This is a genomic window from Bradyrhizobium sp. GW821-FHT13H06 (genome assembly GCF_058803975.1).
The window spans coordinates 54,633-110,843 of record NZ_JBXAPN010000010.1; the positions used below are offsets into that span (position 1 = coordinate 54,633).

Sequence of the window (56,211 nt, forward strand, 5' to 3'; positions counted from 1 at the left end):
CGGCCCAGTCGACGGCGAGTGCGATTTCGTCGGGGCGCAGATTGCGGATCTGCAGATCACTCATCTCGAGTCGCTCATGATGGATGCCTTCGACCATGGACCTGCCGCGAGGTCTGGCTGTAGAAGGCGCCATGATAGGCCGAGCCTGCGGCTCGCCTCAACACAGGGATGATCGGTCATGGCAGCAGAGAAGGTTGCGCTCGTTACCGCCGGCGGCAGCGGCATGGGGGCGGGGGCCGCGCGCCGGCTGGCAGCGGACGGGTTTCGCATCGCGATCCTGTCGTCCTCCGGCAAGGGCGAGGCGCTGGCCGCCGAGCTCGGCGGCTGCGGCGTCACAGGCTCGAACCAGTCGAACGACGATCTGAAGCGCCTGGTCGACGCCGCGATGGCGAAATGGGGGCGGATCGACGTGCTCGTCAACAGCGCCGGGCACGGGCCGCGTGCGCCCATCACCGAGATTACCGACGAGCAGTGGCACGCCGGCCTCGACACCTATCTGCTGAACGTGATCCGTCCGACGCGGCTGGTGACGCCGGTGATGCAGGCGCAGAAGGGCGGCGCCATCATCAACATCTCGACGGCCTGGGCGTTCGAGCCGAGCGCGATGTTCCCGACCTCGGCGGTGTTCCGCGCCGGCCTTGCCGCCTTCACCAAGATCTTCACCGACACGCATGCGGCGGACAACATTCGCATGAACAACGTCCTGCCGGGCTGGATCGACAGCCTGCCGCAGCTGGACGCGCGCCGCGACAGTGTGCCGCTGAAGCGCTACGGCAAGGTCGAAGAGGTTGCGGCGACGATTTCGTTCCTGGCCTCCGACGGCGCGGCCTACATCACCGGCCAGAACATCCGCGTCGACGGCGGCCTGACGCGCTCGGTCTGAGGCGGCGACTGCGCCTCTAAAATTACTTAGCTTATGAGCTAACAATTGTTGACGGCGCTGGGCTGCGGCGCTATAGTTAGCTTCATGGCTAACCAATCGTCCCGCCTCGACCATGTTTTCGCAGCGCTCGCCGATCCCACGCGGCGGGCGATCGTGATGCGGCTCTGCGCGGGCGAGGCGTCGGTCGGCGAGCTCGCCGATCCCTTCGACATGGCGCTGCCGAGCTTCATGAAACACATCCACGTGCTGGAGACGAGCGGGCTCGTTCTGTCGGAGAAGACCGGCCGCGTGCGCACCTGCCGTCTCAGTCCGGATGCGCTGCTCGGCGCGGAGGATTGGTTCCAGCAGCAGCGCGCGGTGTGGGAGGCGCGGCTCGACCGGTTCGAGGCCTACGTGATGAAACTCAAGAAAGAGAAAGAGAAGGAGAGGGCGGGCGCCAAGCGGCCGTCCCGAACAACCAAACGGAAAGGTTCCGAGTGATGACGAAGTCTGCCAATCCCGCCCTGTCGCAATGGTCGCTCGACCGTGAGATCGTGATGTCGCGCGTGATCGATGCGCCGCGCGATCTGGTGTTCGAGGCGTGGTCCGACCCGAAGCATCTGCCGCAATGGTTCGGGCCGAAAGGATTTGAGGTCGAGACCTTCGAGATCGACGTGCGCGTCGGCGGCGTCTGGCGCTTCAACATGATCGGGCCCGACGGCACCGTGTACCCGAACCGCATGCGGTTCCGCCGCATCGAGCGGCCTTCTCTGATGGAGATGGATCACGGCCTCGACCAGGACGATGATCCCGGCATGTTCCGCTTCACCGTCACCTTTGCCGAGCAGAGCAACGGCAAGACCGTTCTGATGATGCGCCAGCTGGCCTCGACCAGCGAGCAGCGCGACGGCATGATCGGCTTCGGCGCCGTCGAATACGGCTACCAGACGCTGGACAAGCTTGCCGCCTATGTCGCCGCTATGAACCGGTGAGGGCAGCGTCATTCCGGCACGCTCAATGGGGCGTGCACAGAATGACGAAGGTAGGCGGCAGTCTGTGAGGCAAGCCGTCGTCGCAGCCGACGGCTTGTCCTGCAGTGTCACGTGAGCGCGTTGGTGACCGGGGGGTCATGCATCTGCTTCACTGCAGTTGTGCAATGAAGGTCCCGGGTTGCGTCGCCGGAGCCGCTCTCCTAGCGCCGCGTTGTACCGTCGGATCGTGGAGTGGTTTCATTGCGCATGCCCGGAGGGCTGGAAGCGCCTTGTCCGCCACGCTCGACATGCGTGATGCCACCGCCACCGCCGGCGCTACCCGCACCGCCGCTGCCCGAGCCTGCTCCGGCTCCAGCGCCGCCACCGGCACCCGCGCCAGCACCGGCGCCTGCACCGGCACCACCTGCGCCGCCGCCGGCTCCGCCAGCACCGCCGCCACCGCCGGCGCCTTGTGCGAACGCTGCGCCGACCGAAGCGCCGGCCAGCATCGCAGCTGTGAAGATCGTCAGAACAGTCTTACGCATGTTGTTTCTCCTTGATGTCTACGGCGAACCAATCATGCGCGGCGGCGACTGTTCCTATGCTCGTCGATGGAAGGCAAAGCGATCTTCGGCCGGAACACGCGTTGAGATAGTCGGGTCTCCTGCGGCAATCGGCCCGGCCCTCTCAGGAACAATCGCCCGTGCTTCCCTGTTGCGCGAACGAAGCCAGTCACAACGGAGGACAGGAAGATGGCCAATGCAGCCCGCGATACGTTCGTGGTGGGACTACGCAATGCGCATGCGATGGAAGTACAGGCGCGAGAGTTGATGGAGCGCCAGTCAGAGCGGCTCGACGACTATCCCAAGGTCAAGGCTAAGGTCACCGCTCACCTTCAGGAGACCAACGAGCAATTGCGCCGGCTGGAAAAATGCCTGGAAGCCTGTGGCGAGAGCACGTCGACCCTCAAGGATACGGCGCAGTCGGTCATGGCCAACATGACGGCCATGGCGCATTCGGCTGCGGGCGACGAGATTCTCAAGAACACCTTCGCGAACAATGCGTTCGAGAATTTCGAGATCGCCGCCTACAAGTCGCTGCTCGCGCTCTGCGGCGCCGCGGGCATGCCGGAGGCCAAGGCATCACTTGAGACATCGTTGAAGGAGGAGCAACGCATGGCCGCCTGGATCGACTCCAATGTCGAGAAGGTGACGATGGAATACCTGACGCATCAGCGCCAGGCCGCGTAGCTCCGCGATCCCCGCCGATATCGAGCCTCCGGTGCGCCAGGGCGGCCGGTGGCTCTTTCGTGCCTTCGCCTTGCGTGCGTTGACCGGCAGGAACGATTACGGCCAAACGGCCTCTCGCCGTCTCACTCCCTGGCCTCGTCCGTCACGATGTCGCCGAGCTTCTGCCAGCGCAGGCCGTCGAACTGCACCATCTGGAACTGCTTGTTGACCCGATAGTCGGTCGGCGAGGTCGTGACCGAGATCCCCGGGAGCGTCAGGTCGAGCTCGACGTTCTTGAGGTTGGCCGCCTGTCGCATGACATTGTCGCGGGTGAGATCGTCGCCGCACTGCTTCAGCACCTGCACCAGCAGCTGCGCGGTGATGTAGCCGTAGACGTTCAGGTTCGAATCCTTGTCGCCTTCAGGATAGTACTTGGCCATGAAGGCGAAATAGCGCTTCATGCCGGCATCGTCCTTCCATTCGGGGTCGGCGGCGTCCTTGACGTAACCGACGCTGACGACGCCCTTGGAGTTGTCGAGGCCGGCGGGCTTGAGCACGGCGCTGACCGAGGAGGCGTTGATGTCGATGATGTGCAGCGGCTTCCAGCCGATCTCGGCGACCTTCTTGATCGCCTGTGCCGCCTGTTTCGGGGTCGTCGCGCTGAACAGCACGTCGGCACCCGCATCCTTCAACCGCAAAATCTGCGAGTCGATCGTCGGCTCGGTGATCTCGTAGGAGGTCTCGGCCACGACCATGTTCGCCTTCTCGCCGAGGCCGGCCTTGAGGCCGGCGAGATAATCCTTGCCGAGGTCGTCGTTCTGGTAGAGCACGCCGATCTTCGCGTTCGGGTGGTTCTTCAGCAGGTACTGCGCGTAGATGCGGCCCTCGACGAGGTAGGACGGGTTGAAGCCCATGGTCCAGGGGAAGTTCTTCGGGTCGGTGAAGCGCGCCGCGCCGGTCGCGGCGAAGAGCTGCGGGATTTTCCTGGCGTTGAGATATTTCTGTACGGCGACGTTCGGCGCGGTGCCGATGATCTGGAACGTCAGCAGCACCTCGTCGCTTTCGACCAGCCTGCGGGTCTGCTCCACCGTTTTCGGCGGCGAATAGGCGTCGTCATACTGGATCAGCTCCACCTTGCGGCCGTTGACGCCGCCCTGGTCGTTGATCATCCTCATATAGGCGGCCTGGGTCTTGCCGATCACGGCGTAGGCCGAGGCCGGGCCGCTGAGCGGCACGGTCTGACCGACCTTGATCGCGGTATCGGACGCGCCGGGGTCGTATTTCTTCTGCGCCTGCGCTGCCGTGATCGAGAGCGCCAGAAACAGCGCGGAAGCTGCGACGCGCTTGAGAAGAGTGCTTGTCATGTGCTTGTCCCTCCCGCTTGCTATTCGCCCTTGAGGCCGGCGTCGCGGATCAGCCTGGTCCACTTCTGCGTCTCGTTGTCGATGAACCGGCCGAACTCGGCCCCAGTGCCGGCACGCACTTCGAGGCCCTGGGCGGTCAGCTTGTCCTTGATTACGGGTTCGGCGAGCGCACGCAGAACCTCGGCCTGGAGCTTGTCGACGATCGCACGCGGCGTCGTGGACGGCGCCATGAAGCCGTACCACCCGGCGGCGGCCACGTTGGGAAAGCCCTGCTCGCGCAGCGTCGGCGCCTGCGGGTAGAGCGCGCTACGCTCGGCCGAGGCGACACCGAGCACGATGAACTTGCCGCTCTGGATGTAGGGCAGGGCGGTCGGCAGCGCCGTCAGCGTCGCATCGACGCGGCCGGCGAGCAGCTCGGTGTAGGAGGCCGCATCGCCCCGGAACGGGATGTTCAGCCCCTTGACGCCGGCATCGCGGAACAGGAGCTCTCCGGCGAGGTGCGGCTGCGAGCCGGCGCCGGGAGAGGCGAAGGTCAGCCCGTCCGGTTTCGATTTGCCGTAGGCGATCAACTCGGGCAGCGTCTTGAACGGGGCGTCGGCACTGATGATGAGGAACAACGGCGCGATCACCGCCATCGCGACCGGCTGCAGATCCTTGCGGTCATAGGTCAGCTTGCCGAACAGCGCCTCGGCGGTCGCGTAGGGCGCCGCGACGTACAGGATCGTGTAGCCGTCGCCCGGCGCATGAGCGACCATGTCGTTGGCGATGCGCGTGCCGGCACCCGGCTTGTTCTCGACGATGAACTGCTGACGCAGGCTGCGGCTGAACTCCTCGGCCAGCAGGCGCAGCGAGATGTCGTTGGAGCCGCCGGGCCCGTAAGGCGAGATCAGCCGCACCATGCGCGACGGCCAGGCGTCTTCGGCATGCGCCGCCAAGCCTGATCCTGCTGCGAGGCCGCCTGCGATCGTGCCCAGCAGGGTTCGGCGTGTGACCTTGAATGATGCCACCGTTGTCGTCCTCCCTCTTGTTGTTGGTCTTCTTGTGTCGTTGGTCTTCTTGCGACGTCAGATCACCTTTCGTTGGGTGAGCCGTTCGATCTCGTGGTCCGACAGGCCGAGCCAGTCCCGGAACACCTCGTCATTGTCCTGGCCGACGTCGCCCGCGGCGTGGCGCAACCGTGCGGGATCGACGGTGAAGCGAGGAACGGCATTGGTCATGGCAACCGTGCCGAAATCCCGGTCGGCAACGCGGGTGATCACCTCGCGCGCCTGCACTTGCGGGTCGGCGGCGATCTGATCGATCGAATAGATCGGCGCGAGGGTTCCCTGCGCGGCGTTGAACCTCGCGAGGACCTCGTCAAGGGGATGCGCGGCGCACCAGGCCGCGAAGATGCCGTTGAGCTCGGCGGCGTGCTTGACGCGCTGGTCGTTGGTGGCAAAGCGCGGATCGTCGACAAGGTCGGGCCGGCCGATCGCCCGGCAATTCGCGGCGAAAAGCGCGTTGGTCGAACCTGCGAGCGTCACCCAGTGATCGTCGCCGGTGCGAAACACGGCGGCCGGCGCCGAATAGCCGTTGGCGTTGCCGATCCGCTCTCGAACGGCGCCGAGCTGGTCATGCTCGATGGCGAGCACATCGAGCAGGCGAAACACTGCTTCGGTCAGCGCGAGATCGATTTCCTCGCCCGGTGCATGCGGGTCGCGCGCCCGCTTCCACAGCGCCGCGAGCACGCCGACGGCGCCGAACAGGCCGCCGATCGAATCCCCGATCGGATATCCGGGATGGGTCGGCTCGGCCTCGCGCTCGCCGGTGATGTAGGTGAGGCCGCCCATGGCCTCGAAGATGCGGGCGAAGCCGGGGCGGTCGCGATAGGGGCCGTCCTGCCCGAAGGCGGTGGCGCGCAGAATCACGAGGCGTGGCTGGATCGACCACAGCACCTCCCTAGAAAGGCCCCAGCGATCCAGCGTTCCCGGACGAAAATTCTCGACCAGCACGTCGAAGCGGGGAAGGAGCTGCTTGAACAGCGCAAGCCCTTCCGGCGTGCGCAGGTCGAGCGTGGCAAACTTCTTGTTGCGGTTGGCGGCCTTCCACCACAGTGGCTTGCCGTCCTTGAACGGTGGAAACGACCGCACGCCGTCACCGTGCCCGGGCATCTCGATCTTGAGCACGTCCGCGCCGTAGTCGGCCAGCAGCGTGGCGGCGAACGGCGCGGCGATGATCGTTGCGATGTCGAGAACCTTCAATCCTTCGAGCGGCCCAGCCATGTCATGTCCCGGCGCTTGTGATTTTCTTGGTCTTGCGCGTCGTCGTCGTGGGCTCGGCCTGCCCGACGATGGCGCGGATGCTGTCGGCGAGCGCCGCGATGCGCGGACCGATCTCGCCCTCGAGCTGACCTGGCTGGAGCCGGAAGGCGGGGATGCCGCAATTGATCGAGAACGACTGCTTCGATTCGCTTGCATGAAACAGCGGCGCGGCGACGGCATGGATCGAGGCCATGTACTCGCCCCAGCAGGTGCAGAAGCCGCGGTTTTTGCATTGCGCGATCCCGGCGCGGTATTTGTCCCGGAACGTCGACCACAGCCCGGCGTCTTCGGCGGCGATGTTCCGTTCCAGCCGGTCTGCATCGGCCGGCGGCAAGGTCGACGCCGCGGCGCGGCCCATGGCGGTCATCACGACGGGAATGGGCATGCCGATGTCGGGCACGTGCGGGCCGACATCGCCGGAGCGCGCGGTCTCCACATAGATCATCGAGGTGGCATCGAGCAGGCCGATCGAGACCGTGCCGCGGACGCTGTGCGCCAGCTCCTGCATCATCGGCCGCGCCACCTGGCGGAATTGCATTCCGGCGAGCAGGGGATGCGCCATCCGCAGCGCCCGCGCACCGACGCGGTACTTCGACCGCTCGGCGTCGTAACGGAGATAGCCGAGCTCGGCCAGCGTATGGGTCAGCCTCGCCACTGTCGGCCGCGGGATGCCCGTCAGGGTCGACAGCTCCATGTTGCCGAGCAGCGTGCTCCCGGCCTTGAACGCCTCGATCACGACGAGCCCCTTTGCCAGCGTCGTGGCGAAAGCGGCGTCGTCGGCGCTGTCCGCCAGCACTGCTGCTGCGGAGGAGGGCGGATGTCGTGGCTTGGATGAGCTCGTCGGGGCCATTCCTAATTATCAGACAGGCGCAGATCGGATGTCCAATAGATTCGCCAATTACGCAAATATTGTCCGATATGTGGACGCGACCATGCTTGGGACACTTCCGTGAGAGGCAGCTCTCAAACGACCGGGCAAACAGATTTTTGTCGCGATTGCATGCCGTCCTGTGACAGGATTATTACGACGGCATGTCAGATCGATAATTTTGCGGAGCGGCTCATGTTGCAGTGGCAGGCGCGGTCAAATCCCCTCGCGTGGTGGTGGGGATCCCTCACGTTTGTGAGCAGCGCCAATATTCTCGTCTGGTTCATGCTCTATCGGGAGTTCTATCCGACAGTGGCGGGCAGCATCAGTGGCGGCTCGGACATCGGGCTGATGTTCCTGCTGTGCGCCGGCTATGTGTTCGGCTGTGCCTTCCGCTCGGTGCTGCCGCGCGCCGACGTGCAGCGCATCTGCCTGTTCGACACCTGGCTATCGAGCGTCTTCGTGGGACGCTCGGTCGCGACCGTCGCCGAGGTCTGCTTCGCGGCGCAATGGGCCATCATCCTGCATCAGCTCGGCACCATGACCGGCGCCGAAACGGTGGTGAACATAGCGTGGATGATCGTCCCGGTGATCATCATCGCCGAGTGCTTCTCCTGGTACGCGGTGGTGACCACCAACTATCTCTACAACGCGATCGAGAATTCGCTGTGGGCGGTGACCTTCTTCCTCGCCGGCATCGCGCTGTGCCGCCTGATGCCGGAATTCCAGGGCGTGGTACGCTGGGCGCTGATGTCAGGCGTCGTCGGCATCGCCTGCTTCCTCGCCTTCCTCATCACCGTCGACGTGCCGATGTATCTCAGCCGCTGGCGGGCGGGGCACGCCGAGGGCAACAGGTTCCTCGGCTTTCTCGAGGGCCTGCATGACGTCTCGACGCGTTGGGTCGTGACCCACGACATCGCGCATTGGAAGGGTGAGCTGACCTGGATGTTCCTGTATTTCAGCGCCGCGGTATGGTCGAGCCTCGCGCTCTGTGCGCTCTACGCGATGGAAGGCTACATCACGCGTTATCTAGCCTAGCGATTACTTGCCGACCAGGCCGCACTTGCTGCGGTCGAGCGGACGAAAGGCCTGGTCGGGCGGGATCGTCGCGACCAGCTTGACGAAGTCCCACGGGCCTTTCGATTCCTCCGGCGTCTTGACCTGAACCAGATAGAGATCGTGCACCATGCGCTGGTCCTCGCGAATGCGGCCGTTGGGCGTGTAGGCATCTGACACCGGGGTTGCCTTCATCTTCGCCATCACGGTCGCGCTGTCGTCGGAATCGGTGTCCTTGATCGCTTGCAGATAATGGCGCACGGCGGAGTAGACGCCGGCCTGGATCTGCGAGGGCATCGCCTTGCGCCGCCCATAGAATGCATCCGAGAATTTTCGGGCGGCGGGCGAGACGTCCTCGAAGAACGAGGTGACGATGAGATCCCCGCGCGTCGCCTTCAAGCCCACGGACTCGATGTCGACGTTCTGGAACGACATCGGCACGATCTTCATGCCCTGATCAGCGAGCCCGAATTCCTCGGCCTGCTTGATCGCGGTGGCGTTGTCGCCGGCGACGTTGATGGCGAGGATCCTGGCGCCGGACGACTGCGCCTGGAGCAGGAACGAACTGTAGTCGGGCGTGCCGAGCTGGGCCTTCACGCTGCCGGCGACCTTGCCGCCGAGCGCGGCGATGCGGTCGCGTGCAGTCGCCTCGATCGAATGGCCGAACGCGTAGTCGCCGGTGATGAAGAACCACGGCTCCTTGCTGGTCTGCATGATGCCGGAGACCACCGCAGTCGCCGTGGAGTAGGCGTCCTGGGTCCATTGCACACTGGTCGGCGCGCAGGCCTCGTCGGTGAGCTGGTTTGCGCCGGCGCCGGAGATGAGGAACATCTTGCCGTTGCCGCGCACCAGCTCTTGCACCGCCAGCGCCGCGCCGGAGCTGCCGCCATCGGCGATTGCCTGGACTCCGTCGCTGAACCACTTTCGCGCGAGGGATGCCGCGAGATCCGGCTTGTTCTGGTGATCGGCCTGCAGGATCTCGATCGGCTTGCCGTTGATCTTGCCGCCGAACTCCTCCGCCGCCATGCGCGCCGCCTCGACCGAGCCCGGACCCATCGCGGTCGCGAACACGCCGTTCATGTCGGTGAGCACGCCGATGCGGATGGCGTCGCCCTTGATTTCGGCCCGCGCAGCGGAGCCCGCGAGCACGAGTGTCATCAGCAGGGTGGCGGCGGAGGTGGTGCGGGTCGTGCCCATGGCGTTTCCTGAGTTTATCGTTGATTGATCGGTCTTGACGGTCAGGCCGGTTCGGCGATCACCCTGTTGCGCAAGGTGCCGATGCCGGAAATCTCGACTTCGACGGTGTCGCCGGGGCGCATCCACAGCGGCGGCGTGCGCTTGGCGCCGACACCGCCCGGCGTACCCGTGACGATGACATCGCCGGGCGCGAGCGGGCAGATGGTGGAGATGTAGGCGATCAGCTCGGGGATGGCGGTGATCAGGAGATCCGTCGTGGTGTCCTGCACGACGTTGCCGTTCAGCCGGGTCTGCAAGGTGAGCTTTGACGGATCTGGAATCTCGTCCGTCGTCACCAGCCACGGACCGAAACTGCCGCTCTCGGCAAAGGTCTTGCCGGCGAGGAATTGACTGGTGTGGCGCTGCCAGTCGCGGATGCTGCCTTCGTTGTAGCAGGAATAGCCGGCGACGTGGTCGAGCGCGCGGCCGGCGGGAATGTGACGGCCCTCCTTGCCGATGACGAGCGCGAGCTCGCCTTCATAGTCGAAATCGTCGCTGACCTTCGGTTTCACGATGGACTGGAGATGGCCGACCTGGCTGCATGGGAAGCGAACGAACAGAGCCGGCTTCTCCGTGACGGTGCGGCCGGTCTCGGCCACGTGGTCGCGATAGTTGAGACCGACGCAGATGATCTTGCCGGGATCGGGGATCACGGGTGCGAAGGTGATGCTGTCGAGCGGATGGTCGGGGGCAGTGGAGGCTGCAAGCTTGGCCGCTTCGGCGACGCGGCCAGCCTCAAGCAACTGTCGTAGCGTTGTGCAGCCCGTCATGCGCGAGCCCAGATCGACGACGCCATTGTCCTTGACGGCTCCGAACGAGGTGCGGCCGTCGGCGATGAAAGAGAGCAGCTTCATGGGGTATCCTTGGGATGTTCGCTCAGGCCGCGGACGGCACGTGGGTTGGAGGCGTGATGGCGGCCATGAGCCGGTCGAGGTCGGTCTCGTTACGGGCGGTGCCGCGGATGTAGCGGTCGGGGCGAACGAGTGCGGCGATGATGCCGCGCTCGCGCAGCCAAGGGCCGACGGCCTCGGCATCATTGCTGGTCAGGATCTTGATCCCCGGCAGTGAATGAGCGGGACGCGAAGGAAGCGTGGCCAAGCTATCGACGAGCAGGACATGGCCGTAGCCGATCCGGTCGTCGCTTCGGCTGCCGTCTCGCAGCGCGAATTGCGGCGCGAGATGTCCGGCGAGAGGCAGATCGCCGAGCGCGAGCCCGGGGCCGAGCAGGGGCTTTTTCACCTCCAGCTTGACCGGCGCATTTTCGCGCACCTCGCCGGCGGCAAGGCCCGCCTCGATCGCCTTGGTGTTGATGACGCCGCCGAGGCGAATGGCGAACTCGATGAATTCGCGCACATGCGGCTGGCGCTCGCTCTGATAGGTGTCGAGCAGGTGGGGCGGGGCGCCGTCGCGAATGACCGCGGCAAGCTTCCAGGCGAGGTTGGCGGCATCGCGGATGCCGGCGCACATGCCCTGGCCGAGGAAGGGCGGGGTCTGGTGCGCAGAATCGCCCGCGAGCAGCAGTCGATCGTTCCGCCATTGCTGCGCGATGACGGAATGAAACGTGTAGACCGCGGCGCGCTCGATCTCGGCATCGTCGGGAGTGATCCAGCGCGACAACAGCTCCCACACCTTCGCCGGTTGCGCGACCTCCTGGGAATCCTCGTCGGGGAGGACCGTGATCTCCCAGCGCCGCCGCGTGCCGGTGCCGCGCACGTAGGTCGCCGGACGGCGCGGGTCGCAATGCTGAAGGCTGTAGTCGCCGAGATCATCGCGCTCGCGCTTGAGCAGGACGTCGATCACCAGCCAGCGCTCGTGGAAGCCGAGATCCTCCATGCCTGAGCCGATGAAGCGGCGCACCAGGGAACGGGCGCCATCGCAGCCGATCACATAGCCGGCGCGGACTTCGGTGAGCTTTCCGTTGGAAAGATCCTCGTAGCGGACGCGCACGCCAGTCTCGTCCTGCTCCAGCGCGAACACATCGCAGCGGTTGCGCAGGGTGACGTGCGGCCAGCGGACGAGCCCGCCGATCAACACGTCCTCCAGATCCGGCTGGTGGAAGCGGTAGCTGAGATGCCAGCCCATCGGCGTCAGCGTCTGTGGACGAGACCAATCCAATAGCATGCGACCGGCGGCATCGAGAAAGAGCATGCCGGGACTGAGGAGGACATGTGGCAGGATCGTGTCGGCAAGCCCGACGGTCTGGAACACGCGCATGCATTCGTCGTCGAAATGCACCGCTCGCGGCAAATGATAGGCCCGCGCCTCGCGCTCCAATACCAGCGTCCGTACGCCGGAGAGGCCGAGCAGGTTGGCGAGCGTGGCGCCGACCGGCCCGCGGCCGACGATCACGACGTCAAACTCTTCAGGGGCGGATTTATCTTGCATGGGGCTATCTCTTCCCCAAGCCGCGCCGCAGCATCAACGCCGCTGCGCCAAGTGTCCGCCCAGCGGACGGACATGTGGAAGGTCGTCATGGCCGGACTTGACGGCGTCGACATACTGGCCGCGCTACACCTCGACCGGAATGGCGGATGCCGACTCCTGAAGTTGTCCCGCGAACTGCGTCACCGCTTCCTCGATCCCGAGAGCCGAGCGGATCCAGATGATGGAGATGCAGCCGAACACCACACCATTGCGCACGATGGCGACGGCAATCGAAGCGGTCTTGGGATTGAACTCGCCCTCGCTGCGGATCGCGTAACCTCGTGCGGCAGTCTCGGCAATCATGCGGTCGAGCCGGCCCTGGTCGAGGAAGGGGCGGTCGTCGGCTTCGTCGATCCGGCGCAGATGATTGACGATCAAATCACGTTCGCGCGCGGGGCAGGCGGCGAGATAGGCGCGGCCCGCAGACGTGCGCAGCATCGGCAGGCGCTTGCCGATCATGCCGCGGTCAATCGAGAGCGGGCTGCGAGAGTGTGTGGTCTCCTGCACCACCATCGCCGCGTTCTCATAGGTGGAGAGATCGACCGGCCAGACCAGTTTTTTGCTGAGATCGGCAAGATAAGGCGCCGCCGCCTGGCAGATCACCACTCCAGGATCGTAGCCGTCGCCGAGGCTCAGCGCGCGCCGGGTGACTCGAAATCGGTCGTCGCTGGCGCTGCGGGCGATGTAGCCGAGTTCCTCCAGCGTTTCGAGCAGGCGGTAGACGGTGGGGCGGGGCAGGTCGAGCGCGCGGGCGACGTCGCCGGCGCGGATGCCGCCGGAGCGGTTGACTTCGTGCAGCACGTCGAGCCCGCGCTTGAAGGCGCGGACGCCCTCGGACTGCCGAGGCTGGCCGTTCCGCGTCCGCTCCTTGGACACTTCGTATTTCCTCCCTTGTGGCACATCGCGGCGCGGCTATCGTCGTTGCGAACGCGAAGCGATTGCGGAACGCCACCGTAGGATCGCGCGCGGCCGGTATCAAGCTCGCCGCACTGCGGCGATCGCGATGCCCTCGGGAGGATGTCGATGGAAATCACAGCGCTTGGCTATATCGGGATCAATTCATCCCAGCTCGACCAGTGGAGCCGGATGGCGACCGGGCTGCTCGGCATGCAGCAGGTCGATCGCGGCGGCAAGATACGAACCTATCGTATGGACGACCGCAAGCAGCGCTTGATCGTCAATGGTGGCAGCGATGCCGGCCTTGCGGTGATGGGATGGGAGGTTCCTTCGACCGCCGAACTGGACCGGTTGGCGGGGCGGCTGGAAAGCCATGGCATCAAGGTGGTCCGAGGCTCGCGCTCGCTCGCCGACGAGCGGCACGTCGCCGAGCTGATCGCGTTTGCCGATCCCGCCGGCAACCGGCTGGAAGCTTTTTGCAAGCCGGAGCTTGCGAGCGAGCCCTTCAAGCCGGGCCGTCCGATCTCGGGCTTCCGCACCGGCGCGCTCGGCATGGGGCATGTCGTGCTCAATGTGGAGGATGTCGAGCCTCTGTTGCCGTTCTATCGCGACGTGCTCGGCTTTCACGTCTCCGATTTCGGGCTGAAGCCGTACGGGCTCTATTTCTTCCACGTCAATGGCCGCCACCACTCCTTTGCGATGGTCGGCTCGGGGCGGAAGGCGATGCATCACTTCATGGTCGAGCTCGGCAGTCTCGATGACGTCGGGCAGGGCTACGACCTCGCGCAGTTGGACGAGGGGCGCATCGCCTACACGCTCGGCCGGCACACCAATGACCACATGACCTCGTTCTACGTAAATACGCCGTCCGGCTTCTTCATCGAATATGGCTGGGGCGGGCGCGTGATCGATCCCGAGACCTGGCAGCCGCACGAGACCTTCGATGGGCCCTCGCTATGGGGCCACGAGCGGCTCCATATGCCCGAGGAGCAGCGCAAGCGCTTGCGCGACATGCGATTAGATGCGGCCGCGCGCGGCGTGCGCGTCGCCGACCCGCGCGTGCCACCGCTCAACTGCGCATGGCTGGACCAGGTGATCGCGCGCGAATGATCCGCGGCGACAATCCAACACTCAGGAAGAGGAAATATGCTCAAAACGCTCCTGCGGGCGGGCCTTGTGCTGCTCGCGTTCGCCACGGTCGCCTCCGCCGAACCGATGAAGGTGACGCTGCTCGGCACGGGCGTGCCGACGCCGCGACCGACCAGTTTCAGCGCGTCGACGCTCGTGGAGGCAGGGAGCGAAAAACTGCTCTTCGATCTCGGCCGCGGCGCGACCATCCAGCTCTACAAGCTGAAGATTCCACTCGGCGCGATCACCGCGAACTTCATCACGCATCTGCACTCGGACCATGTCGTCGGCCTTCCCGACATGTGGCTGACAGGGTGGCTTGCCACGCCCTGGGCTTCGCGTAAGGGGCCGATGAAGCTCTATGGCCCGAAGGGAACCGTCGCCATGACGGAAAACCTCACCAAAGCTTTCGCCGACGACGTCCGCATCCGCATCGATGACGAGCATCTCGATCCCGTAGCAGTCACGTTCGCGGCAAAGGATATCGAAGCCGGGCGGGTCTATGAGAACAACGGCGTGACGGTCACCGCGATCGAGGTGAACCACGGCGAGAAGATCAGGCCGTCGTTCGGTTACATCGTCGAATATGGCGGCCACAAGGTCGTGTTGTCGGGCGACACCAAGTACGATGAGCGCATCGCGAAGGCGGCCGAGGGCGCCGACCTGCTGATCCACGAGGTCGCGGTCATCGAGCCAGAGCTGCTGGCCAAGAATCCCGTCTATAAGGACATCCAGGCTCACCACACCTCTCCGGAAGAGGCCGGCCGCATCTTTGCCTCGTCCAGGCCAAAGCTTGCCGTCTACTCCCATATCGTGTTCGGCACGGTGAAGCCCGCGCCCGACATTCCCGAGGAGCCGCTGATCCTGCGCACGCGCACCACTTACAAGGGGCCGTTGCTCGTCGGCCGTGACATGATGTCGTTCAGGATCGGTGACACCGTGGAGGCGTTCTCCCCTGACGGAGCGCGGCTGGAGCCGTAAGGCAACGGCGATCAGACCTCGGTCAACAGTCCCTGGCGTAGCGCCAGGCGGACCAGCTCGATGTCGGAGCCGACACCGAGCTTGTCCTTGATCAGGGAATGCAGGTTCGCCACCGTCTTCGGGCTGACATGCAGCGTCTCGGCGATCTCCTCCGTCGTGTTCTCGGCGAGCAGCAGCCGCAACACCTCGAATTCGCGCGGCGTCAGCACGTCGGCGGCCGAGCTCTCGCCGCTGATGCGGCTGAGCGCAAGCTCGTGGTCGATGTCGGGGCTGATCGCGATCTTGCCGGCGAGCACGTCCTTGACCGCGCGCACCAGCGTCTCGGGCGGGCTGGTCTTGGTGACGTAACCCCTCGCACCGGCGCGGATCGCCTGCACGGCAAAGCCGGCATTCTCGTGCATGGTGAAGATGAGGATACGTGCCGTCTTGTCCCACTGCCTGATCCGTCTGACGGCCTCGATGCCGCCGATGCCGGGCATGCTGAGGTCCATGATGACGAGGTCGGGCGCCTCGGATTTGTACAGCCGGTAGGCCTCCGCGCCGTCGGCCGCCTCGGCGACGACGCGCAAGCCCGGCTGCTTCTGGAGCACGGAGCGGTAGCCTTCGCGGACGACGGAATGGTCGTCCACCAGCAGGATGGTGGCGTCGGCCGCGCTCATGCCGCGTGCTCCAGCGCCTGCCGATCGTCGGCCGCGAGCGGAATGAACACGCGCAGCGCCGAGCCGTGAGGGCCGGTCTCGAAGCTCAGCCGGCCGCGAAGCGCGGCGACGCGCTCGCGCATGCCGAGCAGGCCCATGCCGGATCGGGCGGCAGCCTCGTTCGGCCGGCCGTCATCCTCGATCGCGAGCGCGATCTCATTGTCGGCCATCGCCAGATGCAGGCTGACCTTCGTTGCGCCGGCGTGCTTGGCCGCGTTGGTGAGCGCCTCCTGCACGATGCGGTAGAGATTGGCGCTGACCGAGGCAGGCACGCTCTCGAAGGCACCGTCGAACCGGATATCGAAGCGGGTCTGGCCGCGGCTGCGGCCGTTCCACCCCGACACCAGTCCTTCGAGGCTCGCGACGAGGCCGAGCTCGTCGACATCGGGCGGCCGCAACCGGAACAGCGCGCCGCGCAACGTCTCCATCATTCCGGTCGCGGTCCGGGCAATGCCGTCGCACTCTCCGAGCAAGGCGGGACAGTCCTGCGCCGCAGTCTGGCGGGCGGACGCGGCAAGCGCGCGGATGGCGGCGAGCGACTGGCCGAACTCGTCATGCAGCTCGCGCGCGAGATGGCGGCGCTCCTCGTCCTGGAGCGCGATCAGCTTCCGCGTCAGCTCGTTGCGTTCGGCAAGCGCGGTGTCGAGGCTTTCGGCGAGATGGTTGAAGACGTCGCGGATGGCGGAGAGCTCGGCGAGGTCGAACGGCGGCAGCCGCGTCGTGAGATCGCCGGCAGCGATGCGCTCGAGACCGTTGCCGATCATGCGGGTGGGGCGCAGGGCGCGGGCCAGCGCGGCATAGACCAGCGCGCAGAGCAGCGGCAGCGCGATCGCAAGCGCGATCATCAGGCGACCGGCCTCGTGCCAGGCCTCGGCCGTCTGCACGGCCGCATCGACCGAGACCACGGTCTCGCCGAGCCTCGTTCCGCGCACGATCACGGGCCGTGCCGCCTCGCGGCCGGGGTCGAACAGGCTGCGGTAGAAGGCGGTGAAGGCCTGCGGCGGCGGGCTCGCCGGGGCAGGCGCGCCGCTACAGAAGCGCTGGAGGATGTCGCCGCTCGTGCCGCGGAATGCCAGACACAGGCCGGGCGTCATCACATAGGCGGAAACAGGATCGAGGTTCGGAAAGTCCGAGCGCGGGCTGGCCACCCACTGGACCTTGCCCTGTTGCAACTCCAGCGACTTCGCCACGATGGCGGCGATACTGTCGATGCGCGCATACGCGGCGCGGTCGGCCGTCACGAGGAAATAGGCGGAAATCGCGGCGAAGCAGGCAGCCGATATCGCGGCCACGCGCAACGTCAGACGGATCTTGAGATCGAACCTCGGGCGATTCCACATCGGCGGACACCTGGTGCGAGCGGGTTTGTCGCTCCCGCATTAAAGGGCAGAACGCAAGCGGCGGGAAGCGTTCCCGCCTTACCGCAGTGCAACGTCGTGAAATTTTCCCGGCGTTCGTCGGGACGGTCACGGCTGCATGGCGTCAGGCGACCCGTCCAGACTTGCGGGCCCGCTCCATCGAGGAGGCCCGTTCATGCACCGCTCCCGGCTGATTCTCGTCTTTCTCCTCGGCGGCCTCTGTTGTTCACGGGCCGATGCCGGGGACGCCATTGGCGTAGCCATGGACGATTTCAGCTATACCGACACCTCGGCCGAGCCGGCCGACCAGACCGCCGCCCACGAGCGGCGGCTGGCGGCGTTCATGGCCGCGCTTCGAAGGGACATTGGCGCGGACCCGCGCTATCGGCTGGTTCCATCCGCCCAGGACGGCGCGGCGTTCAAGGTGATCGGCGGCATCCAGAAGACGAGCACGCTGGTGCAATGGGCCAAGGTCGCCGTGATCGAAATCGGCGCCAAGAAGCTCGTGATGGACAAGCTCTACAGCTTCCGCGGCGACAATGACGAATCCTGGGAGCGCGCCGAGATCTTCGTCTCCCGCGAGATCATGGCTGCGCTCGCAACGCCCGCGCCGGTCGCGCTCGCCGTGTTCGATTTCGAGCTCGAGGATACGACCGCCGCCTCGGCCGGCACATCGGCGGCATCGGACGCGTCATACATGGCCGAGGTGACCGGTGGCGTGCGCGAGGCACTGGGCCAATCCGGCCGCTACCGCATCGTCGACGTCAGCGGCGCGCGCGGCGAGGCGGGGAAGGGGCGTGCCTTGCGCGATTGTGGTGGTTGCGAGGCGGCGATCGCGAAAGAGCTCGGCGCGGATCAGTCGCTGATCGGCGTGGTGCGGCGGGTGAGCCGCACCGAATACACGTTCGGCTTCCAGGTGCGCGATGCCAGGACCGGCACGGTGCTGACGCGTGGTGACAGCGGCCTGCGCATGGGCGCGGACTATTCCTGGAAGCGCGGGGCCGTGCGGCTGGTCAGCGACCGGCTGATCGAGAGCCAGTAGCGCGGTTCAGAACGTCAGTTGCACCTTCATCGACTGCGTGCGGTCGCTGGCGAGCTCGAAGGCGGCGACCGCGTTCTCGAACGGCATGGTGGCCGTGATCAAGGGCTTGACGTCGATCAGGCCTTCGCCCATCAGGCGCACCGCCAGCTCGAACTCGGGATCGAAGCGGAAGGTGCCGCGGAGCTGCAATTCCTTGGCGACGATGGAGTTGATCGGCAGCGTCATCTCGCCGCCGAGGCCGAGCTGCACCAGCGTCGCGCCCGGCCTGAGCACGTCGAGCGCGGTCCGCAGCGCCGCCTGATTGCCGGAGGCCTCGAACAGCGTGTCGAAGACGCCCTTGCCGGCGCGCCAGGGATCGAGCGCGGCGGCGTCGGTTCCGACGTTGATGGCATGCGTGGCGCCGAGCTTCCTGGCGACCGCGAGAGGCGCGTCCGCGACATCGGTCACCACGATCTCGGCCGCGCCGCCGAAGCGCGAGACCAGGATCATCAACCCGCCGATCGGACCGCAGCCGGTGATCAGGACGCGCTTGCCGAGCAGGGGACCGGCCTGCTTGCCGGCATGCAGGCAGACCGCGAGCGGCTCGGCGACCGCGGCTTCGGCGAGCGAGAGCTTGTCCGCGATCGGCACGGCCTGCGTCGCATCGATCGTGATGAACTCGCGAAAGCCGCCCTGCACGTGGGGAAAGCGCATCGCGCTTCCGAGGAAACGCATGTCGAGGCACTGGTTGCGCATGCCCTCCTGGCAATGCAGGCACACACCGCACGGCTTGCTCGGGTTCACTGCAACGCGGGTACCGGGCTTCACGCTGCTGACGCCGTCGCCGACCGCCGCAACCACGCCGGCGATCTCGTGTCCCAGCGCCATCGGCTGCTGGATGCGGACGACGCCGAAACCGCCGTGATGGTAATAATGCAGGTCCGAGCCGCAGATGCCGCCATTGGCGATCTTGACGCGGACTTCGCCCGGACCGGGCGCCGGATCGGGATAGAGGTCGATCCGCAGATCCTTCGGTGCGTGGATGACGACGGCGCGCATAAGCTGCTCCTGGTTCGCGGTCACATCGCGGCGATCATGCCGCCATCGACATAGATGATCTGGCCGTTGACATAGGTCGAGGCGTCCGAGGCGAGGAAGATCGCAGCGCCCACCAGCTCGTCGGGCTTGCCCCAGCGTTTTGCGGGGATGCGGCCCATCAGCCAGTTGTTGAAGTCGGCGTTGTTGACCAACGCCTCGTTCATGTCGGTCAGCATGTAGCCGGGGCCGATCGCATTGGCCTGGATGCCGTGCTGCGCCCATTCCACCGCCATCGAGCGGGTCAGGTTCTTGATGCCGCCCTTGGCCGCAGTGTAGGGCGCGATGGTCGGGCGGGCGAGCTCGCTGCCGAGCGAGCCGATGTTGATTATCTTGCCGTGCTTGCGCGGGATCATGCGCTTGGCCGCCTCGCGGCCGATCACGAAGGCGCTGGTGAGGTTGGTCTCGATCACCTTGCGCCACTCGTCGGTGGTGAATTCAACCAGCGGCTTGCGGTGTTGGATGCCGGCATTGTTGACGAGGATGTCGACGGCGAGCCCTTCGCGGTCGAAGCGCTCGAAGGCGGCGACGATGGCGGGCTCGTCGGTGACGTTGAACGCGGCGCCTTCGGCTTGATGCCCGGCGGCCCGAAACTCGGCGACGGCCTGCTCGACGCGCTGGGGATCGACCCCGTTGACGATGATCCTGGCGCCGGCCTTGGCCATGCCCTCGGCGATGGCGCGGCCGAGGCCGCGGGAGGAGCCGGTCACGAGCGCGGTGCGGCCGGAGAGGTCGAAGAGGGAAGTGCTCATCTCGGGAAGTCCTCAGACGTTGGAGCGGCGCACGGTGAGATCGGAGCGGTCGAAGACGGCGGGCAGCAGGTCGACGCCGAGGCCGGGACCTTCCATCGGGTAGACGAAACCATCCTTGATCACCGGCATCGTGGTGACGAGCTCATTGTACCAGCCCTTGTAGAAGGCGCGCACCGATTCCTGGATCAGCGTGTTGGGCTGGCTGAACGACATGTGGATGGCTGCGATGAAGCCGATCGGGCCGATGCAATCGTGCGGTGCGAAGGGCCGGTGATAGGTCTCGGCCATCGCGGCGATCTTGCGGCCCTCGGTGAGGCCTCCGGTCCAGCACAGATCCGCCATCACCACGTGCATGGCGTCGCGGTCGAGCATGTCCTTGTAGGGGAAGCGCGAGCCCAGCGTCTCGCTGGCGCAGACCCAGACGTCGGTCGAGCGCGCATATTCGGCCAGCGCCTGCGGTGAGTTCATGCGGATCGGGTCCTCGTACCAGGTCGGCTTGTAGGGCTCGAGCGCGCGCGCGATCTGCTTGGCCGTCGGCAGGTTCCACAGCGAGTGGAGCTCGACCATGATCTCCATCTTGTCGCCGACCGCCTTGCGGATCTTCTCGAAAGGTTCGATGGCCTGCTTCATCTGCGCGGCGGTGATGTAGAGGCCCTTGTTCTCCTGCGCGGCCGGATCGAACGGCCAGATCTTCATGGCGGAGATGCCGCTTTCCAGGAGGCTTTCGGCAAGCGCGTCGGCGCGATGCATGAAACCGTCGAGATCCTCGTAAGGTCCCCTGGAAGCGCCGAGATTCCAGTTCGCGACCGGGCTGATATTGGTCGAGCGGACATATTGCGTGCCGGCGCAGGTGTTGTAGATGCGCTGCTTGTCGCGGCAGAGGCCGCCAAGCATCTGGTGGACCGGCTGGCCGCAGACCTTGCCGAACAGGTCCCACAACGCAATGTCGATCGCGGAGGCGGCGCGATATTCGACACCGGTCGAGGACTGCGCCATGGGCAAATTCAGCATGTCGCGATGGATGGCTTCGATGTGCAGGGGATTGCGGCCGAGCAGGCGGCCGGCAAAGGTGTCGTGGATCTGCGCCTCGACCGCGCCCGCGCCGTAGAATGTTTCGCCGAGCCCGATCACACCCGTGTCGGTGTGAATGCGGACCCAGATGACGTTGGAAAACTCCTCGGTACGCAGCGTCTCGATCGACGTGATCTTCACGGCAATTGTCCTCCCATTACAGACGTCGCGCGTCCGTCGTCTCATTTCGCACTGCAACATGTTGCAGGTCGCGCGGGAGTCTTACGCCGGCTTGTAATATATCACAACATGTTTTAAGGCTCGAACAAGCAGGGCGCCATCCAGCAACGAGAGCGCGGGCCGACGGGAGAGAACGACATGGCTAAGCGCAAGCGCGCGCTCGAGGTGGTGAGAAACAACGACGACGGCGAGGGCAAGCCCTCGCGGCGCAACCGGCTCAATTTCTTCGAGCTGGCCTACCAGAAGATCGAAGAGCTCCTTGTTCACTGCGAGCTCAAGCCCGGACAATTCATGACGATGCTGGAATTGCAGCACATCACCGGCTTCGGGCGCACACCGGTGCATCACGCCGTCAATCGTCTCTCGGCAGATACCCTGATCATCATCCGGCCCCGTCACGGTCTGCACATCGCGCCGATCGATCTGGCGCGCGAGCGCATGCTGCTCGGCCTGCGCCGCGACATGGAGCGCTTCGTGATCCGCCTTGCCGCCGATCGCGCCAGCCTCTCGCATCGCAATCAGGCGCTGCACATCGAGCGTCTGCTGCGCGAGCGCCGCGCCAGCCTGACCCTCGACGAATTCAACAGTATCGACCGACGCATCGACGCGCTGGTGCTGGAGGCGGCCGGCGAGCCGTTCCTGGTGCATACGATGCGGCCACTGCACACGCTGTATCGGCGCATCGGCTACATCCACCACCGTTTCATGCCGGGGCAGGCGGATCTGTCAGGCACGATCGATCATCATCTCGCCATTCTCGCGGCCGTCGCCAACCGCCGCGTCGAGGACGCGGTGAGGGCGAGCGATGCCCTGATCGACTACATGGATTCGATGTTCACGGGCATGGAGGCCGGGATCGATCCGCGCCTGCTCGATTGCAGCATCGAGCCGCTGCTGGGCGCGTAGAAAGTTTCGAAGAGAGGACCAAGAAAATGTCAACGATGGCGATGCCACAACCAACCGCGAGCGAAGCCGCGGTCCGCTACCTCATCACGAACTACAGCCCCAAGGGCAACAAGGTCGGCTGGCTGATGATGGCCTCGATCCTGGTCGAGGCCTGGGACCTCTATTCGATCGCCTTCGTGCTGATCTTCATCAAGGAGCAGTACAATCCCGATCCGCTGATGCTCGGCCTTGCTGCGGCCGGCACGCAAGGCGGCGCCCTGATCGGCGCGCTGCTCGGCGGGTGGCTGTCCGACAAGATCGGGCGCCGCGTGATGTTCCTGGTGACGATGGTGATGTTCATCGTGCTGGCGCTGGCGCAGGCCTTCGTGCCGAATGTTGCGTGGCTGGTCGTAATCCGCTTCCTACTCGGCATCCCGCTCGGCTCCGACATCTCGACCGGCTACACCTACATCATGGAATCCATGGCCAAGGGCGAGCGCGAGGTCATGGGCAACCGCTGGCAGTTCATGTTCGCCGTCGGCGAGGTCCTGACCATCGGCGTCATCGTGATCTTCCTCCTGATCGACATGAACCACGAGATGCTGTGGCGCGTGACGCTCGGCCTCGGCGCGGTGCCGGCGCTGATCATCCTGATCATGCGCCACGACGTGCCGGAGACGGCGGTGTGGCTGGTGCAGAAGGGGCGCTACCGCGAGGCCAAGCAGGTCGCGCGCGAGATGTTCAACGACAATCTCGACATGCTGCCGGATCGGGACGTCCAGGTGCCGAAGGTCTCCACCCGCGCGTTCCTCGCCGACCTCAAGAAGGACCCGATCCGCTGGCGCGCGACGATCTACGGCTGGATCGCCTGCTTCGCGCAAGGCAGCGAATTCTCGACCTTCGCGTTCTACCTGCCGGTGCTGTTCGTGATGGTCGGCGTGTCGAGCGTGCTCGGCAACAACCTGGTGACGATGGGACTGTTCTGCTTTGCCGCGTTGTCCGGCTGGGTCGGTCCGCTGCTGACGCCGAAGATCGGCCATCGCGGTATCGCCATCGCCGGTTTCGGCATCGTGCTGGCTTCGCTTCTGGTGGCGGCCTTCGCGCTCTACACCGACAACAAGATACTGCTGCCGTTCGCGGCCGCCGCCATGCTGTGGGGCCATTACTGGGACGCGTCGAACTGCATGACGATCCCGACCATGGTCGCCAGGCCGAGATATCGCGGCACCGCCAGCGGCTTCGCATACATGTTCGTCAAGCTGCCGTCGTTCCTGGCGATCTTCCTGTTCCCGTCGCTGTTCGCGGCGATCGGACAGGCCAACGCCACGCTGTTCGTCGCAATCTTCCCGCTGATCGGATTGCTTGCCGCGATCTTCATCCTGCCGGAAGTCTACGGCTACGAGAACGACTGACGCATAAGCCCGGTCGCGGCGCGCTGTGGCCGCGACCGGGCTCCTCCCGCTACGGGCTCAGGAAGACGGGATCGATCCCGGTACCATGGCCGAGCAGGCCGATGGCCTGAAGCTGCGCCGTGTGGACGTCGATCTCCAAGATGGCGAACAGGGCCAGCAGCACCACGACGGAGAAGACGAGCAAGGGATGGGACGCCTCCGTGCGGCCTTTGCCGGGCGCGACGAAGCTCTGAATTCCGCGACGTAGCGAGAAGCTCTGCGGCAGCGACTTTGATCGAATCTGCATGATCAACCTTCCTTGCCGCGGCCTGTCTGAAGCACGCGACAAGTGAACTCTAGCCGCCGCCGCATCGCCGGCATTGATGCACCGCAAACGGCTGTGCCTATTTAGCCGGCGCGCCTTGCCGCTACCTGATGGCAGCCGCCAGTGCACCGATCAAGGCAGGCGGCGTCACCAGCAGACCGAGCTTGAGGAACGGCCAGGCGCCGACCTCGATCTTCTCCCGCCGGAGCGCGACCAGCCAGAGGATGGTGGCGAGCGATCCGGTCACCGACAGATTGGGGCCGAGATCGACGCCGATCAGGATGGCGCTGATGACCGGTGCGGGCAGATGATCGCTGGCGGCGACCGAGCCGGCGACGAGGCCGACCGGAAGGTTGTTGGCGATGTTGTCGGCAAGCGCGGTGGCGATGCCGACGCTCCAGGCCGCCTGGGGCACTGATTGCGCGACCGCCTGGTGCAGCAGCGCGCTCAGCTGCGCGATCACGCCGGTCTTCACCAGCGCTTCCACCATGACAAAGAGCCCGCCGACCAGCGGCAGCACGCTCCAGGAGACACCGCGCAGCACGGGCAAGGGCGATTGCCGGTTGATCAGCAGCACGATCGCCGCCGTCGCGACGCCGCAGATGAAGGTCGGCAGGCCCAGTTGCCTGTCCAGCGCCGACGCGGTGACCAGCACGATGCCGATCGCGACGATGCCTATTGCCGTGAGCTTGCCGCCGCGTCCAAGCTTCGGATGCGGCACGCTGCGGGCGATCGTTTCCTCCTTGAGCGCGCGGTGCTGGCTCAGGCGCAGGACCACGTATGTGAGCAGGATCGAGGCCGCCGAGGGCAGGGCGAACAGGCGCAGCCATTCGGTGAGCTGCGGCATGCGCGCGCCGAACACGACGAGATTGGCCGGATTGGAGATCGGCAGCACGAAGCTTGCGGCATTGGCAATGAAGGCGCAGACGAACAGATACGGCAGCGGCTTTGCGCCGGCCGCGCGCGTCGCGGCATAGACGGCCGGTGTCAGCACGATCGCGGTGGCATCGTTGGAGAGCAGCACGGTAACGAGGGTGCCGACGAGGTAGATCAGCAGGAACAGTCGCTGCGGAGAACCACGTGCATACTCCACCGCAAGCGCGGCGAGATAATCGAACAGGCCTTCGAGCCGCGCCAGCTCTGCGATCAGCATCATGCCGATCAGGAAAAGATAGACGTCGACGCCCTTCTCGATACCTGTCAACGCATCCGGCCACGGCAGCAAACCAGACAGCAGCAGCGCGCCGGCGCCGATCACCGCCCAGATCGCCTCGGGCAGGCGAAAGGGCCGGACGATGACGCCTGCGGTCGCGACGACGATGATGCTCCAGGTCCAGATGGCGTCAGACGGCACTGTTCAGTTCTCGAATGGGAGTGGATTCATTCGGCTGCGATAGCCGATGCGGGCGCCGCTGTCTTCCCCCGCGGGCGCGGATCGCCGTCGTCGCTTTGCCGCGTCTCGGGCAAGGCGAGGAGGCAGATCACGGCACCGATCGCCGCTACGGCGCCGAGCGTGATGAATGCTGCGCTGTAACCGGCGCCGACGACGACCAGGCCCGCCAGTGTCGTCGACAGCGCCGCGCCGATGCTCTGGGCCGTGATGACGGCGCCCTGTGCGACGTTGAAGCGGCCGGTGTTGCGCATGAGGTCGGCGACGATGACGGGAAAGATTGCACCGAAAATGCCGGCGCCGACGCCATCCAGAAGCTGCACGCCGACCAGCCAGAACGGATTGTCGGAGAGCGTATAGAGTGCCCCTCGGATCGGCAGGATCAACAATGCGACAAGGAAGAACCGCTTGTGTCCCCAGCGGTCCGCCCGTGCGCCGACCAGCATCGCGAACGGCACCATCACCACTTGCGCCGCAACGATGCACGCCGACATCAGGCTGGTGCCGATGTTCTTGTCCTGCAGCGCAAGCTTTTGCCCGACCAGCGGCAGCATCGCCGCGTTGGAGAGGTGAAACAGGACGACACAGATCGCGAATATGAGCAGCGGACGGCAGGTCAGGAGCACGCCGAGGCCCGAGGGATGTTCGGGTGCACCATTAGTACGAGCGTGGTGCAGTCCGCGCGCGAGGTCGTGGTCGATGGCCCGTTCGGGGATCGCCAGGATGCTGACGAGGCTCGCGATCGCCATGGCGCCGAGAAGGTAGAACACGACGGTCGGTCCGAACCAATAGGCGGAGAGGCCGGCGATGCCCGCCGCGACGGCGTTGCCTGCGTGGTTGAAAGTCTCGTTGCGGCCGATGCGCCGGGTAAATGCGGCATGCCCGAAAATGCCAAGCGAGACCGCGGCGATCGCCGGTGGGAAGACCACAGCAGCGGCTTGCGCGATGCCTTGCGAGATTATCACCGGCAGGAGGTTGGGGAACAACGGCAGCGAGAGCGAGGCGAGCGTCACCAGAATCGCAGCGGCCACCATCACCAGCCGCTTCGTCCGTGTGGCGTCAACCAGCGCACCGGCCGGCGTCTGCGCGACGATGCCGGCGATGGTTGCGATCGACATCACGAGGCCAATGCGAGCCTCGTTCCAATGCTGCTCGGTGAGAAGATAGACCGCGAGATAAGGGCCGAGCCCGTCGCGGACGTCGGCGAGGAAGAAATTGGCCGCATCCAGCGCGCGGCCGGCGCGCCTCGCCTGATCAAGGTCTTGGCTCGACATGCATTCCTCGATCCAGGCTGGAAGGTCCCGGCGAAAACCGATTTCACGGCAGCTTTGTTCCGTCAGGTGGCGTAGTCACCGCGCCACGGATAGCTTCTCCGTGATCGCCTTGCGCAATATGCGCGACAGCGACTCTACCGAATACGGCTTCTGGATCAGTTCGAAACCGCGATGGGCGCTTTCGGCGAGCACGTTGCTGTAGCCGCTGGTGAGCACCACGGGCAGGCCCGGATAGCGCTCGCGGATGATGCCGGCTAGCTCGACGCCGTTCATTCCGGGCATGATGACGTCGGAGAACACGAGGTCGACGGCAAATTCGTTCTCGCCGAGGATCGCCAGTGCCGCGTTGGCGTTGGCGACGCGGCGGACGACATAGCCGAGGTCTTCCAGAAGCTCGGTCGAGAACTGGCCGACCTCGTCGTTGTCCTCGACCACGAGCACGCGGTAGCCGCGCCCGGTGGTCGCGGTCTCGCTGGTCAGCGCTGCAGCTTCCTTCTCGGTGGCCGGGCTTTGCGCCTGCGGCAGATAGATGGTGAAGGTCGCGCCTTTGCCTTGCGTGCTCGTCACCGCGATGTCGCCCTCGGACTGTTTTGCGAAGCCGAAGGCCTGGCTGAGGCCGAGGCCGGTGCCCTTGCCGACCTCCTTGGTGGTGAAGAACGGTTCGAAGATCGAGTCGAGATGCTCGGGCGCGATGCCGCTGCCGGTGTCGGTGACGGAGATGGCGACGTAGTCGCCGCTGCGCGCCGATTGCGCGCGCAGCTGAGGGATACCCTGGACCTTGCGCACGGCGATGGTGAGGCGGCCCTCGCCATCCATGGCATCACGGGCGTTGATGGCGAGGTTGATCAGCGCGGCCTCGAACTGGCCGATGTCGGCCACGGTGAAGCAATCGGGATCCTGAACTTCCACGGCGATCTCGATGCGGCCGCCGACCAGTGGCCGGACCAGCTGTGCCACGCCCTCGACCTGGCTGCCGACATTGAAGATCTGCGGCTTCAGCGGCTGCCGTCGCGCGAACGCCAGAAGCTGTGCCGTCAGCTTCGAGGCGCGCTCGACCGTCTCGGAAATGGCGTCGACATAGCGGCGGCGGCGTTCCTCCGGCAGCTCGCGGCGGCGCAGGAAGTCGGTGGCAGAGCGGATGATGGTGAGGAGATTGTTGAAGTCGTGCGCGACGCCGCCGGTGAGCTGGCCGATCGCCTCCATCTTCTGCGATTGCCGCAGCGCTTCCTCGCCGCGGCGGCGCTCAGTGACGTCGACGGCCTCGGGCACCGCGCCGGTGATGTTGCCGTGGCGGTCGAGCACGGGCCGCATGCCGAAATCGAAATCGCGCTCGCCGATGGGAAGGCGCAGGCGCATCTCCAGCCGCACCGCTTCTCCTTTGAGCACCGTGTCGAAGGCCTCTCGCACGGCGGCGCTCATGCCGTTTGTGCCGGCGAACCAGGGCGTGTCCCAGAACGGCTTTCCGATCACATCCGAAGAGCGTGCCTTGATGCCGTCCAGCGCGGTCTTGTTGGCGTAAAGCAGCTCACCTCTGAGATTGACCAGGCCCTGATACTGATTGCTGGTCTCCAGGATCGCGCGCAGCCGTGCCTCGTTGGATTCGAGCTCGGCGGTGCGTTCGGCAATGCGCTGTTCCAGCGTCTCGTTGAGCTGCCGGAGCTCGATCTCGGCCTGCTTGGCGACGGTGATGTCGTGGGCGACGCCGATGAAGCCGATATGCTTGCCCGTCGGGTCCCAGCGCGGCTGCGATTCCGATCGGAGCCACCGCCATTCGCCGCTTGCGTTCCTGTAACGCGCTTCCAACACGAAGGGTTTGAGGGATGCTTCACCCTGGACCGATTGCTGGAGCACGTGCGGCAGGTCGTCGGGATGCAGCACCTTGCGCCAGTCGAAGTCGATGGCCTGATCGTAGGGCAGCCCGACGAAATCGACATAGGCCCGGTTGGCGAAGGACCGCTTGCGGTCGAGCTTGGTGACCCAGATCGGAACCGGCGCGCTGTCGGCGATCAGCCGAAAGCGCTCCTCGCTCTCGCGCAGCGTCGCGCGCGCCAGCGCCTGGTCGGTGATGTCGATGTGGGCGCCGACGAGGCGGATCGCGCGGCCGTCCTTGTCGCGCTCGATCTTGGCGACGACCCGGATCCAGCGGGTCTCGCCGTCGCTGGGACGGATGATGCGGTATTCAGCGCTGTAGTCTTCGCTCGTTCCGGCGAGAGCCTCGAAGAAATGCTTGACGGCCGCGTCGCGATCGTCGGGATGGATGCGGTTGACCCAGGCCTCGTGCGTCTCGTCCGCCGCCTCCGGCGGCAGGCCGTGGATCATCAGATATTCGGGCGAGCGACGATTCTTGAAGCCTTCGCGGAAATCGACCTCGACGCCGCCGACCTTGCCGATGCGCTGGATGCGTGCCAGCTCGGCCTCGCGCTCCTGCAGCGCGCGATAGGCGTTATCGCGCTCGCGCGCGACGTCTTCGAGGTGCTGGCGCAGCCTTTCGGCGGCGATGGTCTCGGGCAAGGGATCGTTCAAGGCATCGGCCGTTGTGATGCGGGTGCGCACGTGCCGAACCGATATTCACACAGACGGAGCGTGATGACCATTGTTTAGAGGGTAAAGTATCGGAAAATGGGAGCGCGTGCCTGAACGCGAGGAACGACCCGGCGACAACGTCTGGTCTGGCAATTTGTTCCGGAGACTGGAACGATCGGCTGATCGAGGCGTCTTCGCGGGGTGCCAACTCGCTCATAAGAATCCCTTTCCAAAGAGGCTAAATCTTGAAGCTCTTCGTCTGTCAGGCCTGCGGCAACGTTCTCTATTTCGAGAATCGTGCCTGCGAACGCTGCGGCCATCGTGTCGCCTTCATGCCGGAGAAGGAGACAATGTCGGCGATCGAGCCCGACGGAGAAGCCTGGCGGACATTGGCCGACAACGGCGAAGGCCGGATGCTGTGCCGGAATGCCGAGTACGACGCCTGCAACTGGCTGACAGACACGGACGATACCACCGGCTATTGCCGCGCCTGCCGCCACAATGGGACGGTACCGAACCTCTCCGATCCGGCGCAGCTTGCTGGATGGCGTGAGCTGGAGGTGGCCAAGCACCGTCTACTCTATGCCCTGATCCGCTGGAGGCTGCCGCTCCAGACCCGGCAGGACAATCCCGAGCATGGGCTGATCTTCAATTTCCTTGCCGACGATCCGAACAGCGGACAGAAGGTCATGACGGGCCACGACAGCGGCCTGATCACGATCGCGCTCAAGGAGGCGGACGACATCGAGCGCGAGCGGCGCAGGCTCGAAATGGGCGAGCCCTACCGGACGCCGCTCGGGCATTTCCGCCACGAGGTCGGACACTATTTCTGGGACGTGCTGGTGCGGGACGGCGGCAGGCTGGACCAATGTCGCGCCGTGTTCGGCGACGATTCCGTCGATTACGGTCAGGCCTTGCAGCGGCACTATGCCGAAGGCCCGCCGCCGGACTGGCGGCAGAGCTACGTCTCGGCCTACGCCACGACACACCCGTGGGAAGACTTCGCCGAGACCTGGGCGCACTATCTCCACATCGTCGACACGCTGGAGATGGCCGCCGAGTTCGGCATGGAGGTGCGCCCCAGGGTCGACCGCGACGGGGAGTTGACGGCGCGCATCCGTTTCAACCCCTACGAGGCAAGGGATATCGAGGCGCTGGTCAACGCATGGCTGCCCTTCACCTTCGCCATGAACAGCGTCAACCGCGCCATGGGCCTGCGCGACCTCTATCCCTTCATCCTGTCGCCGGCTGTGGTTGGCAAGCTGGGCTTCATTCACGGCCTGGTCCGGGACGTGGCCAAGGCCGGGAAGCCCCGGGAAGCGGCACGGCGTCCCTAGGGCTCGCCGGGGCCCATTTCGGTCTTGCGCTGGCACGCCAGAGGCCCCGGATTTAGACCGTTGCCTCCGGCCCATTTTGATGTACCACGGGAGCCACACGGCCCGTCCCATAGGCCCCAACGGCCAGGAGACGGGTCCCGCCCAAGGTCGAGACTCAAGAAAAGCATGTTCAAACGGATTCTGATCGCCAATCGCGGCGAAATCGCCTGCCGGGTCATCAAGACCGCCCGCAAGATGGGAATTCAAACGGTTGCGGTCTATTCCGAAGCCGACCGCGATGCCCTCCATGTCGAGATGGCCGACGAGGCGGTGCTGATTGGTCCGCCGGCTGCGGCCGAGAGCTATCTGGTGATCGAGAAGATCGTCGAGGCCTGCCGCAGGACGGGCGCCGAGGCGGTGCATCCCGGCTACGGCTTCCTGTCCGAGCGCGAGGCGTTTCCGCGCGCGCTGGAGGCGGCCGGTATCGTCTTCGTCGGCCCCAACCCCGGCGCGATCGCCGCGATGGGCGACAAGATCGAATCCAAGAAGGCGGCGGCGAATGCCGACGTCTCGACCGTGCCGGGCTTCCTCGGCGTGATCCAAGACGCCAAGCATGCGGTCAAGATCGCCGATGCGATCGGCTATCCCGTGATGATCAAGGCCTCCGCCGGCGGCGGCGGCAAGGGCATGCGGATCGCCTACTCGACCCAGGAGGTCGAGGAGGGATTTGGGCTGGCAAAAGCGGAAGCGAAGGCCTCGTTCGGCGACGACCGCGTCTTCATCGAAAAGTTCATCGTCGATCCCCGCCACATCGAGATCCAGGTGCTGGGCGACAAGCACGGCAACGTGATCTATCTCGGCGAGCGCGAATGCTCGATCCAGCGCCGCAACCAGAAGGTCATCGAGGAAGCGCCGTCGCCGCTGCTCGACGAGGCCACCCGCCGCAAGATGGGCGAGCAGGCGGTCGCGCTGGCCAAGGCCGTGAATTACGACTCCGCCGGCACGGTCGAGTTCGTGGCAGGGCAGGACAAGAGCTTCTACTTCCTGGAGATGAACACGCGCCTCCAGGTCGAGCATCCCGTCACGGAACTCGTCACCGGCATCGACCTCGTCGAGCAGATGATCCGCGTCGCCGCCGGCGAGAAGCTCGCCATCGCGCAGAAGGACGTCACGCTGACGGGCTGGGCGGTGGAGTCCCGCCTCTACGCCGAGGACCCGTTCCGCAACTTCCTGCCCTCGATCGGGCGGCTCGTGAAGTATCGCCCGCCGGCGGAAGCCAGCAAGGACGGCATCACCATCCGCAACGACACCGGCGTGCAGGAGGGCGGCGAGATCTCGATCCACTACGATCCGATGATCGCCAAGCTCGTCACCCATGCGCCGTCGCGCGCGGCTGCGATCGAGGCTCAGGCCACTGCGCTGGATTCCTTCTACGTCGACGGCATCAGGCACAACATCCCGTTCCTGTCGGCGCTGATGCACCATCCGCGCTGGCGCGAGGGACGGCTCTCGACCGGCTTCATCGCCGAGGAATTCCCCAAGGGCTTTGCGGTGCGCGTGCCCGAAGGCGAGGTCGCGCGGCGGATCGCCGCGGTCGGCGCCGCCATCGATCACGTGCTCGGTGAGCGCAAGCGGCAGATCTCGGGCCAGATGGGCGGCCGCATCGTGCAGCGAGAGCGACGCCGCTCGGTCTGGCTCGACCGCCAGGAGATCCTGCTCGAGGTCGGGCGCGAGGGCGAGGCGATCGCGATCCGCTTCATCGATCCCGACGGCAAGGCCGGCAATGCGCATCTCTTGCAGTCACCGTGGAAGCCCGGCGATCCGGTCTGGCAGGGCACCATCGACGGCCACCTCGTCGCGGTGCAGGCGCGTCCGATCGCCAACGGCATCCGCCTCGCGCATCAGGGTGTCGAGGTGCCGGTCTATGTCTGGACCGAGGCCGAGGCGGCTTCCGCGCGGCTGATGCCGGTGACGACGGCCTCCGACACCGGCAAGAAGCTGCTGTGTCCGATGCCCGGCCTCGTGGTCTCGATCGCGGTGACCGAAGGGCAGGAGGTCAAGGCCGGCGAGACGCTGGCGGTGGTCGAAGCCATGAAGATGCAGAACGTGCTGCGCGCCGAGCAGGACGGCACCGTGAAGAAGATCCACGCCAGCGCGGGCGCGACACTCGCGGTGGACGCGCTGATCCTGGAGTTTGCGTAAAGCGTCTTCGTCGGGATCTCAGCGTCCCCACGAACACCGTCATTGCGAGCGCAGCGAAGCAATCCAGACTGCCTCTGCGGAAAGATCCTGGATTGCTTCGCTGCGCTCGCAATGACCGAGTATGTTGCGGCTGCGTCGCTACAAATGAGAGGGCACCCATGGCCTTTCGTTCCCGCCGCGAGAAACTTCGCTCCATCCTGTCGGGCGCAACTTGTGTCCATCCCGGCTCGGTCTACGACGCCATCTCGATCCGCATTGCGGAGGACCTCGGGTTTCCGCTCGGCATGTTCGGGGGATCAGTGGCCTCGCTCGCCGTGCTCGGCGATCCCGATGTCACGCTGATCACGCTCACCGAGCTTGCCGAGCAGATGCGGCGGATGTCGCGTGCCGCAACGCTCCCCGTTCTGGTCGATGCCGATCACGGCTACGGCAATGCGCTCAACGTGCGCCGCACGGTGCAGGAGCTGGAGATGGCGGGCGCCGCCGGCCTCACTATCGAGGACACGCTGCTGCCGGCTGCCTTTGGCGAAACGAAGACGCAGCTGATCTCGCTCGACGAAGGCGTCGGCAAGATGAAGGCGGCGCTTGGCGGCCGCAGCGATCCGTCGCTGGTGATCATGGGCCGCACGGGCGCTGCCGCGATCACCTCGATCGAGGATGCCGTTCGCCGCGCCAAGGCTTATGAGGCTGCCGGAGTCGATGCGTTGTTCTTCACCGGCATCAAGTCGCGCGCCGAGCTCGAGGCCATCGCATCTGTCACGCGCCTGCCGATCGTACTCGGCGGTGCGCCGGACGAATTGAATGCGCTCGACTACCTTGCGAGCCAGCGCGTACGCATCGCGCTCCAGGGCCATGCGCCGATCGCCGCCGCGACGCAGGCCGTCTACGAGACGCAGAGGGCGTTGCGCGAGGGCACGGCGCCCAAAAGCCTCAAGGGCTTGGCATCGCCGGAGCTGATGGCCCGTGTCATGCGCGAGGGCGAGGCCAGGGTGCGCAGCGCCGATGTCCTCGGATTGAACAAGTGAGCCGGGCAATTCTTCAGGTCATGATCCGCGGACGCGTGCAGGGCGTCGGCTATCGGGCCTGGGTCGAGTATCAGGCGACGGCGAGCGGCCTCGAAGGCTGGGTCCGCAACCGTCGCGACGGCAGCGTGGAGGCGCTGTTCGCCGGCGCGCCGAACCACGTTGCCGACATGGTCGCGCTTTGCCGCCACGGCCCGCCGTCCTCGCGCGTCGACAGCGTCACCAGTGAAACCGCGAGCGCGGATGAGCTGAATCTGCGCCGGGCAGGGGAGACGTTCTCGGTCCTGCCGACGGTGTAGCTTCAGAGAAGACCGTCAGGCCCGGGCCTGCCCGGCCATGACGACGTCGAGGCCGAGGTGCCCAAGCACTCGATGGGAAATTTCACCTTGGCAGCTTGGCGATCGCCTCGCTCAGCTCATGGATCTCATAGGGTTTGCGCAGGATCGGGAAATCGCCGCGCACACCGGCGGCGACCTCGCTGTACCCGGTGGCGAGCAGGATCGGCAGGCCGGGGCGGATCTGGCGGAGGCGATGGGCAAGGCCGAGCCCGTCCATCTTGCCGGGCATGACGATGTCCGAGAACACGAAGTCGACGCCGTTGCTCTCGATCTCGCGCAATGCCGCTTCGGCATCGGCGACCCGGCGCACTTGATAGCCGAGCTGCTCCAGAAGACCGATGCTGACCAGGGCGACGTCGGGATTGTCCTCGACCAGCAGCACCGTGCCGCTGCCGCGGAGAGGCGTCCCCGATGTCTCGCGCGACGGCGCAACTGTGCCGCGCGGCAGGATGATGGTGAATGTCGTGCCCTTTCCGAGCTCGCTTGCGACCGTTATCGTGCCGCCGGCCTGATGAGCGAAGCCGTGCACCTGCGAAAGGCCGAGGCCGGTGCCTTTTCCGATCGGCTTGGTGGTGAAGAACGGCTCGAAGATCTTGTCGAGAACGTCGGAGGGAATTCCGAGCCCGGTATCTGTGACGTCGATTGCGACGAAGTCGCCGGCGAGGGGAGGTTCGTTCAGCACGATATTGCGCGCGCCGATCGTCACCGTGCCACCGTCCGGCATCGCGTCGCGGGCATTGATGACGAGGTTGAGCAGCGCAGTCTCGAGCTCGGAGACGTCGGCCTTGATCGGCCAGGTGTCGGAGCCGATGTCGTAGGCGAGGCGCACGGAACTGCCCACGCCGGCGTCGAGCACCTCGCGGATGGCCGCGACGCGTTCGGCGAAATCGATAGCCTGCGGGTTGACGCTCTGCCGCCGCGCGAAGGTGAGGAGCTGGTTCGTCAGCGCGGCGCCGCGTTTGGTCGCGGTCTCGATCGCGGACATGGCGCGCTCGAGCTTGGGGTCGTTGGCGGCGCTCTTCTTCAGGATGTGAAGGCTTCCGCTGATGATCATCAGAAGATTGTTGAAGTCGTGGGCAACCCCGCCGGTGAGCTGTCCGAGCGCATCGAATTTCTGCGACTCGGCGAGCTGCTTCTGCATTGCCTCGAGCTTGAGCTGGGCGTTGCGGCGCTCGGTGATGTCGCGCGTGATCTTGGCGAAGCCGATCAGCGCGCCGCCCTCGTAGATCGGGTCGATCACCACGCTGGCCCAGAAGAACGTGCCGTCCTTTCGGACGCGCCAGCCTTCTTCCTCATATCGGCCCTTTTCCCGGGCAATACCGAGCGCCCGCGCCGGCTTGCCATTGGCGCGGTCGGTCTCGGTGTAGAAGCGGGAGAAATGCTGGCCGAGAATCTCCTCGGGCGAATAGCCCTTGATGCGTTCGCCGCCGACGTTCCAGCTGGTGATGATCCCCTTGGGATCAAGCATGTAGAGGGCGTAGTCGGCGACTCCCTCAACCAACAGCCGGAAACTGCGCTCGCTTTCGAACAAGTCTCTCTGTTGACTGAACTTTTCGGACATTCCGGACCCCGCCTCGACGGGGACAAACGCCGCACATGGCAGATTTGTTCCCATTCTATGGGACATTTTTAGGCAATATCCCGCTCGGTATACAGAGGCCGCCGCGATCAGGCGCGGTGGCCGCTAGCTCGTCGCCAGGCTCCGGAACGTCGCAGCCACCGCGCGCAGCGCCGCGAGCTTGGCGGGATCGCCGACTTTCGAGTGCAGCATCACCTTCGAGCTGCCGAGTCTCGGCAGCTTGTGCGCCGGCCCGAGATCGACCAAGCCCGGAGGTGCGATCCGCCGCGCCAGCGGCGCAATTGCAAGTCCGGCAAGCGCAGCGGCGACCACCGCCGTGACACCGCCGCCGACAAATCGCTCGCGCCAGGCGATGCCGGCCTTGTCCAGCGCGCGCACGGCGATGGCGCGGACGCCACAGGGCGGGGCGAGCGTTGCCAGCGGCAGTGCTTCGCCCTTCGGGAGCGTGAAACGCCGTGACGCGAACCAGCCGAACTCGTCATCAGCCAGCTTCTCGCCGCCACGGCGGCTGCCCTCCTGGCGGACGATCACCGCGTCCAGCTCGCCCGCATCATAGGCGTCCTGCATCTCGCGCGAGAAACCGATGGTGACGGCGAGCGTGAGATTCGCGGATATCGCGTGCAGCCGTTCGAGCAGCGGCACCAGCTCAGGGCCCGCGGCATGGTCGGAGATGCCGAGCGAAAGCGACTGCGCGGCGGAAGCCTCGCCGGAGAGCGCACGGTCATGCGCGTCCATGAGCGCGCGGGCGCGATCGAGGAAAGTAGCACCATCCGCCGTGAGCCGAACCGCGCGCGGCGAACGTTCGACGAGGCGTTTTCCGACCAACGTCTCCAGGCGTTGCAGCTTGAGGCTGACAGCCGCCTGCGTCGTGCCGATCGCTTCGGCCGCACGGGTAAAGCTCTGGAGGTCGGCGACCAGCAGGAAGGCCCGGACCGTGGCGATGTCGAGGGTGGCCGTCATTATAATTCGTTATCACTGATATCAGATGAGATAAGATACCAAAATGAACGGAGGAGGTCTAGCTTCCCACCAACGCCGCGCAGACCGCCGCGCGGCATCCTGAGGAGAACGTCCATGCCCCTGATCACCGTGTCCTACGCCACGTCTCGCCAGTCGCCGTCGCTGAAGGCCGACGTCGCCAATGCCGTCTCCGAGCTCACGGCAAAGATCCTGCACAAGGATCCCAAGGTCACCGCCATCATCGTGAAGTCCGTGGATGCGGGCGACTGGTTCGCGGGCGGCAAGTCGCTCGCCGAGCAGAAGCTCGCAAGCTACTGGATCGACATCCACGTCACCGAAGGCACCAACACCAAGGACGAGAAGGCGGCTTATCTCGCTGCGATGTTCAAGCGCATGGCCGAGATCCTGGGCCCGCTGCATCCCGAGACCTATCTGCATGTCGACGAGGTCAAGGGCGATGCCTACGGCTTTGGCGGCCTGACCCAGGAGCGGCGCTACATCGCCGGCAAGCTCGAGGTTTCGCTGCAGGCGGCGTGATGCCTGATCGCGGGTGAGCAATCTCACCCGCGACCGGTTGCAAGGGATCGTCAGCTCGCAGCCCGGAACTGGACTTCTGAATTGTTGATGAAGCACGTCTTGTCGAACAGCTTCAGGTCCAGCGGGTTCGGCAAGCGGACATCGCTGAGATCAGGACAGGACTTGACTGCGGGATCATAGGATCGGTCGATCTGCGAGATAAAGACGACGATCAGCCCCTTGTCGCGTGCGAACGATTTCAGCGCGCGCACCTGAACGGTCAGGTCGGGGTTTTCCCGCCGCTGGTCGAGCAGTTGCAGATAGTCGATCACCACGAATGTGCCGCGCGGGGCGGGGGCCATCTGCTTGACGACGTAATCGGCGCTGATCGCATCGGAGCAATCGAGCTCGAACAATTTGTCGAACTGCGCTGGCTCCACGCCGATCGCCCGCAAGCGGTCCAGAACGTCTCTCTCGGTGTATTCGAGCGAGAAGAACGCGGCGCGGCCACCTTTCCTCATGGCCTCCACCGCAAGTTCGAGACTCATCAGGGTCTTGCCATGACCGGGTCGCGCACCGAGCAGCACCAGCTCGCCCGGCCGGAACTGAGGAAACAGCTTGCCGGCCGGCGTCATGCCCGCGGCTTTCGCCGCCAGCAAGCTCCAGGCGGAAAACCCTTCCGTTGTCGCGACGCGGTCAAGCGCGTCGTGGAGTGGAATGCCTTCCTCGCGGGACAGGCGCTTCGCCTTGCGCTTGAGATGATAGATCGGCGCAGACAATCTCATCGTGAGAACCTCCCATTGCGAGCATGATCGCAATCCCTCCTTATGCCCAGCGCTCGAGCAGTCGGTCCGATGATCAATTCGCCCGACATGAAGTCTGCTTTCCCGGCGGAGGGGGGAGGCGCGGGCGACGCCGGAATCAAGTATAGCCGATTCCGCGCAGAACGCGGTAGCGCTAGGCGACCGCTTCCGGCAGCAGCGCGCGAGTTGGCCCGAACAATTCTTCGAACGTCTGCCTGAGTGCGATATCGACATCGGCCATGGTCACGAGCTGGCCGAGATCGACCAGCGAGGTGACGCCGTAGCGGGGATCGGCAACGCCGCAGGGCACGATGCCGGCGAAGTGCGACAGCTCCGGCTCGACATTGATCGCGATGCCGTGGAACGACACCCAACGCTTCAGGCGGACGCCGATCGCCGCGATCTTGTCCTCGTGATCGGCTCCCTTGTCGGGGCGCCTGACCCAGACGCCAACCCGGTCCTCGCGCCGCTCGCCGCGAATGTTGAAGGCAGCCAGCGTCCGCAGGATCAATTCCTCCAGGCTCGCGACATAGGCCCGGACATCGGGCCGGCGGCGCTTGAGGTCGAGCATGACATAGGCCACCCGCTGACCAGGCCCATGATAGGTGAGCTGCCCGCCACGCCCGGTCGCGAAGATCGGGAAGCGGGCATCCAGCAGGTCTGATTGCTTGCCCGAGGTGCCCGAGGTGTAGAGCGGGGGGTGTTCGAGCAGCCAGACCAATTCCGGGGCCTCGCCCGCCGCGATCGCGGCGACCCGGGCCTCCATGATGGCCACGGCATCCGGATAGGGCACCGGAGCATCCGAGATGAGCCATTCGACGGGCTCGCCGCCTGCGGCGGAAAACGACGTCAAATCGAGCTCTTGGCGCTGGTTTTGGCGGGGGTTTTCAGGCGAATTAACCATTGGCTAACCATAACGTGGTGATGATCGCAGGCGCAAATGAAGAGTCCCAAGTCGCGGCGGTCCTGACAGTGCCCACTCTCGATAAAGTCACCGTGGATCTCATGGTCGTCCTCGGGACGACCACCATGCCGATCCATCAAGTATTGCGTCTTTCCCGCGGCGCCATCATCGAGCTGGATGCCACCGAGGCCGACGAGGTCAAGGTCCTTGCCAACAATCTGCCGGTCGCCTCCGGCGTCGTGCTGGTCGATCGCAACCGGATCGCGGTCGAGGTCAAGCAGATGCTGCCGCGCTCCGCGGGCACCCGGTAGGCGTTTGGCACCAGCTGGGCAGGCGGCTAGCGGCCCCGGCCACCCAGCGAGGCCGATTCGGGGCAGAAGGCTGGAACTTTCCTGCAAAGCTTGTGGAATTCAGGGCCTTTGCAGGCTTGTACCCCTCTGATGGATTTGTTAGATCGGCGCCGTTGATCCGGCCGGCCCTCAAGCCTCAAGCCGGCATCCCCAAAGCGCTCGTGGCGGAACTGGTAGACGCGCTGCCTTGAGGTGGCAGTGAGTAAAATCGTGGGGGTTCGAGTCCCTCCGAGCGCACCATAGATCCACGATTGGCGTTGAAATCACTCAGCTTTTTGGGTGTTGCCCGGGGATGTTATCACTCTGTTCCCGCCCGGCATTCGCACACTGTTCGCTTCGGTCCCCGCAAAAGGTCGTCGTGTGACCGGCTCTGATCGAATGCGACGATCTTCTCCATGCTGCCGAGGCCGAGCTTCTCTCGATTCGCCTGGGCGATGCAGTGGCGCCGGCATTTTCGGATCGGTCCAGCCGAACATGGCCATCATCTGGCTCTCGGTGCATATCCAGGTCGGCTGAGCGTACCAACTCGTCAAACTCGTTGGCCATCGTCGCACCTCTGAGTTTGGGCGGGAGCGCGGCAAGGCGGTCTCGTCCCCGATGGGGAGCCGGGGCAACGGAGTGATGTTCTAGTGTAGGCGCTTGCTGGGGAAAACCTACTTCACTGGAAGAGGCCAGTGCCAGGCGCCCCGTTCAATCGCTTCAAGGGCGTGGAGGGCTGGAGTCGGTCAAGGGTCAATCGCCTCGGCTCGCCCGTGCGGCCGTGACGTCCGACAAAGGTCGTTGAGCAGATGTCCTCAGCGACGTTGGTCGAAGGTCTCGAAGGGCCAGCAGCCGACAACTGGCGCCAGGCGAGCGCGTTGCCCTCCAATTCGAGCCGATGGCGACGTCTCAACGCCGACTATTTACAACCATTCCTCGGGAGAGCGCCTTCGAGAGAGCCGCTGCAGTGTCCCGCAGAGCAGCAAGTCGATCCTCCATCTGCTTGTTCATGATACGCTCAAGCGGCCCGGTCATGCCGACCGATTGCAGAACTGAGCCATCTGAAAGCACAATGGGGACCGCGAGCGCTGCAAGCCCTTCGTCGATCTCCCCGACACAGGTAGCGTAACCCAGTTTTCTGACCTTTGCGAACTCCTGTTCAATCCACTTTCGGTTGGTGTGTGAATTGACGGTCGGCTTAGGAAGCTCATTTGAGAGAGCTTCAGCGACCAGCTCCTTGCTCTGAAATGCCATGATGGCCTTGCCCGTCGCAGCTGCATTCACGGGCATCTCGATTCCTGGCTGAACATATCCGCGCCACCTCACATCGGGCGAATATGAAACGGCTACCAGTACGCGCGCCCCGACCAGGCGTGCGAGATAGCAAGTCTCGGTGGACGCCTCCGTCAAGGCATGAATATGGGGACCGGCAAGCGATGCGTACCAGCCGTCGTCGGCGCTCGCATGCAGGAGGCGCGTCAGCCTGTCGCCGACTGAGTAGGTACGTCCGGCTTCTCGTTCGACCGCCAGTCCCGATCGAACCAGCCCCTTCAGCAGTCGATGTGCGGTTGTTTTGGGGAGTTCGAGGATCGATGAGACGTCGGCGAGCGTGATCGCGCCGGGGAAGGCGGCAATCAATTCGAGCACGTCGATGTACCGAGCCAGCGGGCCGGGCGAATTGTCATCCATGCGCATGTGATCCGATCAATTTTTGTGCGGCGCAAGCAAAAATGAACGGCTTGACACCCGGCGAGGAGGCCGTCTACCGTTTCGTTATTCGGGATTATGTTCCGGAAAACGGAACGTCTGTCAAGCCTCGTGAAGCTCCATTGGGCGTGATGGACAAGGTTATTTCAGTCCAGGAGACGACATGAAGATCACGCGGAAGGCCTTTCTCAGTTTGATGATGGGAGCAGGAATGCTGCCGTTGGTCGGTGCGGCTCAAGCGCAGCAGGGTGGGCCCATCTTGATCGGCGCGACTGTGCCGATGACGGGGCCGCTTTCGCTGACGGGAAAGCAGTACCAGAATTCTCTTTCGATGGCCGAAGAGGACATCAACAAGGCAGGGGGCATCAACGATCGTCAGATCAAGATTGTGTTTGAGGACACGCAGGCGTCCAACGGCACCGCGGTCAACGCATTCGTAAAGCTGGCTCAGGAGACCAAGCCCGCATTCTTCTTTCTGTCGAGCTACTCCACGCAGAATCTTGCGACCGCGCCCGAGCTTGGCAAAGTGCAAGTGCCTGCGATGTATGCGGGCGGTGCCGATGTTGTGGCTGAAAACGGAAATGAATGGATGTTTCGCATCCGTCCCGCTGACAGCGTTTCGGCCGAAGGAATGGTGAAGGCTGCGGTCGACGTCATCAAGGCGAAGAAACCCGGGATTCTCTATATCCAGAACGACTTCGGCCAGGGCGGTGCGCAGACGGCCGCCAAGCGCTTCGAGGCTGCAGGCGTCTCGGTCGCCGGCATGGAAGCCTATGGTCAGAACGACAAGGACTTCTCCGCGCAGCTCCTTAGTCTGCGTAACAAGGGCGCGGATGCCATTTTGATCTTCAACTATCCGCAAGATGGCGCGCTGGTACTTCGCCAGGCCAAGCAGCTCGGCTTCAAGATGCCGCTCGTCACGTCCTCTGCTGCGCTGGTACCCGCGGCGACACAGCTTCTTTCCCCCGCAGATCTCGAGGGTGTCTGGGGGGTGGTCGATGCTTTCATGGATGTCGGTGTCGGTGGCCGGATGAAGGATTACGTAGAGCGCTTCAAGGCGAAGTTCGGAGTTGATCCAGATCCATACGGGCTTGCGTACTATGACGGCGCGATGCTGATGGCCGACGGCATGCGCAAGGTCGGGACCGATCCGAAAGCGCTGCGCGAATGGCTGTCCTCGGTCAAGGGCTGGCAGGGTATCGGGCACGTCTATTCGTACGACAGCAAAGGCAACGGCGTACGCGACCTTGCTGTCGTGAAGGCGAAGCCGGGCACCAAGACCTTGGAGCTCGTGCAGCCTGTCACGCTCAACTAGTCATTCGCAAGGAAGAGGTCTGCGGTTCGGCACGCCGACCGCAGACCGGGATCGTGTAGGAACGTCATGGCGGACTTCGTCCAGCTTCTAGTCAACGGACTGGCGATCGGCAGCGTCTATGCGCTCGCCGCGATCGGCTTCGTGATAGTTTACTCCGCTACCGGAGTGGTCAATTTCGCGGCTGGTCAATTCGTCATGTTCGGAACGTTCGCCGGCGTTGCGACGCTTATCAGCGCTCAGCTTCCCTGGCCAGTTGCGTATGGCGCGGCGCTAATCATCATGGCACTGTTCGGGGCCTTGTTCTTTGTCTCGGTCTACCTGCCTCTACGACGTGGGTCGATCGTGACGATCATCATCGGCACCGTCGCGATCAGCATCACGATGCAGAACGCTGCGTTGCTCTCTTTTGGATCGTGGCCGTTCCGCCTGCCGTCTCCCGTCGAAGACAGCGCGGTCTCACTTGGCGGCGCGATCATTTCCACGCACGCGCTTGGCGTGGTCGCTGTGACCGCCGTGATGGTCGCCGGATTATGGCTTCTCTTCAACCGCACCTCGGCTGGCGTGGGGATGCGAGCCGTCGCGCAGGATGTGCAGGCCGCCAAGTTGATGGGCCTTAAAGTCAACCGCCTGCTGGCGTTATCGTGGATCCTCGCGGCAGTACTCGCAGGGGTGGCGGGACTAATGCTCGGACCAATGTGGTTCGCGGACGTCAATATGGGCGACCCCATCGCATTGAAAGCGTTCGCCGCCACCATCATCGGCGGCTTTGGCAGTCTGCCGGGGGCCATCGTGGGCGGCCTGTTCGTTGGCCTGACCGAGGTCCTCGGCGCATCCTACGTCTCGTCTGCGTACAAGGACCTGATCTCGTTCGGCATAATGATCGCTTTCTTGCTGGTGCGTCCGCAAGGCGTGTTCGGCGAGAAGATTCAGGATCGAGGCTGACAGCATGGCGATACGTATTCCCCTGCAGATCGCCGCAGCGATCATTGTGCTTGGCGGCCTGTCCGGTATCGCTTTGCCGGAATATCATCTTCGCTTGCTGAACCTGTCACTGATCTCCGCAGTAGCGGTGATCGGGCTCAACTTTGCCTTTGGCTACGCCGGTTTGATCTCGCTAGGCCATGCGGCCTTTGTCGGCATGGGCGGCTATGGCTTGGCCATCCTAACCACCACTTGCGGATGGTCACCGTGGCTCGCTGCGCCGGTGGCGATCGCGGCGACAGCCGTCTCTGCCGGCCTGATTGGGTACCCATTGCTTCGCTTGCGCGGGCACTACTTGGCGTTGGCGACGCTCGGCCTCAACGTGTCGTTCTATATCGTGACGTCCAATTGGATTGCGATGACAGGGGGGACTAACGGGATCGCGCGGATCCCGGGATTGGCGCTTGGCTCGCTCAGCTTCTCCGGGGAGCATCAATTCCTGTGGCTTGCACTTGTAGTCCTCGCGCTGATCGCCGCAGCGGCGGCCGCGTTGCACAAGTCCCGTCTCGGCCGCGAGATGATGGCTGTGTGCGATGATGAGATCGCGTCCGAGATGACCGGAATCGATACGACGCGGATCAAGATTGCAGCATTTGTGCTTTCCGCCGTCTGCGCCGCCGTTGCCGGATGCCTGTTCGCCCTGCACGTGCGCTTCGTCGCGCCCGAGGATTTCACCTACGCGCATTCGATCACGTACCTCGCCATGTTGATCGTCGGCGGGGAAGGGACGATCGTCGGTGCTATCCTCGGAGCGGTGCTGCTGACGTTTCTGCCGGAATGGTTGCGCTTTCTCGGTACTGCCTACCTCTTCTTCTTCGGCCTGCTGGTGCTTGGCATTCTGGTGTTTCTGCCCACAGGCCTCGTTGGCCTCGGCCAACGCCTGGGCCGCCGGTCGGCGAGACGTCCGGCCTTCGCGTCTTCTCGTGCTCCGGAGACAGTGCCATGAATGCCTTGGAAGCACGGAGCATTCACAAGCGCTATGGCGGCCTGGCCGCGTTGGCGGACGTGAATCTGACCGTCAAAAAGGGGCAGTTCGTCGCGGTCATCGGGCCCAACGGCGCCGGCAAATCCACTCTGTTGAACGTTCTGACTGGCCTGGCGATGCCAGATGAAGGGCAGGTGTTTCTCGATGGTCAGGCGATCACGCGCATGGCCACCAACAAACGCATTCGTGCCGGCCTCGGCCGTACGTTTCAGCACGGGCGGGTGTTCGCGCGCCTCAGCGTACTGGAAAACGTGATGACGGGTGCAGCGATACGTGGCCACCTGAGCGAATCTGGTCTGCGCGACGCTTCGATGGAGATCATCGAGCAAATGGGGTTGGCGGACGAGGCGCACGAAGCCATTGGGTCGCTCTCGTACGGTCGGCGCCGAATGGTGGAGCTCTCACGTGCGTTGGCCTGCCGGCCGCACGTCCTCTTGCTGGACGAGCCGGCGGCCGGCCTCAATTCCGGCGAGGTCGACCAACTCATTGATCGCCTGGCGGAGTTGCGGGCGGCGCACGGACTGGCCGTGGTGTTGATCGAACACAATATGGGGATGGTCATGCGGCTCGCCGAGCGCATCTTCGTTCTCAATTTTGGTTGCAAGATCGCCGAGGGAACTCCAGCGGAGATTCAAGCAGATCCGGCCGTGCTGTCTGCTTATCTGGGCGAAGGATATGCTCATGCTGTCGTGTAACGATCTCGTGGTCGCGCACGGCGATATCGTGGCGCTGCAGGGAGTGACCCTCCAGGTCGAATCCGGCGAAACGGTCGCACTGATCGGTGCCAATGGCGCCGGCAAGACGACCTTGCTACATGCGATCTCCGGCCTTAACCGGGTCTCGTCGGGAGACATCAGATTCGAGGAGCGCTCGATCGCCGGATGGCCCACCGATCAACGCGTTTCCGCTGGAATTGCGCAGGCGCCCGAAGGCCGAAGGATATTTCCCGGATTGTCGGTCGAGGAGAACCTGACCCTCGCGACCGTCAGCTGGCGTCGTTGGAGGCAGTCGATTGCGGCCGATCTCGATCGCGTCTTTGGATTGTTTCCGCGCCTTAAGGAGCGCCGACGACAGCTGGGATGGTCATTGTCGGGAGGAGAGCAGCAAATGCTCGCGATCGGACGTGCTCTGATGGCTCGCCCCAAGTTGCTGTTGCTCGACGAGCCATCGCTCGGCTTGGCGCCGCGGCTCGCCGAAGAGGTTTACGAACAAGTCAGGTGCATTGGCGAGACCGGTCTGACCATCCTGGTCGTGGAGCAGAACACGGTGCTCGCGCTCTCGGTCGCCGATCGCGCCTATGTGCTGGAGACAGGGCGCATTGTGCTCGAAGGACCAGCAGACGAACTCAAGCACAATGCGCGCGTGCGCGAAGCTTATCTGGGCCGTTGAACCCGGAATCAAGGAGGCAAGATGTATCCCGCCAATCATTCTCAATCGCGAGATCTCTATCAGCGGGCGCTGAAGAGCCTGCCGGGTGGCAATACGCGCACCACAGTCTACATGAAGCCGTTTCCGATCTACGCAGCTTCAGGCGCCGGCTGCCGGGTCCGGGACGTCGATGGCAATGAATATATCGACTGCATCAACAACTTCACGTCTCTGATCCATGGTCATGCTCATCCCGCATTGATCGAGGCGGCGACCAAGCAGCTCGCGCTGGGCTCGGCCTTCGGCATGCCGACGGAGTCCGAAGTCGAGCTCGCCGAATTGCTGGCAGCAAGGCTTCCATCGGTAGACCATGTCCGTTTCTGCAATTCGGGCACGGAGGCGGTGATGATGGCGCTGAAGGCTGCCCGCGCCTACACGGGTCGTCCGAAGATCGCCAAGTGCGAGGGGGCTTATCACGGCTCCTATGACTACGCTGAAGTCAGCCTCGACCCGACACCCGCGGCTTGGGGAGGCAACACCCCGGTATCGGTAGCCTATGCCAAAGGCACGCCCGACAACGTGCTCGCGGACGTCGTGACCATTCCGTTCAACGACGTCGAAGCGGCCGCGAGCTTGATCCGCGAGCATGGTCCCGAACTCGCTTGTGTACTCGTTGATCCGATGCCGAACCGAGCTGGTCTGGTTCCGGCGGACAGAGCCTACGTGGAAGCGCTCCGTCAGGTCACGCGGGAGGTCGGCGCGCTGCTTATATTCGACGAAGTCATCACGTTCCGTCTCGGCTATGAGGGTGCACAAGGGCTTTGGGGTATCGATCCGGACCTGACGACGCTCGGCAAGATCATCGGCGGCGGCTTCCCGGTCGGCGCAATCGCCGGCGGCAAGAAGTTCATGTCGGTGTTCGATCCATCTTCCGGCAAGCCGGCGCTCCCGCACGGTGGCACGTTCTCGGCCAATCCCGTCACCATGCGTGCCGGTCTTGCCGCGATGAAGCTGCTCGATACAGCAGCCTATTCACGCCTCGATGGGATCGGCACCACGGTCCGCGACGGTATCAATGCGGCATTCCGCAAGACTGGCGTTGCCGGGACCGCAGTCGGATTGGGCTCGCTTCTCAAGATTCATTTTACGGATCGCAACGTCCGGGACTATCGTTCAGCTTACTTGAGCGAGATGGAAGCGAAGCGCCAGGCCGTGTTCACCGCCGGGTTGCTCAATCGCGGGATTTTCGTCGCGAGCTATGGCCTGATGGCGCTGTCGTTGCCGATGACCGATGCTGACGTCGATACGATTGTGAAGGCGGCTGCGGAGTCCCTGGAGGAGGTCGCCGCGTTCGGCTGATCAGGCTCCTTGTACCGCGAACTGTTCCGACCGGCGCTCACCTGACGCCGGATTGAGATCCTCATTCCTACCAGCAGGCTTGCGATGACCTCCAAGATTGACCCTATCACCCGTTCCGTTGTCCAGCATCGTCTGAGTTCGATCGTGAACGAAATGGGTGAGGCGATGCTGCGTACATCTTACTCGCAGATCCTGAACTCCAGCCGTGACTTCTCGCTGGGGATCTGCGACGTGAATGGGCGGTTGATTGCGCAGGCCGATCATATTCCGGTTCATGTCGGCGCGCTGTCCTGGGCGACGCTTGCTATCGAGGAGCGCTTCAAGGACATCAAGCCCGGCGACGTTCTGCTGCTCAACGACCCCTATCATGGTGGCAGTCACTTGCCCGATCTGACCGCGTTCGTGCCGGTCTTCGACGGGGAGCGGAGGCTGTACTGGACCATCGTGCGCGCACACCAGAGCGATATCGGCGGGGCCACCCACGGCGGCTACAATCCGAGTGCGACCGACATTTGGCAGGAAGGATTGCGGGTACCGCCGATCCGTCTTTATGAAGCGGGCAAACTTCGCGACGACCTGCTCGACATGCTGGCACTCAACGTGCGGAATCCTCGCGATTTCCGCGGAGATCTTGCTGCGATGATTGGTGCGGCGCATCTCGGCGAACGCCGGATCAGGCGGCTGCTCGACGAATTTGGTGGGCAGGTCGTCGAAGCGGCCGTCGAGGCAATTCTCGACGCCGCCGAACAACAGACGCGGGCAGTCCTATCGACGTGGCAGGACGGTACGTTCCATGGTGAAGCGTATCTCGACGACGATGGTCATGGCCGAAGCGATATCAGGATCGCCGCGAAAGTGACCAAGAAGGGATCCGACATCGAGATTGATCTTTCGGAGTCGGATCCTCAGTCGACGAGCTTTGTCAATTCGTCGCACGCCAACATGCAGGCTGCGGTCGTCATGGCTTTTGCCTATCTCATCGACGCGGATATTCCCAAGAATGCCGGCGCACTTCGGCCGCTGAAGGTCGTTGCCAGACAGGGCACGATCGTGTGGGCAGATCCCGGCCGTCCGGTCACGATGTGCACCAGCCATCCTTCGAATGAAATCGTGGAAGCTATCGTCAAGGCGCTTTCCCAGTCGTGTCCCGATCGTGCGATGGCCGGGTGGAGCCGCAGATTCCGCATCGCCATCCAAGGTGAGAATCCGCGGACAGGACGCAATTTTATCTGGCATTTGTTTCAGGCCAGGCCCGGAGGAGGGGCGTCGTCGGCCGGCGATGGTTGGTCATCGATTGGTGAGTGGCATACGGTCGGGGGCATCAAATTCGGCAGCATCGAAGTCGACGAAGCCCGGTTTCCGCTCTATTTCCGACATCACGAATTTCGTCCGGACTCCGGCGGAGACGGCAAGTTTCGTGGCGGCCTGGGCGTATCGTTGGATCTCGTCGTGGAAACGGCGAAGCCTGCGCGAGCGAACACGGCAGGCGAGGGCACGAAGCATGGAGGATGCGGGATGCTCGGCGGCAGCGATGGGCTTCCACATCAGTACACCCTCGTGTCGCAAGGCCGGGCGCCGCGCGTGCTGCGCACGAAGGAGGTCGGCATCGAAGTCCTTCCCGGCGACTGCTTCGAGGTTCGCTCCTCGGGTGGCGGAGGATGGGGCCCCCCTGGTCAACGGTCAGCTCAAGCGCGCGAAGCCGACCTGATGCAGGGCCTTACGACGAAACTCACAACGATTTAACGGATAGCCTGAAGATGTTTACCATCGGAATCGATGTTGGCGGTACGTACACCGACCTCGTCGCGATCGACCGCGACGGCAACACCGTGTTCGCAAAATCGCCGACGACGCCGGCAGACCAGTCTTTGGGTGTCATGAATGGACTTGAGGAACTCGCAAGCCGGCTGAAGATGCCGCGAGCGGAGATGCTCGCTGCGACGGACCGCCTGGTGCACGGGACAACGGTCGCGACGAACGCATTGCTCGAGCGGAAGGGAGCAAGGGTCGCGCTTCTCACGACGGAAGGCCATCGTGACGTCATCGAAATGCGCGAGGGTCTGAAGGAAGATCGCTACAATCTCCGCATTGCACCGCCGTCTCCCCTGGTGCCGCGCCAACTGCGCTTCGGTGTACGCGAGCGCGTTAGGCCGGACGGCGAAGTGCTGATCCCACTCGATCAAGACTCCCTCGGTGAGGCGATCTCGGCGATCCGCTCCGCCGGAGCAAGCTCCGTGGCTGTGTGCTTCCTGCATGCCTATCGTAATCCAGCGCACGAAATTGCGACCGTCGAACGACTGAAGCGCGAACTTCCGGAACTCGACGTCTCTCGATCGAGCGATGTGTTGCCGCAGATCAAGGAGTATGAACGCGTTTCAACGACGATCGTGAACGCCTACGTCGCTCCGGTGGTGCGGCGCTATCTGACCAATCTGGAAGCCCGGCTGAAAGATGCAGGGTTGGCCAGCAGCCTTTTCATCATTCTTTCGCATGGCGGGATGGCCCCACTCGAGGAAGCCGCGCGGCTCGCTGCTGGCACCGTACTTTCCGGCCCCGCCGGCGGCATCTCGGGGGCCCGGCGCTGTGCGGAACTGCTCGGAATTCCCGATCTTGTGCCGTTCGACATGGGCGGGACCAGCACCGACATCTCGCTGATTGCAGATGGACGCGCGTCGCTGTCGGCCGAGGGAGGGCTTGCCGGTCAACGCATCGCGCTCAGGAGCCTCGACATTGCGAGCATCGCCGCCGGTGGAGGCTCGATTGCCACTCTGGACGCGGGTGGTACGCTCCGCGTCGGGCCAGAAAGCGCAGGGTCCGTGCCGGGGCCTGCGTGCTACGGCAACGGAGGTATCGAGCCGACGGTGACAGACGCCAATGTTGTTCTCGGATATCTGGACGCCTCTGCGTTCATGGGCGGAAAACGGCCGCTCGATCGCGCCGCCGCAGAAGCGGCAGTCGATCGGCTCGCGAAAGCGCTCGAGCTATCCCGGGACGATGCGGCGGCAGGAATTTATCGAATGGTCAATCTGCGCATGGCGGATGGTATCCGTCTGATGACTCTGCGACGCGGCGTCGACCCACGCCGCTTCGCGCTGCTCAGCTTCGGCGGCGCTGCCGGCCTGCATGCGGCCGAAGTTGCGCGCGAACTTGAAATCAAGCGCGTCATCGTGCCGACGGCGGCTTCGGTACTGTCCGCCTGGGGGATGTTGACCAGCGATCTGAGGTACGAGGTGAGCAGTACGCATTACAGCGCCGGCCAACGGATTACGGCCCAGGAGGTCAGGACCATCTTCGCTGACCTTGAACGAGAAGCTACGGGCCGTCTGAAGTCGTGGTTTGGCGGCGATGTGGCTGTCGAACGTTCCGCCGAGATGCGCTACGGCGAGCAGATCTTCCAGATTGACGTCCCGCTAAACGATCTCGATTGGAATTCGGAGAACATCGTGGATCGGATAGAGGAGCGATTCCATCGTCGCCATGAAGAACTGTACACCTACTCGTCGCCGGATCAGGAAGCGGTGTTCGTCAATGCGCGGGTCGCTGCCATAGGCGCTGTCCCGAGCGTCGGACAAGTCGCGCGCGGGCGGAAGACCGTAGCGCCCTGCAAACCAAAAGGACGTCGGAAGGCATTCTTCGGCGAATGGCGAGAAGTAGAAGTATTCGCGGCGGATCAACTTCGTCCAGGCAACAGGATCGAAGGTCCGGCAATTGTGGAAGCTGAGACGACGACCGTCCTGATTGGTGACGGCGATCAGATCGAGGTCAATGATCTGGGATGGCTCGACATCAGGCTCAGGTGATTGAATGATGAGGCCGCTCGGCGTTTGGGCGCCACTCCGTCCATTTGGTCCCGGCCTGAACTGCTGACGTGCCGAGCGCGACCGCGATCTTCGCCTTAGGGCCGGCCAGAAGCAGACTCAGGCAACATCAGCTCACCACGCCTGCTCGCCTGCCGAGGATCCGCAGATCTGACGCCTTCGAAAGTCGGGATATCGTGCTGGCGGCAATGCGGACGCATGCTGGACAAAGATGGCGATAGGGACTTGGACTATTTCTGCCGCAGGGCGCGGGCGAGCTGATCTTCCAGCGGCTTGCGCAGGTAGGCAAGTGCCGTCCGCACGCCGTTCTGGATGAAGGCTTCAACCGGCATGCCGGGCACCAGCGCCTTGCCGTCGAGCTTGGCGAGTTCGCTCGCGTCGAGGCTGATGCGGGCGACGTAGTAAGCCGCGCCGGATTGCGGGTCTTTGGTCAGGTCGGCGGCGATCCGCGTCAGCGTGCCGTCGAGCTCGGGGGTCACCGCGGCGTCGAACGCGCTGAAGCGCAGCTTGGCGGATTGCCCGACCTTGAGCCGGTCGATCATTTGCGGATCGACCCGGGCCTCGACCACAAGCGAATCCTTCGGCACGATGAGCATCAGCTGTTCGCCCGCGGTGATCACGCCACCGACGGTGAAGACCGATTTCTGGTGGATCAGACCGTCCTGCGGCGCGCGCAATACCACGCGATCGAGCTGGTCCATCGCGGCGATGCGGCGTTCGCCGAGATCGGCAAGCTTGGTCTCGACGTCCCGCAGTTCGGTCGCGACCTCGCGGCGCTGGTCCTGGACCAGCTGGATGATCTGCAGTTCAGTTTCGGTGATCCGGCCCTTGGCGCGCGCGATCTCGGCGATCAGCTGGCCTTCCTCGCCGGTCAGACGGGAAGCCTCGCGCTCGAGCGCAGTGAGGCGCGCATAGGGCACCAGGCGCTTTTCGTACAGCTGGCGGACGCCCTCCAGCTCAGTGTCGATCCAGCGGATCTGTTCGCGCTTCGACGCGATCTGCGCCTCCAGGCCGCGGATTTCGTCCGCGATCTGCGCCTTGCGTTCGCGCAGCTGCGATTGCTGGCCGCTGATTGCCTCGCGCCGCCGGGCGAACAGCGTGGTCTCGCCCTCGATCATCTCCGCGATCGCGGCGACGGCGCCGCGTGCGGCGATCTCGCCGGGCAGCACCACCGCGTCGCGGCCGTTCTGCTCGGACTGCAGCCGGGCACGACGCACCCCTAGCTGGTTGAGCTGGTTTTCGATCAGCGCAAGGTTGGCGCGCGACAGCGTCTCGTCGAGGCGGACCAGCACGTCGCCGGCCCGAACCTGATCGCCGTCGTTGACGTAGATGTCGGCGACCACGCCGCCGGTCGGGTGCTGAACCCGGCGGACGTTGCTGTCGACCACCACCTGTGCCGGTGCGATCACGGCGCTGGCGAGCGGCGCGGTCATCGCCCAAACGCCGGCGGTGGACACCACGATCGCCAACGTGCCGATTCCGAGTCCGGTGGCGCGCCGGATATCGCGAAACGGATCGTTGCGGCGAGCTTCGCGCGTGGAGGGTGCGGTCATATGGAGGTCCTCAACTGGCGGCGGCGGCCGGAACCGAGCGCGCGTCGGGCACCGCCTGCAGCGCCGCCCCGCCCGGCGCCGGATGAGCGGCGAGCGATTTGCGCAGCACTTCGTCCTTCGGGCCGAACGCCTGCACCTGGCCGGTCGCCAGCGTCAGTACGAGATCGACCGCGGCGAGCGCCGCCGGTCGATGCGCGATAATGACGGCAATGCCGCCGCGGGCGCGGACGCGCCGGATGGCGTCGGTCAGCGCCGCGTCGCCTTCGGCGTCCAGGCTGGCGTTCGGCTCGTCGAGCACCACCATGAACGGATCCTTGTAGAGCGCGCGCGCCAACGCGATCCGCTGCCGCTGGCCGCCCGACAGGGTGGCGCCGGCTTCGCCGATCCGCATCTCGAACCCCTTCGGCAGCTTCAGGATCATCTCGTAGGCGCCGGCGGCCTTCGCCGCGGCGATCACCGCCGCCTCGTCGATCTCCGGGTCGAAGCGTGCGATGTTCTCCGCCACCGTTCCGTCGAACAATTCGACGTCCTGCGGCAGATAGCCGATCATGCCGCCACGAATTTCTGCCGGCCACTGGTCGAGGGTGGCGCCATCGAGGCGGATCTCGCCGCGTGCGATCGGCCAGATCCCGACCAGCGCCCGCGCCAGCGTCGATTTGCCGGCGGCTGACGGGCCAATGATGCCGACCGCCTGGCCGGCTTCAAGTGCGAACGACGCGTTGTGCACGATCGCGGTGGTGCCGCCGGGGGCGGCGATCGTTACCTGCTCGACCGTGAGCCGATGGAGGGCGCGTTCGGGCGCGACGTCGGGATTCGGGGCGTCGCCGTCGCGCAGGGCGGTGCGGAGCCGTTGGCCCGCCTGTCGCGCGCCGAGGAACGGACGCCAGATGGAGATCGCCAGTTCCACCGGTGCGAGCGCGCGGCTGCCCATGATCGACGCGGCGATCATCACGCCGCCGCTGGCCTGCCCCTCGATCACCAGATAGGCGCCGAGGCCGAGCAGCGCCGATTGCAGCATGAAGCGCAGCGTCTTGGACAACGCGCCGAGCGATCCGGCGATATCGGCGTTGCGCTGCTGGGCGGCGACGAGATCGTCGTTGGCGGCCCCGATCCGGTCGATCAACCGCTGCTCCATCCCCAGCGCGGCCACGATTTCGGCGTTGCGCCGACCGGCTTCAAGCTGGACGCCGCGGATTGCGCCGGCAAGCGACGCGTCCCGGGTCGGCGCCCGCGTCAGCACCTCGGTGAGCAGCGCGATCCCGAACAGCAGCACCGCGCCCACGACCAGCGTCCAGCCGAGATAAGGATGCAAGAGAAAGCAGCCGGCGAGATACAGCGGCATCCACGGCAAGTCGAACAAGGTCGTCGGGCCGAGCCCGGAAAGGAACGACCGGACCGAGTCCAGATCATGTGACAATTGCAGGCCGCGATTCGCGCCGCCGCCGCGCAGCGGCCCACGCAGGATGTTGCAGACGACCGGTTGCCACAGCGCCGCGTGCAGTGCCGATCCGATCCGTGTCAGAATGCGCTGACGCAATAGATCGAACAGCCCTTGCATCGCATACGCGGCCGCCACCGCGATCGACAGCGCGATCAAGGTCGGAATGCTGTGCGATGGGATGACCCGGTCGTACACCTGCAGCATGTAGATCGAGCCGGTGAGCATCAGCAGATTGAGCACCGCCGAGAACAGTCCCACCGTCAGAAAGGCCGTTCTGCAGGAGACGATCGCGGCCGACGCAAGATCGCCGGACGCGGGAGTCGACGTGGAGGACGTTGTTGCGGTCATATTACTCAATTCAAAACGACGTCGGACCGTCACGGTCGGATGCGGTCGGCGTTCGTTAGCGAGGTTCAACGTCAGGCGCATGACAAAGCGGCGCGTGCGCGATGACGGCGGCCGATGGCAACGAGGCCGCGACACCCTGCGACGAAACGCCGCCTTGGTTCGGAAGTTCGGTCGCGCCGGTCAGCAGTCGCAACCGGGCGTGGCTGCCCGTCGCGGCGGACCGATCAAGCTGTAACAAGATGGGTCACGGGCGATTGCTACCGGCCGAGAAGTCGAACGTGCCGTAGTTGGTTCGCTCGGCCTTCGCAGGACCTTCGTATCGCGACTTCACCGGCCCGTTAAAAAGCAGTCACCGATCTGTTGTCGTCGGCGTTCTATCAACGCGCATTAACGATCCGTTAACCATCAACCGTCCGGACCGTGCCCTTACGCATGCCGTGAGGCGGCGATCCGCGACGTCTTTTCTCAAGCGCTGGAGTGGCGATACATGTCGACGACCCCTCATGTCCTGGCGAACGGCGATTTCCTGCAGGATTGGTCCAATACTGGCCTTATCACGACCAACGATGACTGGTCGGGGGTGGCATCGATCGTCGGGTATCTCGGCAACGATGTCGTTTCGGCCACCGGGGTGGACGCGCGTACGGCTACCGGATCGTCGTCAGGAGATGTCGACGTCGTCGCTAACCAGACCAACACCGCCATCACCAACGGCGGCGTGGCTGAATTCCAGATCGCCAACCCGACGGTGGCGCTGAACGGCTCAAACAGTGCGGATGCCCCCAGCCTCGTGATCCACCTCGACGCCACCGGCCGCAAGGATGTCCGGCTGAGCTTCAACGCACGCGACCTCGACGCCAGCACGGACGATTCGGCGCAGCAGATCAACGTGCAGTACCGGCTCGGTTCGAGCGGGGCGTGGACCAACGTTCCAAGCGGTTACGCCGCCGACGTCACCACCGGCGGTGCCGCGACCCAAGTGACGCCGTTCGATCTGCTGCTGCCCGCCGCCGTCGACGGCCGCAACGACATCCAGGTTCGCATTCTCACCACCAACGCCGTCGGCAATGACGAGTGGGTCGGTATCGACGACATCCGCGTCACCAGTTCGTCCGAATCGTCGATCGAAGCTCAGCACGTCGCCTTCGCGCCGGATTCGCTCACGGTGTCGTATGACGAAGGTAACAGCGCTCCGACCGTCTATCAGTTCACCGTCGAGCGCAGCGGCGGCACCACGGGCGACGTCGCGTTCTCGGGAACGATCGCTTCGGCGCAGACCGATGCGGCCGACTACGTCGGCGGCAAGCCGGTCAGCTTCAGCGGCAGCATCGCGGCGGGAGAGACCTCCGCGGTCGTCACCGTCACCGTCGCCGGCGACACCGACAATGAGGCGAACGAGAGCTTCACGCTGACGCTGCAGGACGTTTCGAATTCGGCGGCCGTGACCACCACGATCGGCAGCGCCGCGACGGCGACCGGCACCATCGTCAACGACGACGTCGGCATTACCAAGATCAGCGCGATTCAGGGCAGCGGAGCCAGCAGTGCCATGGTCGGCCAGACTGTGACCATCGAAGCCATCGTGGTCGGCGACTTCCAGAACGGCGATGCCGACGCCACCCGCAATCTCAACGGCTTCTATCTCCAGGAGGAGACCACCGATTCCGACGGCAACGTGCTGACCTCCGAGGCGATATTCGTCTACGGCGGCGCCACCGACGTCCAGATCGGCGACCGGGTCCGCGTCACCGGCTCGATCAGCGAATATTTCGGCCTGACCGAGCTCACCGCCAGCAACATTTCGATCGTCCAGGCCGGCGCGGTGGCCGACGTCGACACGATGGCGGTGCAGATCGACCTGCCGTCGATGGGCACTACGTTGAGCCAGGACGGCGACTACCAGCCTGATCTTGAAGCCTATGAAGGCATGCTGGTCACGATTCCGCAGACCCTGACCGTCACCGAGCAGTACAATCTCGACCGGTTCAACGAGATCAAGCTGGCGGCGGGCGAACGGCCCGAACAGTTCACGCAGGAGAACGCGCCCGACGCCGCCGCCTACCAGGCGTATCTGGCCGAGCTCGGTGC

51 protein-coding genes and 1 tRNA gene (2 of these 52 running past the window's edge) are annotated in these 56,211 nt (G+C 64.7%); 26 read left to right on the top strand and 26 right to left on the bottom strand.

Going from position 1 to position 56,211, the window contains the following annotated elements; translation table 11 throughout:
• Positions 1 to 64: the beginning of a GNAT family N-acetyltransferase gene (locus AC1RQP_RS31995; RefSeq protein WP_239624339.1), read on the bottom strand. The gene continues 779 nt to the left of window position 1, outside the view; the window shows 64 of its 843 coding nt (coding positions 1–64); its start codon is at positions 62 to 64; its stop codon lies off the left edge, out of view.
• 114 nt (positions 65 to 178) lie between these two features.
• On the opposite strand from AC1RQP_RS31995, the gene AC1RQP_RS32000 reads away from it, so the two are divergent.
• From AC1RQP_RS32000 to AC1RQP_RS32010, 3 genes are all read left to right on the top strand, one after another.
• Positions 179 to 883, top strand: coding sequence for an SDR family oxidoreductase (locus AC1RQP_RS32000; RefSeq protein WP_239624337.1), 705 nt, complete (start codon positions 179 to 181; stop codon positions 881 to 883).
• Positions 884 to 967: 84 nt separating this feature from the next.
• The gene (locus AC1RQP_RS32005) at positions 968 to 1,363 is read left to right on the top strand and encodes an ArsR/SmtB family transcription factor (protein WP_492940924.1); all 396 of its coding nucleotides are present in this window, start codon (positions 968 to 970) and stop codon (positions 1,361 to 1,363) included.
• Positions 1,363 to 1,854: an SRPBCC family protein gene (locus AC1RQP_RS32010; RefSeq protein ID WP_492940926.1), complete on the top strand. Its 492-nt coding sequence runs from the start codon at positions 1,363 to 1,365 to the stop codon at positions 1,852 to 1,854. The genes AC1RQP_RS32005 and AC1RQP_RS32010 overlap by 1 nt, the downstream gene beginning before the upstream one ends.
• Before the next feature lie 200 nt (positions 1,855 to 2,054).
• Here AC1RQP_RS32010 and AC1RQP_RS32015 read toward each other — a convergent pair whose 3' ends face one another.
• Positions 2,055 to 2,378 carry a hypothetical protein gene (locus AC1RQP_RS32015; protein ID WP_194393428.1) on the bottom strand — a complete coding sequence of 108 codons (324 nt, stop codon included), beginning with the start codon at positions 2,376 to 2,378 and terminating at the stop codon, positions 2,055 to 2,057.
• A gap of 207 nt (positions 2,379 to 2,585) precedes the next feature.
• Between AC1RQP_RS32015 and AC1RQP_RS32020 the strand changes: the two genes are divergently transcribed.
• Complete coding sequence (locus tag AC1RQP_RS32020; RefSeq protein ID WP_492940928.1) at positions 2,586 to 3,083, top strand: ferritin-like domain-containing protein; 498 nt, start codon at positions 2,586 to 2,588, stop codon at positions 3,081 to 3,083.
• Between the two features lie 122 nt (positions 3,084 to 3,205).
• Here the strand turns inward: AC1RQP_RS32020 and AC1RQP_RS32025 are convergent, their stop codons facing one another.
• From AC1RQP_RS32025 to AC1RQP_RS32040, 4 genes are read right to left on the bottom strand one after another with little or no spacing between them, the layout of a single operon-like run.
• A complete protein-coding gene (locus AC1RQP_RS32025) occupies positions 3,206 to 4,426 on the bottom strand; it encodes an ABC transporter substrate-binding protein (protein ID WP_492940930.1) in 1,221 nt (406 codons plus the stop codon).
• Positions 4,427 to 4,446: 20 nt separating this feature from the next.
• A complete protein-coding gene (locus AC1RQP_RS32030; RefSeq protein WP_492940932.1) occupies positions 4,447 to 5,433 on the bottom strand; it encodes a Bug family tripartite tricarboxylate transporter substrate binding protein in 987 nt (328 codons plus the stop codon).
• A 57-nt stretch (positions 5,434 to 5,490) separates the two neighbouring features.
• The gene (locus AC1RQP_RS32035) at positions 5,491 to 6,687 is read right to left on the bottom strand and encodes a CaiB/BaiF CoA transferase family protein (protein ID WP_492940934.1); all 1,197 of its coding nucleotides are present in this window, start codon (positions 6,685 to 6,687) and stop codon (positions 5,491 to 5,493) included.
• 1 nt (position 6,688) lies between these two features.
• A complete protein-coding gene (locus AC1RQP_RS32040) occupies positions 6,689 to 7,576 on the bottom strand; it encodes an IclR family transcriptional regulator (RefSeq protein WP_239624328.1) in 888 nt (295 codons plus the stop codon).
• Between the two features lie 213 nt (positions 7,577 to 7,789).
• On the opposite strand from AC1RQP_RS32040, the gene AC1RQP_RS32045 reads away from it, so the two are divergent.
• Entirely contained in the window at positions 7,790 to 8,632 is an 843-nt protein-coding gene (locus AC1RQP_RS32045) for a hypothetical protein (protein WP_492940936.1), read from the top strand.
• Between the two features lie 3 nt (positions 8,633 to 8,635).
• On the opposite strand, the gene AC1RQP_RS32050 is transcribed toward AC1RQP_RS32045, so the two are convergent.
• From AC1RQP_RS32050 to AC1RQP_RS32065, 4 genes are all read right to left on the bottom strand, one after another.
• Positions 8,636 to 9,847: an ABC transporter substrate-binding protein gene (locus AC1RQP_RS32050; protein ID WP_492940938.1), complete on the bottom strand. Its 1,212-nt coding sequence runs from the start codon at positions 9,845 to 9,847 to the stop codon at positions 8,636 to 8,638.
• Between the two features lie 41 nt (positions 9,848 to 9,888).
• A complete protein-coding gene (locus AC1RQP_RS32055; protein WP_492940940.1) occupies positions 9,889 to 10,740 on the bottom strand; it encodes a fumarylacetoacetate hydrolase family protein in 852 nt (283 codons plus the stop codon).
• A gap of 22 nt (positions 10,741 to 10,762) precedes the next feature.
• Positions 10,763 to 12,271 (bottom strand): bifunctional 3-(3-hydroxy-phenyl)propionate/3-hydroxycinnamic acid hydroxylase MhpA, encoded by a 1,509-nt coding sequence (mhpA, locus tag AC1RQP_RS32060; protein WP_492940942.1) that lies wholly within the window; start codon positions 12,269 to 12,271, stop codon positions 10,763 to 10,765.
• Positions 12,272 to 12,394: 123 nt separating this feature from the next.
• The gene (locus AC1RQP_RS32065) at positions 12,395 to 13,186 is read right to left on the bottom strand and encodes a DNA-binding transcriptional regulator (RefSeq protein ID WP_492940944.1); all 792 of its coding nucleotides are present in this window, start codon (positions 13,184 to 13,186) and stop codon (positions 12,395 to 12,397) included.
• A gap of 147 nt (positions 13,187 to 13,333) precedes the next feature.
• On the opposite strand from AC1RQP_RS32065, the gene AC1RQP_RS32070 reads away from it, so the two are divergent.
• Positions 13,334 to 14,317, top strand: coding sequence for a VOC family protein (locus AC1RQP_RS32070; protein WP_492940945.1), 984 nt, complete (start codon positions 13,334 to 13,336; stop codon positions 14,315 to 14,317).
• Between the two features lie 36 nt (positions 14,318 to 14,353).
• On the top strand, positions 14,354 to 15,316 hold the full coding sequence (locus tag AC1RQP_RS32075) for an MBL fold metallo-hydrolase (protein ID WP_492940947.1): 963 nt from the start codon (positions 14,354 to 14,356) through the stop codon (positions 15,314 to 15,316).
• An 11-nt stretch (positions 15,317 to 15,327) separates the two neighbouring features.
• Here the strand turns inward: AC1RQP_RS32075 and AC1RQP_RS32080 are convergent, their stop codons facing one another.
• The gene (locus tag AC1RQP_RS32080; protein WP_131867745.1) at positions 15,328 to 15,975 is read right to left on the bottom strand and encodes a response regulator; all 648 of its coding nucleotides are present in this window, start codon (positions 15,973 to 15,975) and stop codon (positions 15,328 to 15,330) included.
• The gene (locus AC1RQP_RS32085) at positions 15,972 to 17,354 is read right to left on the bottom strand and encodes a sensor histidine kinase (RefSeq protein ID WP_492940949.1); all 1,383 of its coding nucleotides are present in this window, start codon (positions 17,352 to 17,354) and stop codon (positions 15,972 to 15,974) included. The genes AC1RQP_RS32080 and AC1RQP_RS32085 overlap by 4 nt, the downstream gene beginning before the upstream one ends.
• 193 nt (positions 17,355 to 17,547) lie before the next feature.
• On the opposite strand from AC1RQP_RS32085, the gene AC1RQP_RS32090 reads away from it, so the two are divergent.
• Positions 17,548 to 18,414 carry a DUF3280 domain-containing protein gene (locus tag AC1RQP_RS32090; RefSeq protein ID WP_239624313.1) on the top strand — a complete coding sequence of 289 codons (867 nt, stop codon included), beginning with the start codon at positions 17,548 to 17,550 and terminating at the stop codon, positions 18,412 to 18,414.
• Between the two features lie 6 nt (positions 18,415 to 18,420).
• Here AC1RQP_RS32090 and AC1RQP_RS32095 read toward each other — a convergent pair whose 3' ends face one another.
• From AC1RQP_RS32095 to AC1RQP_RS32105, 3 genes are read right to left on the bottom strand one after another with little or no spacing between them, the layout of a single operon-like run.
• Positions 18,421 to 19,452 (bottom strand): L-idonate 5-dehydrogenase, encoded by a 1,032-nt coding sequence (locus AC1RQP_RS32095; RefSeq protein WP_492940951.1) that lies wholly within the window; start codon positions 19,450 to 19,452, stop codon positions 18,421 to 18,423.
• Between the two features lie 20 nt (positions 19,453 to 19,472).
• Entirely contained in the window at positions 19,473 to 20,240 is a 768-nt protein-coding gene (locus tag AC1RQP_RS32100; protein WP_492940953.1) for a glucose 1-dehydrogenase, read from the bottom strand.
• 12 nt (positions 20,241 to 20,252) lie between these two features.
• Positions 20,253 to 21,452 (bottom strand): mandelate racemase/muconate lactonizing enzyme family protein, encoded by a 1,200-nt coding sequence (locus AC1RQP_RS32105; protein WP_492940955.1) that lies wholly within the window; start codon positions 21,450 to 21,452, stop codon positions 20,253 to 20,255.
• Between the two features lie 177 nt (positions 21,453 to 21,629).
• Here AC1RQP_RS32105 and AC1RQP_RS32110 point away from each other — a divergent pair, with 177 nt between their 5' ends.
• On the top strand, positions 21,630 to 22,397 hold the full coding sequence (locus AC1RQP_RS32110) for a GntR family transcriptional regulator (protein ID WP_492940957.1): 768 nt from the start codon (positions 21,630 to 21,632) through the stop codon (positions 22,395 to 22,397).
• Between the two features lie 26 nt (positions 22,398 to 22,423).
• Entirely contained in the window at positions 22,424 to 23,788 is a 1,365-nt protein-coding gene (locus tag AC1RQP_RS32115) for an MFS transporter (RefSeq protein WP_239624305.1), read from the top strand.
• Positions 23,789 to 23,837: 49 nt separating this feature from the next.
• On the opposite strand, the gene AC1RQP_RS32120 is transcribed toward AC1RQP_RS32115, so the two are convergent.
• The 4 genes from AC1RQP_RS32120 to AC1RQP_RS32135 form a co-directional block, all read right to left on the bottom strand.
• Positions 23,838 to 24,074, bottom strand: coding sequence for a hypothetical protein (locus AC1RQP_RS32120; protein WP_492940959.1), 237 nt, complete (start codon positions 24,072 to 24,074; stop codon positions 23,838 to 23,840).
• Between the two features lie 121 nt (positions 24,075 to 24,195).
• Positions 24,196 to 25,446 carry an arsenic transporter gene (locus AC1RQP_RS32125; protein WP_239624302.1) on the bottom strand — a complete coding sequence of 417 codons (1,251 nt, stop codon included), beginning with the start codon at positions 25,444 to 25,446 and terminating at the stop codon, positions 24,196 to 24,198.
• Between the two features lie 26 nt (positions 25,447 to 25,472).
• A complete protein-coding gene (locus tag AC1RQP_RS32130; protein ID WP_492940961.1) occupies positions 25,473 to 26,756 on the bottom strand; it encodes an MFS transporter in 1,284 nt (427 codons plus the stop codon).
• Positions 26,757 to 26,831: 75 nt separating this feature from the next.
• The gene (locus AC1RQP_RS32135; RefSeq protein WP_492940963.1) at positions 26,832 to 29,309 is read right to left on the bottom strand and encodes a PAS domain-containing hybrid sensor histidine kinase/response regulator; all 2,478 of its coding nucleotides are present in this window, start codon (positions 29,307 to 29,309) and stop codon (positions 26,832 to 26,834) included.
• Positions 29,310 to 29,524: 215 nt separating this feature from the next.
• Here AC1RQP_RS32135 and AC1RQP_RS32140 point away from each other — a divergent pair, with 215 nt between their 5' ends.
• From AC1RQP_RS32140 to AC1RQP_RS32155, 4 genes are all read left to right on the top strand, one after another.
• Entirely contained in the window at positions 29,525 to 30,616 is a 1,092-nt protein-coding gene (locus AC1RQP_RS32140) for a zinc-binding metallopeptidase family protein (RefSeq protein ID WP_239624297.1), read from the top strand.
• A 165-nt stretch (positions 30,617 to 30,781) separates the two neighbouring features.
• Positions 30,782 to 32,797 (top strand): acetyl-CoA carboxylase biotin carboxylase subunit, encoded by a 2,016-nt coding sequence (locus tag AC1RQP_RS32145; RefSeq protein ID WP_239624296.1) that lies wholly within the window; start codon positions 30,782 to 30,784, stop codon positions 32,795 to 32,797.
• Positions 32,798 to 32,955: 158 nt separating this feature from the next.
• Positions 32,956 to 33,822 (top strand): isocitrate lyase/PEP mutase family protein, encoded by an 867-nt coding sequence (locus AC1RQP_RS32150; protein ID WP_492940965.1) that lies wholly within the window; start codon positions 32,956 to 32,958, stop codon positions 33,820 to 33,822.
• Positions 33,819 to 34,118: an acylphosphatase gene (locus AC1RQP_RS32155; RefSeq protein WP_239624292.1), complete on the top strand. Its 300-nt coding sequence runs from the start codon at positions 33,819 to 33,821 to the stop codon at positions 34,116 to 34,118. Before AC1RQP_RS32150 ends, AC1RQP_RS32155 begins: the two co-directional genes overlap by 4 nt.
• Positions 34,119 to 34,200: 82 nt before the next feature.
• Here the strand turns inward: AC1RQP_RS32155 and AC1RQP_RS32160 are convergent, their stop codons facing one another.
• Positions 34,201 to 35,718 (bottom strand): PAS domain-containing sensor histidine kinase, encoded by a 1,518-nt coding sequence (locus AC1RQP_RS32160; RefSeq protein ID WP_492940967.1) that lies wholly within the window; start codon positions 35,716 to 35,718, stop codon positions 34,201 to 34,203.
• 123 nt (positions 35,719 to 35,841) lie between these two features.
• Positions 35,842 to 36,696 carry a LysR substrate-binding domain-containing protein gene (locus tag AC1RQP_RS32165; protein ID WP_492940969.1) on the bottom strand — a complete coding sequence of 285 codons (855 nt, stop codon included), beginning with the start codon at positions 36,694 to 36,696 and terminating at the stop codon, positions 35,842 to 35,844.
• 114 nt (positions 36,697 to 36,810) lie between these two features.
• Here AC1RQP_RS32165 and AC1RQP_RS32170 point away from each other — a divergent pair, with 114 nt between their 5' ends.
• Entirely contained in the window at positions 36,811 to 37,233 is a 423-nt protein-coding gene (locus AC1RQP_RS32170) for a tautomerase family protein (RefSeq protein WP_492940971.1), read from the top strand.
• Between the two features lie 50 nt (positions 37,234 to 37,283).
• On the opposite strand, the gene AC1RQP_RS32175 is transcribed toward AC1RQP_RS32170, so the two are convergent.
• Positions 37,284 to 37,997, bottom strand: coding sequence for a DNA helicase (locus AC1RQP_RS32175; RefSeq protein ID WP_492940973.1), 714 nt, complete (start codon positions 37,995 to 37,997; stop codon positions 37,284 to 37,286).
• Between the two features lie 172 nt (positions 37,998 to 38,169).
• The gene (gene lipB / locus AC1RQP_RS32180; protein ID WP_239624284.1) at positions 38,170 to 38,919 is read right to left on the bottom strand and encodes a lipoyl(octanoyl) transferase LipB; all 750 of its coding nucleotides are present in this window, start codon (positions 38,917 to 38,919) and stop codon (positions 38,170 to 38,172) included.
• Between the two features lie 68 nt (positions 38,920 to 38,987).
• Between lipB and AC1RQP_RS32185 the strand changes: the two genes are divergently transcribed.
• Positions 38,988 to 39,230 (top strand): FliM/FliN family flagellar motor switch protein, encoded by a 243-nt coding sequence (locus AC1RQP_RS32185; protein WP_028177375.1) that lies wholly within the window; start codon positions 38,988 to 38,990, stop codon positions 39,228 to 39,230.
• 194 nt (positions 39,231 to 39,424) lie between these two features.
• A tRNA-Leu gene (locus AC1RQP_RS32190) sits at positions 39,425 to 39,509 on the top strand.
• Between the two features lie 648 nt (positions 39,510 to 40,157).
• Here AC1RQP_RS32190 and AC1RQP_RS32195 read toward each other — a convergent pair.
• On the bottom strand, positions 40,158 to 40,937 hold the full coding sequence (locus AC1RQP_RS32195) for an IclR family transcriptional regulator (RefSeq protein WP_239624132.1): 780 nt from the start codon (positions 40,935 to 40,937) through the stop codon (positions 40,158 to 40,160).
• A gap of 181 nt (positions 40,938 to 41,118) precedes the next feature.
• On the opposite strand from AC1RQP_RS32195, the gene AC1RQP_RS32200 reads away from it, so the two are divergent.
• The 8 genes from AC1RQP_RS32200 (at position 41,119) to AC1RQP_RS32235 (ending at position 50,763) form a co-directional block, all read left to right on the top strand.
• A complete protein-coding gene (locus tag AC1RQP_RS32200) occupies positions 41,119 to 42,270 on the top strand; it encodes an ABC transporter substrate-binding protein (protein WP_492940976.1) in 1,152 nt (383 codons plus the stop codon).
• Positions 42,271 to 42,336: 66 nt separating this feature from the next.
• Positions 42,337 to 43,212: a branched-chain amino acid ABC transporter permease gene (locus AC1RQP_RS32205; protein ID WP_492940978.1), complete on the top strand. Its 876-nt coding sequence runs from the start codon at positions 42,337 to 42,339 to the stop codon at positions 43,210 to 43,212.
• Positions 43,213 to 43,216: 4 nt separating this feature from the next.
• A complete protein-coding gene (locus AC1RQP_RS32210; protein ID WP_492940980.1) occupies positions 43,217 to 44,197 on the top strand; it encodes a branched-chain amino acid ABC transporter permease in 981 nt (326 codons plus the stop codon).
• Positions 44,194 to 44,931 (top strand): ABC transporter ATP-binding protein, encoded by a 738-nt coding sequence (locus AC1RQP_RS32215; protein ID WP_492940982.1) that lies wholly within the window; start codon positions 44,194 to 44,196, stop codon positions 44,929 to 44,931. The genes AC1RQP_RS32210 and AC1RQP_RS32215 overlap by 4 nt, the downstream gene beginning before the upstream one ends.
• Complete coding sequence (locus tag AC1RQP_RS32220; protein ID WP_492941159.1) at positions 44,918 to 45,625, top strand: ABC transporter ATP-binding protein; 708 nt, start codon at positions 44,918 to 44,920, stop codon at positions 45,623 to 45,625. The genes AC1RQP_RS32215 and AC1RQP_RS32220 overlap by 14 nt, the downstream gene beginning before the upstream one ends.
• A 21-nt stretch (positions 45,626 to 45,646) precedes the next feature.
• Positions 45,647 to 46,963: an aspartate aminotransferase family protein gene (locus tag AC1RQP_RS32225; protein ID WP_492940984.1), complete on the top strand. Its 1,317-nt coding sequence runs from the start codon at positions 45,647 to 45,649 to the stop codon at positions 46,961 to 46,963.
• Positions 46,964 to 47,047: 84 nt separating this feature from the next.
• Complete coding sequence (locus AC1RQP_RS32230; protein ID WP_492940986.1) at positions 47,048 to 48,706, top strand: hydantoinase B/oxoprolinase family protein; 1,659 nt, start codon at positions 47,048 to 47,050, stop codon at positions 48,704 to 48,706.
• A 14-nt stretch (positions 48,707 to 48,720) separates the two neighbouring features.
• Positions 48,721 to 50,763 (top strand): hydantoinase/oxoprolinase family protein, encoded by a 2,043-nt coding sequence (locus AC1RQP_RS32235; RefSeq protein ID WP_492940988.1) that lies wholly within the window; start codon positions 48,721 to 48,723, stop codon positions 50,761 to 50,763.
• 248 nt (positions 50,764 to 51,011) lie between these two features.
• Here the strand turns inward: AC1RQP_RS32235 and AC1RQP_RS32240 are convergent, their stop codons facing one another.
• Both AC1RQP_RS32240 and AC1RQP_RS32245 read right to left on the bottom strand, forming a co-directional pair.
• On the bottom strand, positions 51,012 to 52,334 hold the full coding sequence (locus tag AC1RQP_RS32240) for an HlyD family type I secretion periplasmic adaptor subunit (RefSeq protein ID WP_492940990.1): 1,323 nt from the start codon (positions 52,332 to 52,334) through the stop codon (positions 51,012 to 51,014).
• Positions 52,335 to 52,344: 10 nt separating this feature from the next.
• Complete coding sequence (locus tag AC1RQP_RS32245) at positions 52,345 to 54,123, bottom strand: type I secretion system permease/ATPase (protein WP_492940991.1); 1,779 nt, start codon at positions 54,121 to 54,123, stop codon at positions 52,345 to 52,347.
• A 487-nt stretch (positions 54,124 to 54,610) separates the two neighbouring features.
• Here AC1RQP_RS32245 and AC1RQP_RS32250 point away from each other — a divergent pair, with 487 nt between their 5' ends.
• Positions 54,611 to 56,211: the 5' end (the start) of an ExeM/NucH family extracellular endonuclease gene (locus AC1RQP_RS32250; protein ID WP_492940993.1), read on the top strand. 6,721 nt of this gene lie beyond the right edge of the window; 1,601 of the gene's 8,322 nt are visible here — the first part of the coding sequence; it begins with the start codon at positions 54,611 to 54,613; its stop codon lies off the right edge, out of view.

Coding starts and splice junctions, on each gene's coding strand:
- AC1RQP_RS32000 (WP_239624337.1), top strand. CDS start 179: ATGGCAGCAGAGAAGGTTGCGCTCGTTACCGCCGGCGGCAGCGGCATG.
- AC1RQP_RS32005 (WP_492940924.1), top strand. CDS start 968: ATGGCTAACCAATCGTCCCGCCTCGACCATGTTTTCGCAGCGCTCGCC.
- AC1RQP_RS32010 (WP_492940926.1), top strand. CDS start 1,363: ATGACGAAGTCTGCCAATCCCGCCCTGTCGCAATGGTCGCTCGACCGT.
- AC1RQP_RS32015 (WP_194393428.1), bottom strand. CDS start 2,378: ATGCGTAAGACTGTTCTGACGATCTTCACAGCTGCGATGCTGGCCGGC.
- AC1RQP_RS32020 (WP_492940928.1), top strand. CDS start 2,586: ATGGCCAATGCAGCCCGCGATACGTTCGTGGTGGGACTACGCAATGCG.
- AC1RQP_RS32025 (WP_492940930.1), bottom strand. CDS start 4,426: ATGACAAGCACTCTTCTCAAGCGCGTCGCAGCTTCCGCGCTGTTTCTG.
- AC1RQP_RS32035 (WP_492940934.1), bottom strand. CDS start 6,687: ATGGCTGGGCCGCTCGAAGGATTGAAGGTTCTCGACATCGCAACGATC.
- AC1RQP_RS32040 (WP_239624328.1), bottom strand. CDS start 7,576: ATGGCCCCGACGAGCTCATCCAAGCCACGACATCCGCCCTCCTCCGCA.
- AC1RQP_RS32045 (WP_492940936.1), top strand. CDS start 7,790: ATGTTGCAGTGGCAGGCGCGGTCAAATCCCCTCGCGTGGTGGTGGGGA.
- AC1RQP_RS32050 (WP_492940938.1), bottom strand. CDS start 9,847: ATGGGCACGACCCGCACCACCTCCGCCGCCACCCTGCTGATGACACTC.
- AC1RQP_RS32055 (WP_492940940.1), bottom strand. CDS start 10,740: ATGAAGCTGCTCTCTTTCATCGCCGACGGCCGCACCTCGTTCGGAGCC.
- mhpA (WP_492940942.1), bottom strand. CDS start 12,271: ATGCAAGATAAATCCGCCCCTGAAGAGTTTGACGTCGTGATCGTCGGC.
- AC1RQP_RS32070 (WP_492940945.1), top strand. CDS start 13,334: ATGGAAATCACAGCGCTTGGCTATATCGGGATCAATTCATCCCAGCTC.
- AC1RQP_RS32075 (WP_492940947.1), top strand. CDS start 14,354: ATGCTCAAAACGCTCCTGCGGGCGGGCCTTGTGCTGCTCGCGTTCGCC.
- AC1RQP_RS32080 (WP_131867745.1), bottom strand. CDS start 15,975: ATGAGCGCGGCCGACGCCACCATCCTGCTGGTGGACGACCATTCCGTC.
- AC1RQP_RS32085 (WP_492940949.1), bottom strand. CDS start 17,354: ATGTGGAATCGCCCGAGGTTCGATCTCAAGATCCGTCTGACGTTGCGC.
- AC1RQP_RS32090 (WP_239624313.1), top strand. CDS start 17,548: ATGCACCGCTCCCGGCTGATTCTCGTCTTTCTCCTCGGCGGCCTCTGT.
- AC1RQP_RS32095 (WP_492940951.1), bottom strand. CDS start 19,452: ATGCGCGCCGTCGTCATCCACGCACCGAAGGATCTGCGGATCGACCTC.
- AC1RQP_RS32100 (WP_492940953.1), bottom strand. CDS start 20,240: ATGAGCACTTCCCTCTTCGACCTCTCCGGCCGCACCGCGCTCGTGACC.
- AC1RQP_RS32110 (WP_492940957.1), top strand. CDS start 21,630: ATGGCTAAGCGCAAGCGCGCGCTCGAGGTGGTGAGAAACAACGACGAC.
- AC1RQP_RS32115 (WP_239624305.1), top strand. CDS start 22,424: ATGTCAACGATGGCGATGCCACAACCAACCGCGAGCGAAGCCGCGGTC.
- AC1RQP_RS32120 (WP_492940959.1), bottom strand. CDS start 24,074: ATGCAGATTCGATCAAAGTCGCTGCCGCAGAGCTTCTCGCTACGTCGC.
- AC1RQP_RS32130 (WP_492940961.1), bottom strand. CDS start 26,756: ATGTCGAGCCAAGACCTTGATCAGGCGAGGCGCGCCGGCCGCGCGCTG.
- AC1RQP_RS32145 (WP_239624296.1), top strand. CDS start 30,782: ATGTTCAAACGGATTCTGATCGCCAATCGCGGCGAAATCGCCTGCCGG.
- AC1RQP_RS32150 (WP_492940965.1), top strand. CDS start 32,956: ATGGCCTTTCGTTCCCGCCGCGAGAAACTTCGCTCCATCCTGTCGGGC.
- AC1RQP_RS32160 (WP_492940967.1), bottom strand. CDS start 35,718: ATGTCCGAAAAGTTCAGTCAACAGAGAGACTTGTTCGAAAGCGAGCGC.
- AC1RQP_RS32165 (WP_492940969.1), bottom strand. CDS start 36,696: ATGACGGCCACCCTCGACATCGCCACGGTCCGGGCCTTCCTGCTGGTC.
- AC1RQP_RS32170 (WP_492940971.1), top strand. CDS start 36,811: ATGCCCCTGATCACCGTGTCCTACGCCACGTCTCGCCAGTCGCCGTCG.
- AC1RQP_RS32175 (WP_492940973.1), bottom strand. CDS start 37,997: ATGAGATTGTCTGCGCCGATCTATCATCTCAAGCGCAAGGCGAAGCGC.
- lipB (WP_239624284.1), bottom strand. CDS start 38,919: ATGGTTAATTCGCCTGAAAACCCCCGCCAAAACCAGCGCCAAGAGCTC.
- AC1RQP_RS32195 (WP_239624132.1), bottom strand. CDS start 40,937: ATGGATGACAATTCGCCCGGCCCGCTGGCTCGGTACATCGACGTGCTC.
- AC1RQP_RS32200 (WP_492940976.1), top strand. CDS start 41,119: ATGAAGATCACGCGGAAGGCCTTTCTCAGTTTGATGATGGGAGCAGGA.
- AC1RQP_RS32205 (WP_492940978.1), top strand. CDS start 42,337: ATGGCGGACTTCGTCCAGCTTCTAGTCAACGGACTGGCGATCGGCAGC.
- AC1RQP_RS32210 (WP_492940980.1), top strand. CDS start 43,217: ATGGCGATACGTATTCCCCTGCAGATCGCCGCAGCGATCATTGTGCTT.
- AC1RQP_RS32215 (WP_492940982.1), top strand. CDS start 44,194: ATGAATGCCTTGGAAGCACGGAGCATTCACAAGCGCTATGGCGGCCTG.
- AC1RQP_RS32220 (WP_492941159.1), top strand. CDS start 44,918: ATGCTGTCGTGTAACGATCTCGTGGTCGCGCACGGCGATATCGTGGCG.
- AC1RQP_RS32225 (WP_492940984.1), top strand. CDS start 45,647: ATGTATCCCGCCAATCATTCTCAATCGCGAGATCTCTATCAGCGGGCG.
- AC1RQP_RS32230 (WP_492940986.1), top strand. CDS start 47,048: ATGACCTCCAAGATTGACCCTATCACCCGTTCCGTTGTCCAGCATCGT.
- AC1RQP_RS32235 (WP_492940988.1), top strand. CDS start 48,721: ATGTTTACCATCGGAATCGATGTTGGCGGTACGTACACCGACCTCGTC.
- AC1RQP_RS32240 (WP_492940990.1), bottom strand. CDS start 52,334: ATGACCGCACCCTCCACGCGCGAAGCTCGCCGCAACGATCCGTTTCGC.
- AC1RQP_RS32245 (WP_492940991.1), bottom strand. CDS start 54,123: ATGACCGCAACAACGTCCTCCACGTCGACTCCCGCGTCCGGCGATCTT.